The organism is Pseudomonas alkylphenolica (genome assembly GCF_016009175.1).
Lineage (GTDB): Bacteria > Pseudomonadota > Gammaproteobacteria > Pseudomonadales > Pseudomonadaceae > Aquipseudomonas > Aquipseudomonas alkylphenolica_B.
In genome coordinates this window covers 1-55,369 of sequence record NZ_JADUCM010000032.1, presented here as the reverse complement: position 1 = coordinate 55,369, position 55,369 = coordinate 1, and the positions used below count along the sequence as shown (strand labels likewise).

Below are 55,369 nucleotides of genomic sequence, written 5' to 3'. Positions count from 1 at the left end.
CGCAAGTTAGTGCTGCCGATCAGCTCGGACGTCGGGATGGCCTCACGGTCGGTGATCTCTTCACTGACCTCAGGCTTGGGCAGCAACACACCGTAGGTGTCGTACTTGATGGCCCGATAATCGGCCTGGCCCGGATTACCGTCATAGCGGTAGCCGTTTTCCAGAATCAGGTAGCGGTTGCCGTCGGCACCGATCTCCTGACGCCCTTTCTCAGCGACCAGCACCGAAGGTGCACGCTCTTTGGTCTTGTCCTGGGAAAAGCGCTTTTCGGAAATGAACACACCGGCCAGGTTGGCGCGGTCTTCAGACAGCTGCTCGGTGTAGGTCACGCGGGAACCGTCGCGCAAGGTCTGGAAGCGACCCGGCACCAAGGTATCGAATTCGGTCAGGGCGTCCTGCTGGTTGATGATCTGGGCGACCTGGGTCACGCCCTGAGGCGCCAGGCCCAGGCTCAACCAGGCAACCAGCGCGGCGACCAGGGCGGCCGGCGCCATGGTCATGCCCAGCAGGCGTTGCTGGCTCATGCCGGTGGCCGACAGCACGGTCATCTCGCTTTCCAGGTACAGGCGACCGTAGGCCAGCAGAATGCCGAGGAACAACCCCAGTGGCAGGATCAGCTGCAAGAACCCTGGCAGGCGATACCCCATGATCAGGAACAACACGCCTGGGTCAAGGATGCCCTGGGCGGCCTGAGCCAGGTATTTGATGAAGCGCCCGCTCATGATGATCACCAGCAGCACGGCGCTGACGGCACTCAAGGTCAACAGGACCTCGCGGGACAGATAACGGAAGACAATCAAACCAGACACTCCTGGGTTGTCAGGCTCGGACAGCCAAACAAGAAATCCATAACAGCCAAGATAGTTGCCTGCTCGCCAGAAGCGAACCGGCACAAAAGTTGGCGCATTATCCTGTGATTGGCCGTGCCTGTCACTGGCGACGCACAATGCTTCATTAATGGGGTTGTCAGGGCGGTCCGGGCAGGCTCAAACTGGCAGCTTTATCACTGGTACGCGATCACGCGGCCAGCTCGCCTGACGTGCCTGCACAGACAGCGCGCAAAGACAGATCATTCGGGGACCCTGACATGGAACTGGTTGTAAAAAGCGTAGCCGCTGCATCCTTGAAAACCGCCACGCTGGTGCTCGCCGTCGGCGAGGGCCGCAAACTCGGCGCCAGCGCCAAGGCCGTCGACGATGCCAGCAACGGTGCCCTGAGCGCCGTGCTCAAGCGTGGCGACCTGACCGGCAAGCTCGGCCAGACCCTGCTGCTGCAAGGCCTGCCTGCTATCAAAGCCGAGCGCGTGCTGCTGGTCGGCGTCGGCAAAGAGGCAGAGCTGGGTGACCGCAGCTGGCGCAAAGTGGTTGCCGCAGTCCTGGCCGTACTCAAAGGCATCAATGGCAGCGATGCGGTACTGGCGCTGGACGACGTCGCCATTACCGGCCGCGATGCGTTCTACGGCAAAACGCGCCTGCTGGCCGAAACCCTGCTCGACGGCGAGTATGTGTTCGACCAGTTCAAGAGCAAGAAGGCCGAACCTCGCGCCCTGAAGAAAGTCACCCTGCTGGCCGACAAGGCCGGCGCCGCCGACGTCGAGCGCGCGGTCAAGCATGCCGCTGCGATTGCCGCCGGCATGAGCTTCACCCGCGATCTGGGCAACCTGCCACCAAACGTCTGCCACCCAAGCTACCTGGCCGAACAGGCCAAGGGCCTGGGCAAGGCCTACAAGGGCCTCAAGGTCGAGGTGCTGGACGAGAAAAAGATCAAGGAACTGGGCATGGGCGCGTTCTACGCCGTTGGCCAGGGCAGCGACCAGCCACCTCGCCTGATCGTCATGAGCTACCAGGGCGGCAAGAAGTCCGAGAAGCCATTCGTACTGGTCGGCAAGGGCATCACCTTCGACACCGGTGGCATCAGCCTCAAGCCGGGTGCCGGCATGGATGAAATGAAGTTCGACATGGGCGGTGCGGCCAGCGTTTTCGGCACCCTGCGCGCCGTGCTCGAACTGCAGCTGCCGATCAACCTGGTGTGTTTGCTGGCCTGTGCCGAGAACATGCCAAGCGGCGGCGCCACCCGTCCGGGCGACATCGTGACCACCATGAGCGGGCAGACTGTCGAGATCCTCAACACCGACGCCGAAGGCCGCCTGGTGCTGTGCGACACCCTGACCTACGCCGAGCGCTTCAAGCCGCAAGCAGTGATCGACATTGCCACCCTGACCGGTGCCTGCATCGTTGCCCTCGGCAGCCACACGTCGGGCCTGATGGGCAACAACGACGAACTGGTGGGCCAGCTGCTCGACGCCGGCAAGCGTGCCGACGACCGTGCCTGGCAATTGCCGCTGTTTGACGAGTACCAGGAACAACTGGACAGCCCGTTCGCCGACATCGCCAACATCGGCGGGCCGAAAGCCGGCAGCATCACCGCCGGTTGCTTCCTGTCGCGCTTTGCCAAGGCCTATAACTGGGCGCACCTGGACATCGCCGGCACAGCCTGGATCAGCGGCGGCAAAGACAAGGGCGCCACCGGCCGCCCGGTCCCGCTGCTGACCCAGTACCTGCTCGACCGTGCCAATGCCTGAGTGATTGCCGGCCAGTCACGGGTTAAGGCGTGACTGGCCGGCAGGCTAACCATGAGCAAAGTCGACTTCTACATTCTGCCCAGCGACGCGCCCTCGGCGCGCCTGGATTTCGCCTGCAAACTCTGCGACAAGGCCTGGCGCATGGGGCATCAGGTTTACCTGCATTGCACCGATGCCGCCCAGCGCGACGAACTGGATGCCCGCCTGTGGGCCTTCAAGGGCGAGGCGTTCGTGCCGCACAACGGTGCAGAAGAGCAGCCCCAGGGCAGCGTGGTACTGGGCCTGGGCGACGATCCCGGCGGCCATCAGGACCTGCTGATCAACCTTGACCTCAAGGTTCCGCCCTTCGCCGCGCGCTTTGCCCGTATCGCCGAGATCGTGGTCGAGGAGCCGACGATTCGCCAGGCCGCCCGAGAGAGTTTCCGTTTCTACCGCGAACAGGGCTATGCTCTGCAAGATCACCGCTTACAGCGACTCTGAAGACAATGGACAAACCCACTCCCCTGCCCCAGTCCGCGCACCTGCTGGACGACCTTGAGTCGATCCGCCAATTGCTGGGGGACGATTCCCTTGAACCGCCTTTGCTGACCGACACCGTCGAGGAGCAGATTCCACTGCTGCTCGAAGAAGCCGAGCCCGCACCAGCAGCCGTGGCGCAGCCAGTCGCCGAAACGCCTGTAGACCCGCAGGCCAAGCGCCAGGAGCTGCTGTTGCACCTGGACAGCGAACTGCGCGCAGCGGCGCAATCGATCATGCAGGATGTGATCAACGACTTTACCCCACACATCGAGAACGAGATCAAGCGTCGCCTTGATGCCCGGCTCGAACGCCTGCTCAATCCGTAAACCACCCCCGCCTTCAAGTGACAAGCCAGCGCCGTGCGGCGCTCTGTGCTTGCAGCTTGTCGCTTGAAGCTTGCCGCTTCGTTATACTCTCCGGCTTTCCTGAATAAATGCCATAGGGTCCCGCCGCGCATGGATAAGACCTACCAGCCGCACGCTATTGAAACTTCCTGGTACAACACCTGGGAGTCCGAGAATTATTTCGCTCCGCAAGGCGCGGGCGATTCCTACACCATCATGATTCCGCCGCCGAACGTCACCGGCAGCCTGCACATGGGCCATGGCTTCAACAACGCGATCATGGACGCCTTGATCCGTTTCCGCCGCATGCAAGGCCGCAACACCTTGTGGCAGCCAGGTACCGACCACGCCGGTATCGCCACCCAGATGCTCGTCGAGCGTCAGCTTGAGGCCAAGGGCCAGAGCCGCCACGACCTGGGTCGCGAGAAGTTCCTGGAGAAGGTCTGGGAGTGGAAGGACCAGTCCGGTGGCAACATCAGCCGCCAGATTCGCCGCCTGGGCTCGTCGGTAGACTGGAGCCGCGAGCGTTTCACTATGGACGACGGCCTGTCCGAAGCGGTCAAGGAAGCCTTCGTGCGCCTGCACGAGGACGGCCTGATCTACCGCGGCAAGCGTCTGGTCAACTGGGACACCAAGCTGCACACGGCGATCTCCGACCTCGAAGTGGAAAACCATGACGAGAAGGGCCACCTGTGGAACCTGCGCTACCCACTGGCTGACGGCGCCAAGACCGCCGACGGCAAAGACTACCTGATCGTTGCCACCACCCGTCCGGAAACCATGCTCGGCGACGCCGCCGTGGCCGTGAACCCGGAAGACGAACGCTACAAGGCACTGATCGGCAAGTTCGTCGAACTGCCGCTGGTTGGCCGCCGCATCCCGATCATCGCCGACGACTACTGTGACCCCGAGTTCGGTACCGGCTGTGTGAAGATCACCCCGGCTCACGACTTCAACGACTATGAAGTCGGCAAGCGCCACAACCTGCCGCTGCTGAACATCTTCGACAAGAACGCCTTCGTGCTGCCGGCCGCACAGGTGTTCAACCTCGACGGCCGCGTCAACGAAAGCATCGACGCCACCCTGCCTGCGCAGTACGCCGGTCTCGCCCGCTTTGTTGCCCGCAAGCAGATCGTTGCCGACTTCGACGCCGCCGGCCTGCTGGTCAGCGTCGACGACCACGCCCTGAAAGTACCGAAAGGTGACCGCTCCGGCACCATCATCGAGCCATGGCTGACCGACCAGTGGTACGTTTCGACCAAACCCCTGGCTGAACCGGCCATTGCTGCGGTCGAAGATGGCCGCATCCAGTTCGTGCCCAAGCAGTACGAGAACATGTATTTCTCCTGGATGCGCGACATCCAGGACTGGTGCATCAGCCGCCAACTGTGGTGGGGCCACCGTATTCCGGCCTGGTACGACGAGTCCGGCAAGGTTTACGTCGGCCGCAGCGAAGAAGAAGTCCGTGCCAAGCACAACCTCGGTGCCGACGTGGTCCTGAACCAGGACAACGACGTGCTCGACACCTGGTTCAGCTCCGGCCTGTGGACCTTCTCTACCCTGGGCTGGCCGCAGCAGACCGAGTTCCTCAAGACCTTCCACTCCACCGACGTACTGGTCACCGGTTTCGACATCATTTTCTTCTGGGTCGCCCGGATGATCATGCTGACCATGCACCTGGTGAAGAACGAAGACGGCACTCCGCAAGTGCCGTTCAAGACGGTCTACGTCCACGGCCTGGTACGTGACGGCCAGGGCCAGAAGATGTCCAAGTCCAAGGGCAACGTCCTTGACCCGCTGGACATCGTCGACGGCATCACCCTCGACGCGCTGCTGGAGAAACGCACCAGCGGCATGATGCAGCCAAAGCTTGCCGAGAAAATCGCCAAACAGACCAAGGCAGAGTTCCCGGAAGGTATCGCCAGCTACGGCACCGACGCCCTGCGCTTCACCTTCTGCTCGCTGGCCTCCACCGGTCGCGACATCAAGTTCGACATGGGCCGCGTCGAAGGCTATCGCAACTTCTGCAACAAGATCTGGAACGCCGCACGTTACGTGCTGGACAAGGGCGAAGACTGCGGCCAGAACGGCGAAGCCTACGAGCTGTCGCTGGCGGATCGCTGGATCATCTCCCAGCTGCAACGCACCGAAGCCGAAGTCACCCGTCAGCTTGAGCAGTTCCGCTTCGACCTGGCCGCCCAGGCGCTCTACGAGTTCATCTGGAACCAGTACTGCGACTGGTACCTGGAGCTGTCCAAGCCTGTGCTGTGGGACGAGAACGCCCCGGTCGAACGTGCCCGCGGCACCCGTCGCACCCTGGTGCGCGTGCTTGAAGTGGCGCTGCGCCTGGCGCATCCGTTCATGCCGTTCATCACCGAAGAAATCTGGCAACGCCTGGCGCCGCTGGCTGGCGCACAAGGCAAGACCATCATGCTGCAACCGTGGCCGGTGGCCAACGAAAGCCGCATCGATGCCGCTGCCGAAGGCGATATCGAATGGCTCAAGGAGCTGATGCTCGGCGTGCGCAACATCCGCGGCGAAATGAACATCGGCCCGGGCAAGCCACTGCAACTGTTCCTCAAGAACGCCAGCGCCGAAGACCAGCGCCGCCTGCAGGAAAACGAAGCGCTGCTGAAAAAGCTGGCGAAGATCGAATCCTTCACCGTGCTGGGCGAACAGGACGAAGCACCGCTGAGCGCCACCGCTCTGGTCGGTGACCTGCAAGTACTGGTACCGATGGCCGGTCTGATCGATAAAGATGCCGAGCTCGCGCGCCTGAGCAAGGAAATCCAGCGCCTGCAGGGCGAGGTCCAGCGGGTGGGGGGCAAGCTGTCCAACGCGGCCTTCGTCGACAAGGCACCGCCTGCGGTGATCGACAAGGAACGCGCCAAGCTGGCCGAAGCCGAACAGGCCCTGGCCAACTTCACCGAGCAGCACGCGCGGATTGCCGCACTGTAACGACCGCTGACTGTAGGAGCCGGCTTGCCGGCGATGGACTGCATCAACAGTCCCCATGCGGCAGTCGCGACAGCGGTTAATCGCCGGCAAGCCAGCTCCTACGGGAGCACGGCTTGCCGGCGATGTTTTTTACAGGACAGACATGACCACACCGAGCAAACCGACCCTGCACCCGCGCAACCGCCACCAGGGCCGCTACAACTTTCCCGAGCTGATCAAAAGCAGCCCCGACCTGGGCCGGTTCATGATCACCAACCCCCATGGCAAGCCGAGCATCGACTTTGCCAACCCCGACGCCGTGCGGGTGTTCAACCGTGCCCTGCTCAAGGCCCAGTACGGCATCCAGCACTGGGATATCCCGGCCGACTACCTGTGCCCGCCGATTCCAGGCCGCGCCGACTACATCCACGTCGCCGCCGACCTGCTCGCCCTTGATAACAACGGTGAAATCCCCCGCGGAGCCCAGGTGCGCGCCCTGGACATCGGCGTCGGTGCCAACTGCATCTACCCGCTGCTGGGCCATAGCGACTACCGCTGGCGCTTTCTTGGCTCGGACATCGACAGCACGGCCCTGGCCGCTGCCAAGGCCATCGTTCAGGCCAACGGCCTGGATAAAGCCATCAGCCTGCGCCAGCAAAGCAACCGCAAGCACATCCTCCTCGGCCTGCTCAAAGACGACGAGCGCTACGACCTGACCCTGTGCAACCCGCCCTTCCACGCCTCGCGCGAAGAGGCCACCCGTGGCAGCCAGCGCAAGTGGCGCGCCCTGGGCAAAGCCGACCCCAAGCGCAAGTTGCCGGTGCTGAACTTTGGCGGGCAGAACAATGAGCTGTGGTGCGAAGGCGGTGAAATCCGCTTTGTCAGCCAGCTGGTTGCAGAAAGTGCTGCACTTGGCCAGCAGGTGCTGTGGTTCACCTCGCTGGTGTCCAAGGCTTCCAACCTGCCGGGCATCCAGGCTGCGTTGAAGAAGGCTGGCGCTACCGACCTGCACGTCGTCGAGATGGGCCAGGGACAGAAACAGAGCCGCATGGTGGCCTGGACCTTCCAGGATGCCAATGCCCGCCAGGTGTGGCGCCAGCAACGCTGGGCCAGCCAGAAGGCATAAAAAAACCGCGTCCGGGCAACCCGGCCGCGGTTTTTTCGAACTGCTTACAATTACTTGTTAACAGCGTCGGTCAGCACTTTGGCTGGCACGAACTTGACGACTTTCTTGGCAGCGATTTCGATGGCAGCGCCAGTCGAAGGGTTGCGGCCGGTACGGGCAGGACGCTCGGTGATTTTCAGCTTGCCAATGCCTGGCAGAGTGATTTCGCTGCCATTTTCCAGTTGATCAGCAACGATCTGACCCAGCTGCTCCAGAGCGTTACGCGCGGTGGTTTTCGGCGCGTCGATAGCTTCGGCGATGTCGGCGATCAGTTGGTCTTTGGTCAATGCCATGGTGGTGTTCCTTCCCTATCAATTCAGTGAGTATGCAGAGTGCTGCGTCAGTCATCGAGCCAGACCTGCGGGAAACCGGCGGTCCAGTGTTAAAACCCTGTCAATCGCGTATGTAGATACGCAAAACAGCGTTTGGTTCGACGCGACGCGAGCGACCTGCCAGCAATGCGCCACACACGGGGCGCAAGACCGGGCAAAACTACCACAGGAACGGATAAATATCCGCTGCTGGCAGGGCAAATCTTCAGGTTTTTCGGGGCTTTGAACGAAAAAACGCAAAAAACTGAACAAAAAACGAACAACCGACATTTCTGCCAACATCTGGCCGCAGAATCACCTCCTGCCTGAGGTACACTTGCCGACTTTGCAACGCGGCCTGCACCGCCCATTTTCAACCGAGAATCCCATGCCGATCCGTCATTGCATCGTCCACCTGATTGACAAGAAACCCGATGGCAGCCCTGCTGTGCTGCACGCCCGCGACACGGAACTGGCCGAGTCCAGCGCCATCGAGAATCTCCTGGCCGACCTCAACGACAACTACAACGCCAAACAAGGCAAAGCCTGGGGCTTCTTCCATGCCGAGTCCGGCGCCCACCCGTTCAGCGGCTGGCTCAAGGAATACCTGGACGCTGGCAGCACTTTTACCGCCTTCAGCCGCGTTGCCGTCGAGCACCTGCAAAAGCTGATGGAAGAGTCCAACCTTTCGGTGGGTGGGCACGTGCTGTTCGCCCACTACCAGCAAGGCATGACCGACTACCTCGTCATCGCCCTGCTGCACCACAGCGAAGGCGTGGCGGTGAACGCCGAGCTGGATGTAACGCCGTCCCGCCATCTGGACCTGGGGCAACTGCACCTGGCAGCACGCATCAACCTCTCCGAGTGGCAGAACAACAAAACCTCGAAGCAGTACATTTCCTTCATCAAGGGCAAGAACGGCAAAAAAGTGTCGGAGTACTTCCGCGACTTTATCGGCTGCCAGGAAGGCGTCGACGGCCCCGGAGAGACCCGCACCCTGCTCAAGGCTTTCAGCGACTTCGTCGAAAGTGAAGACCTGCCCGAAGAGGCCGCCCGCGAGAAGACCCAGACCCTGGTCGACTACGCCACCAGCCAGACCAAGGCTGGCGAGCCGGTGACCCTTGAAGAGCTTTCGGGCCTGATCGACGAGGAACGCCCGCGAGCCTTCTACGATCACATCCGCAACAAGGACTACGGTCTGTCGCCAGAAATCCCGGCCGACAAGCGCACCATCAATCAGTTCCGCCGCTTCACCGGCCGCGCCGAAGGGCTGTCGATCAGTTTTGAAGCGCACCTGCTGGGCTCGAAGATCGAGTATGACGAAGAGGCCGGCACCCTGATCATCAAGGGCCTGCCGACGCAGCTCACCGATCAGCTCAAGCGTCGCAAGGACTGACTGTCGCGAAGGAGGCCACCAGCGCCTCCTTCGCGCTTTTGCGCAGTTTTTTCACCAGCCGTTCCTGGCGCAAGGCTTCTGCCTTGCTTGGCCAGCTTTCGACGTAGACCAGCGCCACCGCAGGGCTGGTACTGAAATACCGCGCCCCTTGGCCTTTTTGATGGGCAATGAACCGTCGCTGCGGGTTATCACTGATACCGCAATAGAGCGCACCATTGGCGGCGCGCACCAGGTAGACATACCAGGGTTTGCTGGGAGTATCGGCAGTGGCTTGGGTCACGGTTGGCGCTATTGAACGGTAAAGCGTACAGCTTACCCGTTCAGCGGGCGGCCTGAAACGCGCGCAAGCCTTTCAATGCCTGGTGGCGCACCTTGCCCTGAACCAAAGGTGTCCAGCCCAGCAACGCGCCCTTGGCCCCCAATGCCTGTCGCGACCAGCGCCAGAGGTCAAAGCTGTCGTGGTGTTCGCAGATCTTGCCGTCACGGAAAACAAAGCGCGCCTGAATGTCATTGATCACGATACGGCCGGTCTGGCTGAACAGGTAAGTGGCAACCCAGTGGGCAGCGCCACTGCGCTCATCGGCCTTGACGCCGTCGAAGGTCAAGGAAAAATCCTTGGCGCGGGTGGTGAGCATTCGCCACATGTCGCCGGCATCCTTGCCGCGCAAGGTGCCGAACGCCGGGTCGCTGAAGACAATGTCATCGCTGTAGCAGGCAATCATCGCGTCAGCGTCCAGGCGCTGGAAAGCCTCGTAAAAGCGTGTGATCAAAGCACTGTTGGCATCGCTCATGAGGCGGGTCCGTTTCCGAAGGAATAGACCCGCACGATAGACCCACCGTATGGCAAAAAGCTACGGGCATTTACCCGATGAATACCAATGACTTCAAACCCGCTCGCTGACCACTTGCACATGCAGGTTACGGCCGGCCTTCAGACCAAAACCGATGGCGCCGATACCCAGCACCGCAAAAATCCAGCCGACCGCGTTCCAGCCACCGGTCAGGTCATGCACCAGGCCGACGGCAAACGGCCCCATGGAGGCCAGGGTATAACCAACGCCCTGGGCCATGCTCGACAGGTTGGCCGCCACGTGCGCGTCTTTGGAACGCAGGACGATCAGAGTCAATGCCAGGGCAAAGGTACCGCCCTGCCCTAGCCCGAGCACGATTGCCCAGCCCCACAGGCCCTCAAGCGGCGCATACAGGCAGCCGAACAACCCGGCCAGCGCCAGGAGCATGACCACGACAATGACCAGGCGCTGATCCTTGCCACGGGTCGCCAGCCACGGCGCGCTGAGCGAGCTGATCAACTGCACGATCACCGAACCGGACAGTACCAGGCCCGCCTGGGTCGGGGACAGGCCACGGCCGATGAGGATCGACGGCAGCCAGCCAAAGACGATATACGCCAGCGACGACTGCAACCCCATGTACAGGGTGACCTGCCAGGCCAGCGGATCACGCAGCAGGCCGCGTACCCGATAGGCCACATGGTGGGCACCATGGCCCTGTCGCGCTTGCGGCAACCAGATCAGCGCGGCCACCAGCGCAGGTAACAGCCAGAAGCCCAGCCCCAGCGACCAGCTGTCGCCAAAATGCTCGCTCAGCGGCACGGTCGCCCCGGCCGCCATGGCCGCGCCCAGGCACAGCGCCATGGTGTAGACCCCGGTCAAGGTACCGGCATGCTTGGGAAAGTCGCGCTTGACGATGCCCGGCAACAAAACGCCGATCACACCGATGCTGGCGCCTGCCATGATGCTGCCAACGAACACCCCGGTGCTGCCGAACGCGCTACGCACAGCAATGCCGGCAGCCAGGGTGAGGAGAATGCCGAGGATCACCCGCTCGCTGCCAAAGCGTCGCGCCAGAATCGGCGCCAAGGGTGCAAACAACCCCAGGCAGAGTACCGGCAAGGTGGTCAGCAATCCGGCCTGAGAGGCGCTCAGGCCGAGGCTCTCTGACACCTGGCTGAGCAGCGGCGCCATGCTCGACAGTGCCGGACGCAAATTCAGCGCCACCAACACCAGGCCAAGCAGCAACAACCACGGGCGCACCAGCAGCACCGGCTGTTGTTGCACCTGTTCGTCGTCGGCTTCGGCGTCGATCAAAAGTTCTTCCAGCTCCGGCCCATTAGGCGGCTGGGTGTTTCGGGCAGTGTCATGCGACATGGAAGTCTCGCAAAGTCAGGATTCGATCAGCGCCCGACTCAAGGCTTTGGCCGTGTCCGGATCGCGTTGTTCAATGGCGTCGAGAATCTGCCCATGCAGGTCAAAAACCGACTGGCAGCGTGGCGCCTGGGTGAGGTTGTGGTGCACCGTGGTAGCAACCACACCGGAAAAATAGCGATACAACTCGCTCAAGGCCGGGTTGTGCGCGGCATCTACCAGGCGCTGGTGAAAGACCAGGTCGCAGCTGACATAGCGCTGCAGATCGTCGTGAAAGTGCGCACTGCTGTGCGCCAGCGCGTCCCGCAAGCCTTGCAGGTCCGCTTCGGTACGGCGCAGTGCGGCCAGGCCGATCGCTTCCGCTTCGAGCAGATGGCGGGTTTCCCGTGCCTGCTCCAGGGTACAGCCAGACAGCGCCTTGATGGCCTGCAACGGGTCGACCGCGGTACGCAGGTAGCTGCCATCGCCCTGACGCACTTCGACCAGACCGCTGAACGCAAGCACCCGCATCGCTTCACGCACGGTGTTGCGACTGATGCCCAGTTCGGCGGCCAGCTCGGGCTCTGTCGGCAAGCGCTGGCCCACCAGCCAGGCACCGCTGGCGACGCGTTCACGCAGTTGATCCACGGCTTGCTCGACCAGCGATCGTTTGATTAGCAGTGTCATGCTTGATTACATCCAATCATCGGACGAATTTGAAGAAGCGAAAGTATGGCGCAATTCCCATTAAAAGCAATCGCCGGCAAGCCGACTCCTACAAAACCTGCAGGAGCCGGCTTGCCGGCGATCAGGGCGACGCGAAATCAGTTCAAGGCATCAAGCAATGCCTGGTTCTGCTCTGCGGTGCCGATGGTGATACGCAAGAACTGGGCGATGCGCGCTTGCTTGAAGTGACGCACGATCACTCCTTGCTCACGCAGTTTGGCCGCCAGCTCGCCGGCATCCTGTTGCGGATGACGGGCGAAAATGAAGTTTGCTGCCGAAGGCAGCACTTCAAAACCACGAGCGCTGAGGACTTCGACCAGCTGCTCACGGCTATCGATGACCTTGCGGCAGGTCTCGTCGAAGTAGGTACGGTCCTCGAACGCAGCAGCCGCACCGACAATCGCCATGCGATCCAGCGGATAGGAGTTGAAGCTGTTTTTGATCCGCTCCAGCGCTTCGATCAGGTCGGGGTGGCCGACCGCCAGGCCTACGCGCAAGCCCGCCAGCGAACGGGACTTGGACAGGGTCTGGGTGACCAGCAGATTGTCGTAACGGTCGACCAGAGCGATCGCGGTCTGCCCGCCGAAGTCGATGTAGGCTTCGTCGACCACCACCACCGAGTCCGGGTTGGCCTTGAGCAACTGCTCAATGGCCTCCAGCGCCAGCAGACAGCCGGTCGGCGCATTGGGGTTTGGGAAAATGATCCCGCCATTGGCCTTGGCATAGTCTTCGACACGGATCTGAAAGTGCTCGTCGAGCGCCACTGTCTCGTATGGGATGCCGTACAGGCCGCAGTACACCGGGTAGAAGCTGTAGCTGATATCCGGAAACAGCAGCGGGGCATTGTGCTGGAACAAGCCGTGGAAAATGTGCGCGAGCACTTCGTCCGAGCCATTGCCCAGGAACACCTGGTTACCCTTGACCCCGTAGTAATCGGCAACGGCCTGCTTGAGCAGGTCACTGTTGGGGTCCGGGTACAGACGCAGGTTGTCGTTGAGTTCGCCGCGCATGGCCTCCAGCGCCTTGGGCGACGGGCCATAAGGGTTCTCGTTGGTGTTGAGCTTGACCAGCTTGGCCAGCTTCGGCTGTTCACCCGGCACGTAAGGCACCAGGTCCTTGACGAAGGGGCTCCAGAATTTACTCATGTTCAGTTCCCCTTTTTGTCGGCAAGGATGCGGTATTCAGCACTGCGGGCGTGGGCAGTCAGCGATTCGCCACGGGCCAGGACCGAAGCGGTGTGGCCAAGTTCGGACGCGCCCTGCTCCGAGCAGAAGATGATCGAGGAGCGCTTCTGGAAGTCATAGACCCCCAGTGGCGACGAGAAACGCGCGGTGCCCGAGGTAGGCAGTACGTGGTTAGGGCCTGCACAGTAGTCGCCCAGGGCTTCACTGGTGTGACGCCCCATGAAGATCGCACCGGCGTGACGGATATGCGGCAACCAGGCCTGCGGGTCGGCTACCGACAGCTCCAGGTGCTCAGGGGCAATGCGGTTGGCCACTTCCATGGCCTGCTCCATGTCACGCACCTGGATCAACGCACCGCGACCATTGATCGAGGTCTTGATGATTTCGGCGCGTTCCATGGTCGGCAGCAGCTTGTCGATGCTGGCAGCGACTTTGTCGAGGAACGCCGCATCGGGGCTGACCAGAATCGACTGGGCATCTTCATCGTGCTCGGCCTGGGAGAACAGGTCCATGGCGATCCAGTCCGGATCGGTCTGACCGTCACAGACCACAAGGATTTCCGAAGGACCGGCAATCATGTCGATGCCGACCTGGCCGAACACATGGCGTTTGGCAGTGGCAACGTAAATGTTGCCAGGACCGACCACTTTGTCTACCTGCGGTACGCTTTCGGTGCCATACGCCAGTGCTGCGACCGCCTGGGCACCACCGATGGTGAACACCCGGTCGACGCCTGCGATGCAGGCCGCGGCCAGTACCAGTTCGTTGACCTCACCCCGCGGGGTAGGCACAACCATCACTACCTCACCGACGCCGGCAACCTTGGCCGGAATCGCATTCATCAGTACTGACGATGGGTACGACGCCTTACCGCCCGGTACATACAGGCCGGCGCGGTCCAGCGGAGTGACTTTCTGGCCCAGCACGGTGCCATCGGCTTCGGTGTAGCTCCAGGAGTCCTGCTTTTGCCGCTCGTGGTAGCTACGCACGCGGTCGGCGGCCTTTTCGAGGGCTTCACGCTGGGCCGCAGTGATGCGGGTCAGCGCTAGCTCCAGGCGCTCACGGCCGAGAATCAGGTCATTGATCGACGTGGCTTCAACACCGTCAAAACGCTGGGTGAACTCCACCAGCGCAGCATCGCCGCGCTCGCGCACCGCCTTGATGATGTCGAGTACGCGTTGGTTGACCGCGTCGTCAGACACACTTTCCCAGCTCAACAGATGATCCAGATGTCGGGCGAAATCCGGGTCAGCGGCATTGAGTCGGGCAATTGCAGTGGACGTGGTCATAGCGAGGGCCTCAATAAATGGCGAATGCTCAGGCGCCCTAAGCTACCAGTCCATCCGCGCGGGCACCCGAGAAAATTGGCTATGACGCGGATAGACGGGCGCGACAGCGAAGGTCGCGCGCAGAAGTCAGCCGCGGTGTCGCGATTCGACAGCCTGGCGCAGGGTGTCGATCAGGCTCTGGATGCGGGCATGCTGCATCTTCATCGAAGCCTTGTTGACCACCAGCCGGGAGCTGATGGTGGCAATCAGTTCCTGGGGTTCCAGGCCGTTTGCACGCAGGGTATTACCGGTGTCGACAACATCGATGATCTTGTCTGCCAGGCCGATCAACGGCGCCAGCTCCATCGAGCCGTACAGCTTGATGATATCGACCTGACGGCCCTGCTCGGCGTAATAACGCTTGGCAACATTGACGAACTTGGTCGCAACGCGCAGGCGCCCCTTGGGTTCAACAGCACCAACGGCACCGGCAGTCATCAGCTTGCACTGGGCGATCTGCAGGTCCAGCGGTTCATACATCCCCTGGCCGCCGTACTCCATCAGCACGTCCTTGCCGGCCACACCCAGGTCGGCAGCGCCATGCTCGACATAGGTCGGCACGTCGGTTGCGCGCACGATCAGCAGGCGCACATCGTCCTGCGTCGTAGGGATGATCAGCTTGCGGCTCTTGTCCGGGTTCTCGGTCGGCACGATACCGGCTTCCGCCAGCAATGGCAGGGTATCGTCGAGAATCCGACCTTTGGATAGCGCGATGGTCAACATGGGAAACGTCGGTCCTTATGCGGCTACAGCCGGTCGGGCCCGATATGGCCCGACCGCATTCAATTCGGTGCAGCAATTGGCTGGCGCGTCCCTGCGCCGATCACAGACTAGCCCGGCACGCGACGGATCTTCGCGCCCAGCATCTGCAGTTTTTCCTCAATGCACTCGTAACCACGGTCGATGTGGTAGATGCGATCGATCAGGGTATCGCCTTCGGCAACCAGCGCCGACAGTACCAGGCTGGCCGAAGCCCGCAGGTCGGTGGCCATTACCGGAGCACCCTTGAGGGTCTTGGTACCGGTGACAATGGCGGTGTTGCCTTCCACCTGGATCTGCGCGCCCATGCGGTGCATTTCGTACACGTGCATGAAACGGTTTTCGAAGATCGTCTCGATCACTGCACCGGTGCCTTCGGCAATGGCGTTGAGCGAGATGAACTGCGCCTGCATGTCGGTCGGGAATGCCGGGTACGGTGCGGTACGCAGGTTTACGGCTTTTGGCCGCTTGCCGTGCATGTCCAGCTCGATCCAGTCTTCACCGGTGGTGACTTCGGCGCCCGCTTCCTTGAGCTTTTCAAGCACGGCTTCAAGGATGGTCGGATCGGTGTCCTTGACCTTGACGCGGCCACCGGTAACGGCGGCGGCAACCAGGTAAGTACCGGTTTCGATTCGGTCAGGCATGACGCGATAGGTCGCGGAACCCAGACGCTCGACACCGTCGATGGTGATGGTGTCGGTACCGGCGCCCTGGATCTTGGCACCCATGGCGATCAGGAAGTTGGCCAGGTCGACCACTTCCGGCTCACGCGCGGCGTTCTGCAGCACGCTGCGGCCCTTGGCCAGGGCAGCGGCCATCATGATGTTCTCGGTACCGGTCACGCTGACGGTGTCGAAGAAGAAGTGCGCGCCGCGCAGGCCGCCTTCAGGCGCTTTGGCCTTGATGTAGCCACCCTCGACCTCGATCTTCGCACCCATGGCTTCCAGGCCACGGATGTGCAGGTCGACCGGACGCGAACCAATGGCGCAACCGCCAGGCAGTGCCACTTCGGCCTCGCCAAAGCGGGCAACCATCGGGCCCAGTACCAGGATCGAGGCACGCATGGTCTTCACCAGCTCGTACGGTGCGACCAGGGTCTTGATCGTGCGCGGATCGATTTCCACCGCCAGCTTTTCGTCGATCACAGGCTCGATGCCCATGCGGCCGAACAGCTCGATCATGGTGGTGATGTCGTGCAAGTGCGGCAGGTTGCCGACCGTTACCGGACCATCACACAGCAGGGTCGCGGCCAGAATCGGCAGCGCCGCGTTCTTGGCACCGGAAATGCGGATTTCGCCATCAAGACGAGCGCCGCCAGTAATTATCAGTTTGTCCATTTGTGTCTCGCCGCCAATTTAGGCTCAGTTGCGCTCAGCCCAGGCTGCGCTGCTGAAAAATTTCATGGTTACCGCATGGATGCTGCCATCGGTGATCCACGGATTAAGGTGAGCATAGATCTGCTGCTGACGCTTGACCGGGCTCAGGGCCGCCAATTCGTCGCTGATCACGTTCAACTGGAAGTTGCAGCCTTCGCCTTCAACTTCGACCCGGGTTCCCGGCAACTTTTCTTCAAGGAAGTTCTTAACTTCTACGGCCTGCATGCTCAACCTCAATCGGCGCCCAGTGCGCGCGGGTCGGCCATGATACAAAAAAGCCCCTCGCCTGCGAACCCCGTAAACGAGGACTCTGACAGAGGGGCTCGTTTTTGACTGGCGGTCACTGCCCCGCCAGCACCTCTTCAAGGTCGTAGACCTCGGCAATTTCGCGCATGTCCTGAGGCATGGCGCGAACCTCGACCGCCTTGCCGGCGGCCTTGCCATCGCGAATGAAGGCCAGCAACAGCGACAAACCTACGCTGCTGGACTTCTCCACGCTGGAGCAATCGAGCACCAGGGCGGTCGCCTTGCTGGCGCTGATCAAGGCCTTGCCTTCCTTGCGCAAGGCAGGCCCGCTGCGGTAGTCCAGCACCCCGGCCAGGCTCAGTACACCTGGCTCGCTCATGGTCACGGCGCTGCCGGTCATTGCGCTTGCTGCTCAGCAGTTTCCTTGGCCTTGGCCACTTCACCGGCCCAACCATTGATGGTCTTGTCGAGGTCGTTGCCGTTGCGGTTCATGGCATCGGCGAACTGGTCACGGAACAGTTTGCCGATGTTGATACCGTTGACGATGACGTTACGCACCTTCCACTGGTCGTTGATCTTGGTCATGGTGTACTGCACCGGGTAAATGGCGCCGTTGTTGCCCTTGACTGTCATGTCGACGCTGGCACGGTCGCTGCCGTCCTTTTTCTCTGCGCCGACGGTAATGCCCTGGTTGTTGTACTCAAGCAGGGCATTGCCATAGAACTGCATCAGGCTGCGCTTGAAGTTCTCCTGGAAGCGCTGCATCTGGTCAGGTGTGGCATTGCGCGAATACTTGACGGTCATGATGCTTCGGGAAATGCCGTCAGCATCGACGACAGGCCCCAGGTTGGCATTCAAGGCGTCATAAAACGCACTCGGGTTGGTCTTGTACTGCTCTTTGTTGGCCTTCAGGTCGGCCAGCAACTGGTTGGTGGTCCCCTGAATAACTTCTTTGGGGGACTGGGCAGCTGCGCCCGCCATCAACGGCAGCGCCGCCAGCAGCACCAACAGGCCGCGTCGCAGGATTGAAATCATGGAAACTCCTTATTTAGCTTCTTTGCCAACGGTATTAAGCAGGAACTTGCCAATCAGATCTTCCAGCACCAGCGCGGACTGGGTGTCATGGATGGTTGCACCATCCTTGAGTACCCCATCGTCTCCGCCCACGCTGATACCGATGTACTTCTCGCCGAGCAACCCAGCGGTGAGGATAGATGCAGTGGAGTCGGTAGGCAGGTTATCTACGCTTTTTTCCAGTTGCAGCGTCACCCGACCGGTGTAGGTATCACGATCCAGATCGATGGCCGTGACCTTGCCGATGGTTACCCCGGCCATGGTCACCTTAGCTCTGACAGTCAAACCGGCGATATTGTCGAAGTACGCGTAAACTTTATAGGTATCGCTGCTCGGGCTTGCCGACAGGCCGCTGACACGCAGGGCCAGCAGGATCAGCGCCAGGATCCCGGCCAGAAGAAACAGGCCGACACCGATTTCCAGGGTGCGGTTTTGCATCAGAAATCTCCAAACATCAAGGCGGTCAGAATAAAATCCAGACCCAGGACTGCCAACGAGGCATAGACCACGGTCTTGGTAGTGGCACGACTGATCCCCTCTGAGGTGGGCTCACAGTCATAGCCTTGGAATACGGCAATCCACGTCACGACAAAGGCAAATACCAGGCTCTTGATCACGCCGTTGAGGACGTCATCGGTGAACGACACGCTGTTCTGCATGTTCGCCCAGAAAGAACCTTCATAGACGCCCAGCCAGTCCACCGCCACCCAGGATCCACCCCAGATGCCGACAACGCTGAAGATCAGCGCCAGCAACGGCAGCGAGATGAAGCCGGCCCACAGACGCGGGGCAACGATGTACTTGAGCGGATCGACACCAATCATTTCGAGGCTGGAAAGCTGCTCGGTGGACTTCATGTTGCCGATTTCAGCGGTCAACGCCGAACCTGCACGCCCGGCGAACAGCAACGCGGTGACCACCGGCCCCAGCTCACGCAACAGCGTCAGGGCAACCATCTGCCCCACCGCCTGTTCCGAGCCGTACTTGGTCAGGATGCTGAACCCCTGCAGGGCCAGCACCATGCCGATGAACACGCCCGATACGACAATGATTGCCAGCGACAGTACGCCCACCGAGTAAAGCTGCCTGACCAGCAATTGAAAACCGCCACCGGTACCGCTACGACCGACCAGCGAATGCATCAGAAACAGAAAAGACCGGCCGAGCACGGCCAGTACGTCAATGGCCGATCGGCCAAAGCGACGAATACGTTCGAGCAAGGATTTTCTGCGCATCAACGCTTCCCCAGAAGATCGGCGCGGTAATCCGGCGCAGGAAAGTGAAAGGGCACCGGTCCGTCCGGGTCGCCTTTCATGAACTGACGAATGCGCGGGTTATCAGAGCCCATCAACTCGTCCGGCGTGCCCTGGCCAAGCACCTGACCATCGCCGACCACGTAGATGTAGTCGGCAATACTGGCCGTTTCGGCGAGGTCGTGAGAGACCACGATGCTGGTGATCCCCAAGGCATCGTTGAGCAGGCGGATCAGACGCACCAGAACCCCCATGGCAATGGGGTCCTGACCGACGAACGGTTCATCGTACATCAGAATCTGCGGATCCAGGGCGATCGCCCGCGCCAGGGCAACCCGACGCTTCATGCCGCCGGACAGCTCGTCGGGCATCAACTCGATGGCACCGCGCAAGCCAACGGCCTGCAGTTTCATCAGGACGATGTCGCGGATCATTTCTTCTGACAGCTGGGTATGCACCCGCAGCGGGAACGCCACGTTCTCGAACACATCGAGATCGGTGAACAGTGCGCCGCTCTGGAACAGCACGCCCATTTGCTTGCGCGCATCGAACAGATCGCTGCGCGACAGCGTCGGCAGATTCTGCCCGGCAACCCAGACTTCGCCGCTGCTCGGGCGCAACTGTGCCCCCATCAGACGCAACAGTGTGGTCTTGCCGCACCCGGAAGGTCCCATGATGCCAGTGACCTTGCCGCGGGGAATGCGTATATCGACATTATTGAAGATGCTGCGCGAACCGCGCTTGAAGGAGACTCCCTTCAACTCGACCGCGTAGGCGTTATCAACGCTCATCTAGACTCCTTGCGATGCAGCCTTCTCACTCAGACGCGCGCCCCCTTCATGGAGGCACGCACGCCCTAAGCGGGCCGAACAGGCGGCGAACTATAGCATCGCTGATAGCCGCGCCCCAAGGCCGCCGCTGTGCTTGTTCAGGCAGGGTTAAGCTTGCACGGCGACTGTATGACAATCACAAGGTGAGGGATTTGCGCATTACCGCTATAATCGCCGCCTTTTCATCAGGCATTCCGATTTTCGATATGAGCCAATCCAGCGACCTGATCCAATCCGCTCAACGCACCATCCGTTTCGAAATCGAGGCGGTTGAGGGTTTGTTAGCCCACATCGACGCCGATTTCGTCAAGGCATGCGAGCTGATCCTGGCCAGCAAAGGCCGCGTGGTCGTGGTCGGCATGGGCAAGTCGGGGCACATCGGCAACAAGATTGCAGCAACACTGGCCAGCACCGGCACCCCGGCATTTTTCGTTCACCCGGCCGAAGCCAGCCACGGCGACATGGGCATGATCACCCGTGACGATGTCATCCTGGCCCTGTCCAACTCCGGTTCGACCGCCGAGATCGTCACCCTGTTGCCACTGATCAAACGCCTGGGCATCCAGCTGATCAGCCTGACCGGCAACCCGGATTCGCCGTTGGCCAAAGCGGCCGAGGTCAACCTTGATGCCCGCGTGGCGCAAGAGGCCTGCCCGTTGAACCTGGCACCAACGTCCTCGACGACAGCCGCGCTGGTCCTGGGCGATGCCCTGGCGATAGCCCTGCTCGAGGCGCGTGGCTTTACCGCTGAAGACTTCGCCTTCTCCCACCCGGGTGGCGCCCTGGGCCGTCGCCTGCTGTTGAAGGTCGAGAACGTCATGCACGCTGGCGAAGAACTGCCGCAGGTACAACGTGGTACCTTGCTCAAGGACGCACTCCTTGAAATGTCTCGCAAAGGTCTGGGGATGACTGTCATTCTGGAAGCCGACGGACGGTTGGCCGGCATCTTCACCGACGGCGACTTGCGTCGTAGCCTGGATCGCAACATCGATGTGCACACGACCCTGATCGAAAACGTCATGACCGTTCACGGCAAGACCGCCCGCGCCGACATGCTCGCGGCCGAAGCCCTGAAGATCATGGAAGACCACAAGATCAGCGCCCTGGTGGTGATCGACAAGGACGAGCGGCCGGTAGGTGCGTTGAACATGCACGACCTGTTGCGTGCAGGAGTGATGTAAATGAGCCAGGACCTGCTCCAGCGCGGCAAAGCCATCAAGCTTGCCGTATTTGACGTTGACGGCGTACTGACCGATGGCCGTCTGTATTTCCTTGAAGACGGCAGCGAATTCAAGACTTTCAACACGCTCGACGGCCAGGGCATCAAGATGCTCATGAACTCGGGTGTGACCACCGCCATTATCAGTGGCCGCAAGACCCCGGTGGTTGAACGACGCGCCAAAAACCTGGGGATTCCACACCTTTACCAGGGCCGCGAAGATAAATTGGTGGTCCTGGACGAGCTTCTTGGCCAGCTCAACCTAAGCTATGAACAGGTCGCCTATCTGGGCGACGACCTGCCAGACCTGCCCGTGATCCGCCGGGTAGGCCTGGGCATGGCAGTTGCCAATGCCGCCGCCTTTGTCCGCGAGCACGCTCACGGGGTCACCCTCGCCCGCGGCGGTGAAGGGGCAGCACGCGAGTTCTGCGAGCTGATCCTGCAAGCCCAGGGCAACCTGGACGCGGCCAACGCCCATTACCTGTAGAGCGCCACATGTTCAGTAAAAAAATTCGCACCGCTGCGCTGTTCAGTGTGATTGCTGCCTTGCTGGTAGCGGTCGGCTACTGGAACATCAGCCCCGAGACTTTTCTCGACAAGCCGGTTGCCCGCGTCGATGACACCGCCATCGACTACTACGCCACCAACGCGCACAGCGTGCAGTTCATGCCTGATGGCAAGATGCAGTACGAGATGACCGCCGACAAGGTCGAACACCTGATGGCCAGCGAAGTCACCCTGCTGACCAAACCGGACCTGCAGATGTACCGCGGTACCACCTACCCTTGGCACGTGCAAAGTGAAAAGGGCGAGGTCAACCCCGACGGCAGCGAAGTCGAACTGATTGATTCGGTACGGGTAGCCCGTACCGATGAAAAAAACCGCACCATGATCATTACCACCAGCCGCATGACGGTATTCCCGCAGAAGCAATATGCGCAAACCGAGCAAGCCGTTAGAATCGACGGCGCCGGTGGCGTATCTACGGGCAATGGAATGAAAGCGTATTTGAAAGAAGGCAGGATGGACCTGCTTTCTAACGTAAGAGGACAGTATGAGGCTCGTTAAAACCCTCCCCTTTTTGCTCAGCCTGAGCGCAGCACTGGGAAGCGCGAGCGCCTGGGCCCTGCCGAATGACCGCGATCAGCCTATCCGTATCCAGGCTGACCAGGCCCATCTGGATGACAAGAAAGGCGTTGCCACTTACACCGGCGACGTCATCATCACCCAAGGGTCGATGATGATCAAAGGCAACACCGTGACCATCACCCGTGCCGCCAATGGCGACATTGACGTTGTGACCTCGGTGGGCAACCTGGCCTATTTCGAACAGCAGCAAAGTGCCGACAAGCCTGACAAGATGAAAGGCTACGGCAAGCAGATCCAGTACCAGTCGCAACGCGACCTCGTGGTCCTGACCGATAACGCCAAAGTGGAAACCAGCGACGGCAACACCACTGAAGGCGAAAAAATCGTCTACAACACCCAGACTCAGGTTGCGACTGCCGGTCGAAGCGGCGGCCAGGTATCCACACCTCGCCCACGTATCGACATGGTGATCCAGCCGAAGAAGAAGGCCGAGTAAATGGCGACCCTCAAAGCCCAGCACCTGGCCAAGAGCTACAAGAGCCGACAAGTGGTACGCGACGTCAGCCTGTCGATCGACAGCGGCCAGATCGTCGGCCTGCTCGGCCCTAACGGCGCCGGCAAGACCACCTGCTTCTACATGATCGTCGGCCTGGTGCAGGCCGATCAGGGCCGTGTACTGATCGACGACCTGGATGTCAGCCACCAGCCGATGCACGGCCGTGCCCGCGCCGGTATCGGCTACCTGCCGCAGGAAGCGTCGATCTTCCGCAAGCTGTCGGTAGCCGACAACATCATGGCGATCCTCGAGACCCGCAAGGAACTCGACAGCGCCGGGCGCAAAAAGGAGCTGGAAAGCCTGCTGCAGGAGTTCCACATCAGCCACATTCGCGACAACCTCGGCATGAGCCTCTCCGGCGGCGAGCGTCGTCGTGTCGAGATCGCCCGCGCCCTGGCAACTGCGCCAAAGTTCATCCTGCTCGACGAACCTTTTGCCGGTGTCGACCCGATCTCGGTCGGTGACATCAAGCAGATCATCCACCACCTCAAGGCCAAGGGCATCGGCGTCCTGATCACCGACCACAACGTCCGTGAGACCCTGGATATCTGCGAAACCGCTTACATCGTCAACGATGGCCAACTGATTGCCGAAGGCGATGCAGAGACCATCCTGGCCAATGACCTGGTTAAAGAAGTGTACCTGGGCCACGAGTTCCGCTTGTAAGTTCGAGGCGACACAGCGCTTGCCGAGGGCTGCTGATCCGGTGAAATCCGGCTTAATTGTTACAGCACCCTAGGCAAACGCTCCAATTTCAGGCATATAATTTGCTTAAAGTTGGCGCTTCGGTGCCCTTGTAGTGGATGGCGCATGTGCGCCGGCGAATAAGGTGTTAAGCCCCTGCCATGAAACCATCGCTCGTCCTAAGAATGGGCCAGCAACTGACGATGACACCGCAGTTGCAACAGGCCATCCGTTTGCTTCAGCTATCGACCCTGGACCTCCAGCAGGAAATCCAGGAAGCGCTGGAATCGAACCCGATGCTCGAACGCCAGGAAGACGGCGACGACTTCGACAACAGTGACCCGATGGCGGACAACGCCGAAAGCAAGCCTGTCGCTGAAACCCAGGACACCAGCTTTCAGGAATCCACCCCGACAGTGGACAGCCTGGACGAAGGCGAGTGGAACGAGCGCATCCCCAACGAGCTGCCGGTCGACACTGCCTGGGAAGACATTTACCAGACCAGTGCCAGCAGCCTGCCCAGCAACGACGATGACGAGTGGGACTTCACCACCCGTACCTCTGCTGGCGAAAGCCTGCAAAGCCACCTGCTCTGGCAATTGAACCTGGCGCCGATGTCCGACACAGACCGCCTGATTGCCGTCACCCTGATCGACTGCATCAACAATCAGGGCTATCTGGACGAATCCCTCGAAGAGATTTGCGAATCCTTCGACCCGGAGCTCGACATCGAGCTCGACGAAATCGAAGCGGTGCTGCATCGCATCCAGCAGTTTGAGCCGGCCGGCATTGGCGCCCGCAACCTCAGCGAGTGCCTGCTCCTGCAACTGCGCCAGCTGCCTGCCAGCACGCCGTGGATGGCCGAAGCACAGCGCCTGGTACGTGATTACATCGACCTGCTCGGCAGCCGCGACTACAGCCAGCTGATGCGCCGGATGAAGCTCAAGGAAGACGAGCTGCGTCAGGTCATCGAACTGGTACAGAGCCTCAACCCGCGCCCGGGTTCGCAGATCGAGTCCAGCGAAGCCGAATACGTGGTCCCCGACGTGATCGTGCGCAAGGACAACGAACGCTGGCTGGTCGAGCTGAATCAGGAGGCCGTACCGCGTCTGCGCGTCAATCCGCAATACGCAGGCTTCGTCCGCCGCGCCGACACCAGCGCCGACAACACCTTCATGCGCAATCAGTTGCAGGAAGCCCGCTGGTTCATCAAGAGCCTGCAGAGCCGCAACGAAACCCTGATGAAGGTCGCTACCCAGATCGTCGAACACCAGCGCGGTTTCCTCGACCACGGCGACGAAGCGATGAAGCCCCTGGTGCTGCACGATATCGCCGAGGCGGTGGGTATGCACGAGTCGACCATTTCACGGGTAACGACGCAGAAATACATGCACACGCCGCGAGGCATTTACGAGCTGAAGTATTTTTTCTCCAGCCACGTAAGCACCTCCGAAGGCGGTGAATGCTCGTCTACGGCGATACGCGCGATCATCAAAAAACTGGTTGCAGCGGAAAATCAGAAAAAGCCATTGAGTGACAGCAAGATCGCTGGTTTACTGGAGGCACAAGGCATCCAGGTAGCCCGTCGCACCGTCGCCAAGTACCGCGAGTCGCTCGGCATTGCACCGTCGAGTGAACGCAAGCGACTGATGTAGCCCCTGAGATAGCCACAGCAGTTCAGTGGCAGGCGCAACACCTGCCTCTTATGCACGGGCAACAAAGGAGAAGCTGTATGCAAGTCAATATCAGTGGACAGCATGTAGAAGTCACCCAGCCGCTGCGCGAGTACGTAGAAACGAAACTGAAACGGCTGGAAGGGCACTTCGACAAGATTACCAACGTAACGGTGATCATGAAGGTCGAGAAACTGCAGCAGAAAATTGAAGCGACGCTGTTTATTCCCGGCGGCGAAGTGGTTGCAAATGCCGAACACACCGACATGTATGCAGCGATCGATGCCTTGACCGACAAGCTCGACCGCCAACTGAAAAAACACAAGGAAAAACAGCAAAGCCTCCTGCAAGGTGCAGCGGCCCGCTGATCCCCTCATCCATGATCCAACTTGAATCCATCCTGACCCCCGGCCGTTCCCTCGTGAACGTGCCGGGAGGCAGTAAAAAGCGCGTACTCCAGGAAATCGCCACGCTGATTGACCGGGAAGTTCCGGACCTGGAGATGCAAGAGGTTTTTGAAAGCCTGTTTGCCCGGGAGAAACTCGGGTCGACCGGATTCGGGAATGGCATTGCCATTCCACATTGCCGCCTGAAAGGCTGCGCTTCCCCCATCAGCGCCCTGATACACCTGGATGCACCGATCGACTATGACGCCATTGATGGCGCTCCGGTCGATTTGCTGTTTGTCCTGCTGGTTCCCGAAGCGGCTACCGATGCGCATCTTGAGTTGTTGCGCCAGATTGCCAGCATGCTCGACCGTAAGGACGTGCGTGACCGGCTACGCGCCGCCAGTAGCAGTGAAGCCTTGTACCAGGTCGTACTGGACGTACAAAAAGAGTCCTGAACATGCGCCTGATTATCGTCAGTGGCCGGTCCGGATCCGGCAAGAGCACCGCACTCGCGGTCCTCGAGGACAATGGCTACTACTGCATCGATAACCTGCCGGCCGGGCTGCTTCCGCAACTGGCCGAAAACGCCCTGATCAATACCGAGCTGATGCAGCCCAAAGTGGCTGTATCGATTGACGCCCGCAACCTGCCCAGCCATCTGACCCGATTCCCCGAACTGCTTGAAGATGCCCGCAACCGGCACATCCAGTGCGATGTCTTGTACCTGGATGCCGATGAAGACACGCTGCTCAAGCGCTTCTCGGAAACCCGTCGACGCCACCCGCTGACCAACGCCGAGCGCTCGCTGGCCGAGGCCATCAAGGTTGAAACCGAACTGCTTGGCCCGATTGCCGACCTCGCCGACCTGAAGATCGACACCACCAACCTGAACCTGTATCAGTTACGTGATTCCATCAAGTTGCGCCTGCTCAACCAGCCTGAGCCGGGTACTGCGTTTCTGGTCGAGTCCTTCGGCTTCAAGCGCGGCATGCCCGTGGATGCCGACCTGGTGTTCGACGTGCGCTGCCTGCCCAATCCGTACTGGAAGCCAGAGCTGCGCGAACATTCCGGCCTGGAACAACCGGTAATCGACTACCTGGCATCCCAGCCCGATGTAGAGGAAATGTTCCAGGACATCTCCAGCTACCTGCTCAAATGGTTGCCACGCTTCGCCGCCAGCAACCGCGCTTATGTCACCATTGCCATTGGCTGTACCGGTGGACACCACCGCTCGGTTTATCTCACCGAGCGCCTGGGCCAGTTGCTGCAGCAATCCTTGAAGAATGTTCAGGTTCGCCACCGCGACCTCTAGCCCACAGGACCAACGCCGCGATGCCCGCTCGTGAAATCACCATCATCAACAAGCTGGGGCTGCACGCCCGGGCTGCGGCAAAGTTTGTCGGCGTCGCCGGACGCTTCCCTTGTTCCGTACGCGTCGGTCGCGCACCCGACCGGATGATTGACGGCAAGAGCATCATGGCGGTGATGATGCTCGCCGCCGGGAAAGGCACCCAGGTGCACCTGCACACCGAGGGCGAAGACGAGGATGCAGCACTGGATGCACTGGTCGAACTGATCAACAACTACTTTGACGAGGGCGAGTAACCGCCCTCACCCACCGCTCAAGACAGCGCCGTGTCCATGACCATCATCAGACAGAAGCCGAGGCACAGCCCCAGGCTGGCCAGACGATGATGGCCATTGCTGCGAGATTCCGGGATGATTTCCTGGGTCACGACCAGCAACATCGCCCCGGCCGCGCAGGCCAGCCCCAGCGGTAACAGCAATTCCGCCACCGTCACCAGCCAGGCACAAATCACCGCAGCCACCGGCTCGACCAGCCCCGATGCCGCACCAATGGCGAAAGCCTTGAACCGCGCCATACCCGCCCCTGCCAGTACCAGCGCAATGACCAGGCCTTCAGGTACATCCTGAAGCGCGATGCCCATGGCCAGGCTATCGGCGTCTGGCATTCCACCCCCCGCCGAGACTCCAATTGCCATGCCTTCTGGAATGTTGTGAGCGATGATGGCAATGACGAACACCCAGATCCGTGCGGCGATCACCGGCTGCTGCGCGCTGCCCACCAACGCCTCCGGCGAAGCGCCAGAGACTTTGAGGTCGACCAGGTAGAGGCAGAATGCACCCAAAAGCAGTCCAAAGCTTATCAGCCCGCCAGCGCCCCACTTGCCCAACCCGATCGTCTGCGCGGCGTCCAGGCCGGGAATGATCAGGGAAAAAGCAGTGGCTGCGAGCATGACCCCGGCACCAAAGCCCAGCAAGGCATCGGCCAGGGCCACCGGCATAGTGCGGATCACCAGCACCGGTACAGCCCCCAGCGCCGTGCCGAGCGCACACAAGGCGCCCCCTTCAAGTGCACGCAGCATCCGCGGCTCAAGGTCGAGCCAGGCGAAGCCCTGCACGATCAACAGCGCGCAGCCGACCAGCAGCAACAGGGTGCCCAGCGCCAGGCGAAACAGGCGCACACTGCCAATGGACATCACATCCGAGCGCATACCGGATCAACTCACACGAGGGCGGCGAGGTATCGACGCTCTACTTCGGACCAGTCGATCACGTTGTAGAAAGCGCTGATGTATTCAGGGCGGCGGTTCTGGTAAAGCAGGTAATAAGCATGCTCCCATACATCCAGGCCGAGGATCGGTGTGTTGCCGTTCATCAAAGGGCTGTCCTGGTTGCCACTGCTTTCGACCACCAGCTTTTTATCCGGCGTCACACTGAGCCAGGCCCAACCACTCCCGAAACGGGTCAGCGCCGCCTTGGTGAAAGCTTCCTTGAACGCCTCGAAGCCGCCCAATTGCTCATCAATAGCCTTGGCCACAGTGCCCTGAGGCAAACCGCCGCCCTTGGGCGACATGATCGTCCAGAACAACGAGTGGTTGGCATGGCCGCCGCCCTGGTTGATCACCGCCGCCTGCAGGTTTGACGGTAGCTGCTTGACGGCCGCGACCAGTTGCTCGACTGGCCACTCGGCCCATTCGGTACCCTCTACGGCGGCGTTGAGGTTGTTGATATACGTCTGGTGGTGCTTGCTGTGGTGAATCTGCATGGTCTGCGTGTCGATGTGCGGTTCCAGTGCATCGTAGGCGTAAGGCAATGCAGGCAAGGTGTGAGACATTTCAATGGATTCCGTAGTGAAGAGCAGGAGACCCGGCGCTTTCCTGGCCGGCAAGCAACGCCGGTTGCGGGCCATGGCTATGCAGCAGTCGTTCGGTGCGCGGGTACTGTCCGTACTCGCTGATGAAATTCAGTAGCTCGGTATAGGTTTTACTGCTGTGGCGCAGCGCTGCTTCACGCAGCGCCGGCGCCAGGCGCGGGTCCTGCATGGCCTGTAGCAGCCGCTGATGGACGGCGCACAAGTACTCTGCGCTCTCCTGCGGCTGGTTCAGGCGCAAGTGCAGGTCGGCCAGGTTGTGGTGAGCAATCACACACACGGCCACCGCTTCATCGGCGTCATGCCAGCGCTCGAACAACACCTGGGCCAATGCCAGGGCCTGCAGGTACAGCTCGCGGGCATCGACCAGTTCGCCTTGGTCGAACAGGCGGTTGGCAATTTCGGTGGTGCGTTTCCAGTGCTGCATGACAAACCTCCAACGCGCTATCAGATACCGCCAGCGGTGAGCTTTTCCGGGTCCAGCAGCACTTCCAGCTGGCTGCGCGGCAAATCCGTGTGTTCCAGGGCTACATCAATGATCGGACGGCCCTGCTTATAGGCGGTCTTGGCGATTTCAGCGGCCTTCTGGTAGCCGATGATCGGGTTCAGCGCCGTGACCAGAATCGGGTTACGCGCCAGCGCCTCCTTGAGCTTGGGCTCGTTGACCTTGAAACTGGCGATGGCCTTGTCGGCCAGCAAGCGGCTGACATTGGCCATCAGCTCGATGCTGCTCAGCAGGTTCTGCGCAATGATCGGCAGCATCACGTTCAATTCGAAGTTCCCCGACTGCCCGGCGATGGCGATGGTCGCGTCGTTGCCGATGACCTGGGCGGCAACCATGGCGGTCGCCTCCGGGATTACCGGATTGACCTTGCCGGGCATGATCGAGGAGCCGGGCTGCAAGCCTTCCAGCTCGATCTCTCCCAGGCCGGCCAAGGGACCCGAGTTCATCCAGCGCAGGTCGTTGGCAATTTTCATCAGGGCCACTGCGGTGGTCTTGAGCTGGCCAGACAACGCCACCGCGGTGTCCTGGGAGCCGATCAGGGCAAACAGGTTCTGCCCCGGGGTAAACGGCACCTTGGTCAGGTCACTCAGTTGCTCACTGAAGCGCTGGGCGAACTCAGGGTGCGCATTGATCCCGGTACCCACGGCTGTACCGCCCTGAGCCAAGGCCTGCAGCGCGGGCAAGGTCGCCTGCAGGTGCGCGATTGCGCCATTGATTTGCGCAGCCCAACCGCCCAGCACCTGGCTCATGCGTACCGGCATGGCATCCATCAGGTGGGTGCGGCCGGTCTTGATGAACGGATGCACGGCTTCGGCTTTGTGCTCGATCACCTGGACGAGGTACTTGAGCGCCGGCAGCAGCTGTTCATGCAAAGCCAGGGCAGCACTGACATGAATCGTGGTCGGGATGATGTCATTACTGCTCTGGCCACAGTTGACGTGATCGTTGGGGTTAACCTGATCACCGAGAATGCGGCTTGCCAGCGTAGCAATCACTTCGTTGGCGTTCATGTTGGAACTGGTACCGGAGCCGGTCTGGAAGATATCCACCGGAAAATGCTGAATGAAGCCTTCGCTCAGCAACTGCTCGACCGCCTTGACGATGGCTGTGCCCTTGTCGCTTTCAAGCTGTTTGAGCTGGACGTTGGCCTTGGCCGCCGCCGCTTTGGCCAGCAACAAGGCACGAATGAACTGGGTCGGCATGCGCTGCTGGCTGATCGGAAAGTTGTTCACCGCACGCTGGGTCTGAGCGCCATAAAGGGCCTCGGCCGGCACCTGCAGCTCGCCCATGCTGTCACGCTCGATACGGGTATTACTCATCATCAAATCCTTGCATCAGTTCATCGAAAGAAATCGAAGGCAATAGCGTGCAGTTCGCCAATTGACGGGCAAAAGGCTGCCAACGCTGGCCGTGCTCGCCGCCGTCGAGCTTGCGCAGCTGCAACAGCGGCTTCCACGCCTGGTCCAGGCACAGGCAGCGCCAATGCCAGGGCAGCATGCGATCGCAGGCGGTATCCAGGAGCAGGCGGAAGGAGGTCAGGGCGACGGTCCAGGCCGAGGTGTCGGTGCAGCACACCAGATAGCGGCCCTCGGCAAGGTAGTGCTCGATCAAGCGCGGCTCGTCCGGCTCCATCGCGCAACGAATGCGCTGGCTGAGCCAGCGCCAGTTTTCGAGGTAGGGCAATTCGTGAAGGACAGGTTTCATGAACATCATCGCCTAGATAATGATATTCATTATTAAGTGATAATCATAATCAGTTCAAGGATGCGAAAGTAGAAAAACAAAAAAGCCCGACACATGGCCGGGCTTCAAAGGGATCGGTCTTGCTGGCAATCAGCTGCCGGCGACCGTCATCCGCTCGATCAATACCGAGCCGGTGTGGATGTTGCTGCGGGTTTCAAGATCGTTACCGATCGCGACAATCTGCTGGAACATGTCTTTCATATTGCCGGCAATCGTCACTTCCTGGACGGCGAACTGAATCTCGCCGTTTTCAACCCAGTAACCTGCCGCGCCGCGAGAATAGTCACCGGTCACCATGTTCAGGCCATGGCCCATCAACTCGGTTACCACCAGCCCGCGCCCCATACGCCGGATCAGCGCTGCCTGGTCTTCGACACCGTGCGTCACGTACAGGTTATGCACTCCACCGGCATTGGCGGTGCTTGGCAGGCCCAGTTTGCGACCCGAGTAGGTACCCAGCACATAGGACACCAGCTCACCTTTTTCGACGAACGGTTTGGCATAGGTGGCCAGGCCATCGCCATCGAACGCGGCACTGCCCAGCGCACGCTGCAAGTGCGGACGCTCGTCGAGGGTCAGCCAGCTGGGGAACAGACGCTGGCCCATGGTGCCCTCGAGAAACGACGACTTGCGGTACAGGTTGCCGCCGGAGATGGCCGAGAGGAAGCTGCCGAACAGGCCACCGGCCAGTTCGGCAGAGAACAGTACCGGCACTTCACAGGTAGGCACCGGGCGGGCGCCCAGGCGACTGGCTGCACGCTGCGCGGCGCGCTGGCCAATGCTGCGCGGGTCGGCGAGGAGTTCGCCCTGACGATTGACGTCATACCAGTAATCACGCTGCATCTGGCCGTCGGCTTCGGCGATCATCACACAGCTCAAGCTGTGGCGGGTCGAGGCATAACCGCCGATAAAACCGTGGCTGTTGCCATAGACGCGGCAGCCCTGGTGGGTATTGAGGGTAGTGCCGTCGGCATTCTTGATCCGTGCATCGGCATCGAACGCTGCCGCCTCGCAGGCCAAGGCTTTCTCGATCGCCTGTTCCGGGGTGATGTCCCAGGCGTGATACAGGTCGAAATCAGGCAGTTCGCGCGCCATCAGGGCCGGGTCGGCCAGCCCGGCGCAATCGTCTTCAGAGGTGTGTTTGGCAATCGCCAATGCAGCGGCAACCGTCTCGCGAATGGCGTCACTGCCACTTGCAGAGGTGCTGGCCGATCCTTTGCGCTGGCCAACATACAGGGTGATTCCGAACCCCTGATCGCGGTTGAATTCAACCGTTTCCACTTCACGCTGACGCACCGAGGTCGACAACCCCTGCTCCAGCGACACCGCGACCTCGCAGGCACTGGCGCCCTGACGCTTGGCTTCGGCAATGATCTGTTCGACTTGCTCCTGCAACGCCGGCAGGGCCTGCGGGCCTACGCTCTGGACTGCACTCATGGTTTTCTCCACTCAAATTCTGCGTTCGGCACAGGTCATTCTACGACCGGGCCGGACAAGCGGCCCCCGACTGGTTATCATGGCGGCGATTCTCAGCGGACTGCCCCCATGGTTGATTCTTACGACACCGCCTTCGACGGCGAAAAAAGCAAAACCCAGATCAAGCGCGAGATGCAGGCGCTGGTCGATATGGGCGAGCGCCTCACCTTGCTCAAGCCCGATACCCTGGCCAAGCTGCCTCTGACCGACGAGCTGCGCGCGGCTCTGGAAGAGCACAAGCGCCACACGGCGAACGAGGCGAAAAGACGTCACAAGTCGTTCATCGGCAAGCTGATGCGTGACCAGGACATCGACGCAATCAACGCGCTGCTTGACCAACTCGACGCCTCCTCGCGCCAGTACAACGAACGCTTCCACGGCCTCGAACGCTGGCGCGACCGGCTGATCGACGGCAACGATGAAGTCCTGGAGAAATTCGTCCAGGAATTCCCGGAAGCCGACCGCCAGCAGCTGCGCTCGCTGATCCGCCAGGCCCAGCATGAGCTGAAGACCAACAAGCCGCCTAGCGCCAGCCGCAAGATCTTCAAGTACATTCGCACCCTGGACGAAGTCCAACGCGGCTTGCGTTGAGCCTCGCGACCGGGCAGGCACCCTGCCCGCCCGGTTTCAACGTCATGCGCCCGTGCCACCCACGGTGATCGCGTCAATTTTCAGTGTCGGCTGGCCAACGCCCACCGGCACCGACTGACCGTCTTTACCGCATGTCCCCACGCCGCTGTCCAGCGACAGATCGTTACCGACCATCGATACCCGGCTCATGGCTTCCGGCCCGTTGCCGATCAGTGTCGCGCCTTTGACCGGCGCGGTGATCTTGCCGTCTTCGATCAGGTAGGCCTCACTGGTGGAGAACACGAACTTGCCGCTGGTGATATCCACCTGGCCACCGCCGAGGTTGGCGCAGTAGATCCCGCGCTTGACCGACTTGATGATCTCTTCGGGATCGCTTTCCCCGGCACGCATGTAGGTGTTGGTCATGCGTGGCATCGGCAAATGCGCATACGACTCGCGACGACCGTTGCCCGTCACTGCCATGCCCATCAGGCGGGCATTGAGTTTGTCCTGCATGTAGCCCTTGAGGATGCCGTTCTCGATCAGGGTGGTGCATTCGGTAGGCGTACCTTCATCGTCCACGCTCAACGAGCCGCGACGGCCTTCGAGGGTACCGTCATCGACGATGGTGCACAGGCTTGATGCAACCTTCTCACCCAGGTGCCCACTGTAGGCCGAACTGCCCTTGCGGTTGAAGTCGCCTTCAAGGCCATGGCCAACGGCCTCATGCAGCAACACGCCCGACCAGCCGGAGCCCAGTACTACGGGCAAGGTGCCGGCAGGCGCAGGAATGGCTTCGAGATTGACCAGGGCCTGACGCAGGGCTTCACGGGCAAAGCCCATGACCCGCTCATCGGTGAAATAGCGATAGTCGGTACGACCGCCACCGCCGTGGCCGCCACGCTCGCGCCGGCCGTTCTGCTCGACGATCACACTGACGTTGAAACGCACCAACGGGCGAATATCGGCGGCCAGGCTGCCATCGGCAGCGGCAATCAGAATGCGCTCCCAGACCCCTGCCATGCTCACGCTGACTTGCTGGATGCGCGGGTCCAGCGCGCGCGTGGCGGCATCGACGCGCTTGAGCAGCTCGACCTTCTCGGCGCGGCTGATCACTTCCAGCGGGTTGTCGGTGCCATACAGCTGGGTGACATCCTGGCTGCTGAACGCCTGGACCGTGCCGTTCTGCCCGGCACGGGAGATCGAACGCGCCGCACGGGCGGCCGAGGTCAGGGCTTCAAGGTTGATGGCATTGCTGTAGGCGAAACCGGTTTTCTCGCCAGACTGGGCACGCACGCCCACGCCCTGGTCAAGGTTGAAGCTGCCTTCTTTGACAATGCCGTCTTCGAGCGCCCAGGATTCGGAAATCTGCCCCTGGAAATACAGGTCGGCGGCATCGATGCCCGGCCCGGCCAACTCACCCAGCACCGACTGCAGGCTGTCGAGGGTCAATCCCCCCGGCGCCAGCAGGTGCTCGCTGACAGTGGATAACATCTCGCTCATAGTCACTCCGAGGTGTGCGCAGGCCGCAAAGCGTCCTGCGAGAAAAAGCGCCGGTGCAAGGCCACCGGCATCCGCGCCCGAATGGACGCCTGTTCGCTGCTGTCGCGTTCGCACAGCAGCACGGCTTCGCCGCTGGCCTGTTCGGCGACAATGCGCCCCCAGGGATCGACGATCGCCGCATGACCGTAAGTTTCCCGCGGCCCCGGATGGGTACCCCCTTGGGCAGCCGCCAGGACATAACACTGCGTTTCAATGGCCCGTGCGCGAATCAGCACCTCCCAATGCGCCGCCCCGGTTACTGCGGTAAATGCCGCAGGCGCCGTGATCAGCTCTGCCCCGGCAGCCCGTAGCGCGCTGTACAGCTCCGGAAAGCGCAAGTCGTAGCATACGCTCAAGCCCACGCGACCGACCGGTGTATCGGCCACCACCACCTGGTTGCCATGGGCATAGTCATCAGACTCCCGATAGCGGCCGCGGTTGTCAGCGACATCGACATCAAACAGATGCAGCTTGTCGTAGCGCGCGACAATCTCACCGTGCTCATCAACCAGCAGCGAGCAGGCATGTGATTTCGCATCGGGATTGTCGACCGGCGGCAGCGGCAGCGTGCCAGCCACCACCCATAACCTGAGGTCGCGGGCGGCCTGTTTCAACCACGGCAGGATCGGCCCCTGCCCCAGCGCTTCGGCACGACCAATCGCAGCGCTGTCGCGACGCCCCATGGCCGCGAAGTTCTCCGGCAACACCGCCAACCTGGCGCCCGCTCGTGCAGCCTGTTCAAGCAAGCGCCGCGCCTGCTCCAGGTTGGCCGGGATGTCGCTCTGGCTGACCATCTGGATCACTGCTGACTTCATGCCTGCTCCTGAACTTACTTCTCGAACGGTTTGATAAAGCTGATTTTAGGCTCTTTCCACGGCCCTTCGACGCGATAGTTGACACTCGCATAACGCGCCACGCGGTCGCCGAGCAGGCGATCCACCAGGAACAACGCCCCACCCACGGCAGGTGCGCCAACAATCAGGGCCGCCAATGGCAGGTTGTTGGTCACCGGCAGGGTGACCAGCAGGTGGGCATCGATCCGGTCGCGGACCATATCCAGCGTGCCATCGAGCTCCAGGTTACTGGACGGACCGGTCAGGGTTATAGGCTCACGCGTCACGTAAACCCCCTCACTGGCCACCAGCAGCCCTTTGACCCGGTCATAGCTCAGGCCCTTGTCGATCAGGTCGGAGAAATCCAGGCGCAAGCGTCGGCCGATGGAGTTGAAGTTGAGCAAGCCGAACACCCTTAGCGCCTGAGCGCCACCTTCGACTTCAACAAACTGACCTTTACGCAAGGCCGCATCGAGGCTGCCAGAGAACCGGTTGAGGCCTACCCAGGCCGGCGAGCCAGGCCAGCGACCATCGACATCCAGGCGAAAATCGCGGCTGGTGACCGTCGGTGCAAAGTTCCAGGCCTTGAGGATGTCTGCCAGGTTCTTGCCTTCCAGGCGTCCCTTGTACCAGCTGGTACTGGATCCTGGAGCTCCTTCCCAGCCACCGTTACCGTCGATCAGCAAGCCCTTGAGACTCAGGTCGAGATCGTTCAAGGCAATGCCTTTGGCGGTCGAGCGGATCTTCACTGCAGCGCTGCCCAGCAGGTCCTCACCACGAAAGAGCTTGTCGATGCTCAGGTCGATAGAGGGAATTTTGCGCGGGTCAATGGAGGCCATCGGGTCAGGCGCATTGGGCGAGGTGACTTCTGCGGGATCAGCCGCCGGCAAGTGGATGGTCTGCAAGTTGACGACCATCGGCGCACCCTGCGCATCGGGCACCCTGGCGTTGCCAATGACTTCCTTGCTGTCCAGGCGCAGTGCCAAGTTGTTGCTGTTGCGGTCCAGACGCACCACAGCCTGGTTCAGGTTCAGGCCAAAGCCCTTGAGCTTGCCGATGCTCAGGTCGACGCTGCGCAAAAGCTGGCGGGCACTGCCGCCGGCATCATTGCCTGCGAGCGACGGTGCCTGTTCCTGCCAGGGTTGCAGATCCAGTTCAGGCAAGCGTCCACGCACCTGCAGCCCCTGGGCAGACGGCAGCTGTGCGCTACCACCACCGAACACGAGTTCGCCCCGTCCTTGCTCGAGCTTGTCCATGGGCGCGGCGTAGAGCAGATTGGCTACGTCGGCATAGCTCAGGCTGAAGCGGCGCTCCGGCCCTTGCAGGGTCATGCTGAACTGACTGTTGCGGGTGTCCCCGGCGGCTTTGCCAAACGGCGCCGGAAGGTTGATCGCCAGCCCCTTGAGACTGGAATCAACCTTGAGCTGATTGTCACGACTGCCCAGGTTCAATTGCAGCTGATACGGCAATTCACCAGCCAGCGGCAGGGCTTGTTTGACCTGCAGCCATTGGCTCAGGGCCGTCAGCGCGACGCTGCCCTTGGCTTCAATTCGGGTCTGCATTTCACCGGGCTTGCCCTCGGCAAAAATCTGCGCCGTCATCGGCTTGTCGAAGATTCGTGCGCTGACGTTCTGGCCACTCAGCCCCTTGTCATAGTCAAAGCGGAACCCGCCTTTCAACTGGCTCAGCTCCAGCACGGGGGCGGCAATTTTCAGTCGCGCATCGTTGGTGTCGAAGTCCACCACTACTTTGGGTTTCTCACCCTTTGCCAGGGGGACATCAAGCTTCAGCTTGCCCTTGAGGTCGCCTTGGCCTTCCCAGCCGGCAAACATCTCGGCGGTGCCGATCGGCGCCTCCTGAAGAATTTTAAGGCCATCGCCGAGCCCGCCATCGAATGCCCCGTCCAGGTACATGTGGCTGTGCTCACCACTGGCGACGTGAGGAATATTGACGTGTACATCAGTGACCTGAGTATCGAGCAACTGCCCGCTGTGGGCGTCGATCCGCACGCCATCGTCATCAATAAATACATCACCAGCGACTTTTTGCACCTGCGGCCAGCCCGGCTGGAAATCCAGGGCGGCATCGTGCACCTTGAAAAACAGGCTGATGCTGCGCGCCTGCTCGGAGGCACCGTGATTGAGCGAACCCTGGTACTGGAAATAGCCTTCGTCGACCGCACCCTTGAGAATCGCCGTGCGCAGCCACTCGTCCAGCGCCGGGCTCAGCACTTCCGGCAGGTATTTGGCGGTATAGCGACCATCGCCCTCGACCAGCCCTACACGCAAGTCCATGTAGTCCTCGCGCGCCTCATCGAACAGCAGGCGGATAAGGAAGTCACCGGCTATCTTGCCTTCCTCGCCCAGCACCTTCAGGTAGGGCGCGATGAGGGTGAACCCTTCCTCATCCAGGCGCCAGGTCAGGCGCGCATTGGCTTTCTGGTAGTTCCAGGGCTTGGCGAAAATCGGGTAGAGATGAAGCATGAAGGCGTCGGTGTCCAGGCGCAGCTCGCCGTGGCCCAGATCGCCGCTGATGCTGCCGTTGACATTCCCCGCAGCCGGCGCACCGTGATAGGCATTGAAACCCAACCGCTCGAGATTGGCAGCAAAGCTCAGGCGTTGATCGCCACTGGCTTTGGGCCGGATGTCGAGCTGGACATTACGCAGGCTGCCGCTGACCTTGAGCCCCTCGACCACCGCCATGACGTTTTCCGGCAACGGTGCCAGGGACTCGATCAATGGCGTTAGCGGCGTCAGGTTCAAACGGTCGGCCTGGACCTTCCAGGTTTCCTCTGTCGTTTCTGTGGCGGCTGATTGCGCAAGCTGCAGGTGCGACTCCCAGCGCGTCTTGCCCAGGCTCATGGCCAACGAGTCAAGCTGCACCGCAAAGCCTTGCTTGTCACGCTCAAACCAGCCATTGAGCGCGAGGTTTTCCACCTTGGCCTCTTCCCGACCGGTATAGGCACCGCGCAACTGCGGCGCGTTGAGACGCACAACCGAGCGCTGAAGCTGTCCTTTATCCCAGTTCAGCCAGAACTCTCCACCGGCCTTGAGCTCTTTGGCCTGCCATTGCCCGAGCAGTTTGGGCGGTAACCAGCGTGCCCAGTCGCTCTGGGGCAAGCTGAGGTAGGCATCCAGCCGGCCGTCGCGCCACTGTTCGGCACGCACACGGCTGCGCAGGCTCATCGCTACCGGCTGGCCATCGGGCAGGGTCAGGCGCACATCCAGACGCTGCCGCAGGCTGCCCACCTGCAAGCCCAGGCTGACATAAGTAAGGGTCAGGGGATCGCGCTGGTAGGGTTCAAGGGTGACCTGGCTATCGACCACCGTGACTTTCGACACCACCTGCAGGCGCTTGAGCAATTGCTCCGGGTCCAGTGGCTGGTCATCGGTTTTCGGCAAACCGTCCAGGGTCCAGGCCCCGTTTTCATCTTCATGCAGGCTCAACTGCAGGCCGCCGACCTCAAGATTGGCCAGGCGCAACTGACGATCGACCAGGCTGGCCCAGAGGTCAGGCACCACCTTGACGCCGTCCAGGCGCAATGCCGTGGCGCCTTCGCCTACCTGAATGTCGTTGACACCCAGCACCGGTGCCAGGCCGCTCCAGCGCCCCTCAAGGCTACCGATATGCACAGGGAGCCCCAAGGCCTGCTCGGCTTTGTCTTCAACTTCGGCGCGGTACTCGGCGACCAGTGGCACCAGCTGTCGGCCGAGGCTGACATACAGCGCGACCAACACCGCCAGCAGGGCGCAAATGCCCAGGCCCCAACGGGTCATCGCGCCTAGAACGCGGATCAGACGCTCCATGGCAATGGCCCTCCAACTCGTGCCTTAACTATGGCCGTAACCGGCCGCTTTGCCAGCCCGCACAGCGGCCCGGTGTGTTCAGACGTCAGAGCAGCACCACATCGTATTGCTCCTGGGAGTACATGGACTCGACCTGAAAGCGGATGGTTCGGCCGATAAAGGTCTCCAGTTCAGCGACGTTGCCAGACTCTTCATCAAGCAGGCGATCGACCACTTTCTGGTTGGCCAGTACTCTATAGCCTTCAGCCTGGTAGGCACGTGCTTCACGCAAAATCTCGCGGAAGATCTCGTAACAAACCGTCTCGGGGGTCTTCAGCTTTCCCCGGCCCTGGCAGCACAGGCAAGGCTCGCACAACACTTGTTCAAGGCTTTCACGGGTACGCTTGCGGGTCATCTGCACCAGGCCAAGCTCGGTGATGCCGATAATGTTGGTCTTGGCGTGATCACGCTCCAGCTGCTTCTCCAGGGTCCGCAGCACCTGGCGCTGATGCTCCTCATCCTCCATGTCGATGAAGTCGATGATGATGATCCCGCCGATATTGCGCAGGCGCAGCTGCCGGGCAATGGCGGTGGCCGCCTCCAGGTTGGTCTTGAAGATGGTTTCTTCAAGGTTGCGGTGCCCGACAAAGGCGCCAGTGTTGACGTCGATGGTGGTCATGGCTTCGGCAGGATCAACCACCAGGTAGCCACCGGACTTGAGCGGCACCTTGCGATCAAGGGCGCGTTGAATCTCATCCTCCACCCCATAAAGGTCGAAGATGGGGCGCTCACCTGGGTAGTGTTCCAGGCGATCGGCGATTTCCGGCATCAGTTCGGCGACGAACTGCGTGGTTTTCTGGAAGGTTTCCCGGGAATCGATGCGGATCTTCTCGATTTTCGGATTGACCAGGTCGCGCAGCGTGCGCAGGGCCAGCCCCAGGTCCTCGTAGATTTCCACCGGTGCGCCAACGGTCTTGATCTGGGTACCGATCTGGTCCCACAGCCTGCGCAGGTAGCGGATGTCCATGAGAATTTCATCAGCGCCTGCGCCTTCGGCGGCGGTGCGCAGGATGAAACCGCCGGCATCCTTGATGTTTTCCTGGGCAATACAGTCGGCAACCACCTGTTTAAGCCGCTCACGCTCGGCTTCGTCTTCGATCTTCAGGGAAATACCGACATGGCTGGTACGCGGCATGTACACCAGGTAGCGCGAAGGAATCGACAACTGGGTAGTCAGCCGCGCGCCTTTGGAGCCGATCGGGTCTTTGGTGACCTGAACCACCAGGCTCTGACCTTCATGTACCAGCGCGCTGATGCTCTCTACCGCCGGACCTTCGCGCTGGGAGATCTCCGATGCATGGATGAACGCCGCACGGTCCAGGCCGATGTCGATGAATGCCGCCTGCATGCCGGGCAGTACGCGCACCACCTTGCCCTTGTAGATATTGCCGACAATGCCCCGCCGCTGGGTGCGCTCGACATGCACCTCTTGAAGAACACCGTTCTCCACCACCGCCACGCGTGATTCCATCGGCGTGATATTGATCAGAATCTCTTCACTCATGGCAGGCTCTCGTCAAAGGACTTCAGTAATGATGGATGGCGCGCAGGCGACTGGCTAGCAGCCGTTATGTCTTGACCTCGCTCAAAGGGCTGACGATGGCTGCCAACAAGGGATACCGAACTGCGCCAACAGCGCTGCTGTCTCGCTGAGCGGCAGGCCGACCACGGCCGAATAGCTGCCTTCGATACGCTCGACAAACACCGCGCCCAGGCCTTGAATGGCATAGGCACCGGCTTTGTCCTGGGGCTCGCCGCTGGCCCAATAGGCACGTGCACGCTCTACAGAGATTGGACTGAAACGTACCTGGCTGGCCACGCAGATGCTCAGGCAACGTTGAGGATCAGCAACAGCAACCGCCGTGAGCACCTGATGTTCACGCCCCGACAGGGCTGCCAGCATTGCCAACGCGTCGTCTTGATCGACAGGTTTACCCAGGATCCGGCCATCCAGCACCACCGCCGTGTCGGCGCCCAGCACAGCCAGCGGCGCTCCGGCGTCATGGCCTTGCAGCACCGCCAGACCGGCCTGGGCCTTGGCACGCGCCAAACGCTCGACATAGGTAGTTGCCGCCTCATCAGGCAGCGGGGTTTCGTCGACCGCCGCACTGAGGGGGGTATAGGGAATGCCGATCTGCGTCAGCAACTCTCGACGCCGGGGTGATCCAGAAGCCAGGTACAGCGGGGTCATGGTGACATCTCCCTGTCAGGTCAGGATGCGAACTCAGTTAATGCTCAGGCGCACACGCAAACCACGCAGGGCGAAACTGATCCAGGGCCAGAGCAAGGCACTGATGACCGCCGACCAGATCAGCGCCAGGGTCGGCAGGCGGTTGCCGGTCAGCGCGCTCAACCACAACTGGATCAGCTGGGCCAGGCCGAAGATCACCAGGATCACCAGGCTTTGCTGCCACATCGGGAACATGCGCAGGCGTTGCTGCAGGGTCAGTACCAGGAAGGTGATCAGGGTCAGCACCAGCGCATTCTGCCCCAGTAACGTGCCGTACAGCACATCCTCGGCGAGCCCGAGCACAAAGGCGGTGGTCATGCCGACCTTATGCGGCAGGGCCAGGGTCCAGAAGGCCAGCAGCAGCGCCAGCCACATCGGCCGGAACACTTCCATGAACTGCGGCAATGGCGAAACGCTGAGCAGCAGGCCAATTACAAACGTTAGCCAGACCACCCAGCCGTTTCGGCTGCGAGTACTTACCATCAGTGTCTCTCCCGGGACGTGGCAGGGGCCGCGCCCGTTGCTGCGGCCGGAGCCGCTGGCGCGGCAGCCGGGGCTGCTGGCGCCGCTGTCGGTGCCTGCCCTGGATTGGCTGGGGCCGCCGGCGCACTGCTGGCCGCCGGCGCCTGTGCACCGGCAGCGGGCTGTGTCGCTTCACCAGTACCCGGCAAGCCTTGGCGATCTGCGGCTTCCTGAGCCATCGCGGCATCGGCGGCGCGCTGTTCAGGGGTGCGGCTGTCGGTAAATACCAGCAACAGGTAACGGCTGCGGTTCAGCGCAGCCGTTGGAATCGCCCGAACAATGGCGAATGGCTGGCCGGAATCATGAATCACTTCCTTGACCGTGGCCACCGGGTAGCCTGCCGGGAAGCGCTGGCCCAGGCCGGAGCTGACCAACAGGTCGCCTTCCTTGATGTCTGCGGTGTCGGCAACGTGGCGCAGTTCCAGGCGCTCGGGGTTACCCGTGCCACTGGCAATGGCGCGCAAGCCGTTACGGTTTACCTGTACCGGAATGCTGTGGGTGGTGTCGGTCAGCAGCAAGACCCGTGCGGTGTACGGCATCAGCTCGACCACCTGGCCCATCAGGCCACGGGCATCAAGCACCGGCTGCCCCAGCACCACGCCATCGCGCTCACCCTTGTTGATCAGGATGCGATGGGTAAACGGGTTGGGATCAACACCGATCAGTTCGGCAACTTCGACCTTCTCGTTGACCAGCGCCGACGAGTTGAGCAACTCGCGCAGGCGCACGTTCTGCTCGGTCAGGGCCGCGAGCTTCTGCACGCGCCCCTGCATCAGCAGGGCTTCGGTCTTGAGTTTCTCGTTCTCGGCAATCAGCTCGGTACGGCTGCCAAACTGGCTGGCGATACCCTGCCACAGGCTCTGCGGCATGTCGGTGATGTGATAGGACTCCATCAACACCAGCCCCATCTGGCTGCGTACCGGTTTGAGCAGCGGGAAGCGCGCATCGACCACCATCAGGGTGATCGACAGTACAACCAGCACGAGCAGGCGCACGCCCAGCGAAGGGCCCTTGGCGAAAAGCGGTTTAATGGGCCGCTCCTCGTGGACGACGATTCAAGAGGTCATTCATACGGCAACGCACCGGCCTGCTTGTGGTTTGACGGAAAATAACGCCCACACGGACGTCAGCCCAGCACATACAGGTAGCACTGTGGGCACTACCTGTAAACCGGGCGTCATGTTTGCTGCAGCCAGCTTACTCGCTGGAGAGCAGGTCCATGGTGTGTTTGTCCATCATCTCCAGGGCACGACCACCGCCGCGGGCAACGCAGGTCAGCGGGTCTTCGGCAACGATGACCGGCAGGCCGGTTTCCTGAGCCAGCAGCTTGTCGAGGTCGCGCAGCAGGGCGCCACCACCGGTCAGCACCAGACCACGCTCGGCGATGTCCGACGCCAGCTCCGGAGGCGATTGCTCCAGCGCGCTCTTGACCGCCTGGACGATGGTCGCCAGCGACTCCTGAAGGGCTTCGAGCACCTCGTTGGAGTTCAGGGTGAAGGCACGTGGCACGCCCTCGGCCAGGTTACGGCCGCGGACATCGACTTCACGTACTTCGCCACCTGGGTAGGCAGTGCCGATTTCCTGCTTGATGCGCTCGGCGGTGGATTCGCCGATCAGGCTGCCGTAGTTGCGGCGCACGTAGGTCACGATCGCTTCGTCGAAGCGGTCACCACCCACACGTACGGACTCGGCATAGACCACGCCGTTCAGGGAGATCAGTGCAATTTCAGTGGTACCGCCACCGATATCGACGACCATCGAACCACGAGCTTCCTCGACCGGCAGGCCGGCACCGATAGCGGCAGCCATCGGCTCTTCAATCAGGAATACTTCGCGGGCACCGGCGCCCAGCGCCGATTCACGAATGGCGCGACGCTCGACCTGGGTCGATTTGCACGGCACACAGATCAGTACCCGCGGGCTTGGCTGCAGGAAGCTGTTCTCGTGAACCTTGTTGATGAAGTACTGCAGCATTTTTTCACAAACGCTGAAGTCGGCGATCACGCCGTCCTTCATCGGACGAATGGCAGCAATGTTGCCGGGCGTACGGCCCAGCATGCGTTTGGCTTCGGTACCTACCGCGACGACACTTTTCTGGTTGCCGTGCGTACGAATGGCCACAACAGAGGGCTCATTCAGGACGATACCGCGCTCACGCACGTAAATAAGGGTGTTGGCAGTCCCCAGGTCGATGGAAAGATCGCTGGAAAACATGCCACGCAGTTTCTTGAACATGGGAAAGTGACCCTAGGCAACGCGTGGGTAAAAAAGTGCGGCAAACTCTAACAACGGCGGGGATTTTGGGCAAGGCGCCAATATGTTAAATTGGCAGTTTTTCCGAGCAAGCCAGCACACAATCGCGGCCTTATGACCGTAAATCTGCCAGCATGTTCCTCATCGCGGACCAAATCCGTTTTTGTTTCCCCAGGAGATCCCCATGGCGCTTGAACGCTGCGACGTGGAAAAGATCGCCCATCTGGCCCGACTGGGCCTGAATGAAGCCGATCTGCCACGCACTACCGATGCCCTGAACAGTATTCTGGGACTGGTCGACCAGATGCAAGCGGTCGACACCACTGGCATTGAGCCATTGGCGCACCCACTGGAAGCCAATCAGCGCCTGCGCGCCGATGTGGTAACAGAAAGTAACCATCGTGACAGCTACCAGGCCATTGCCCCGGCGACGGAAAACGGCCTGTACCTGGTTCCGAAAGTCATCGAGTAAGGGAATAGAGCCTGCCATGCATCAACTGACCCTGGCCGAGATCGCCCGCGGACTCGCCGACAAAAAGTTTTCTTCCGAAGAGCTGACCCGCACCCTGCTGGCGCGGATCAACCAGCTCGACCCGCAGCTCAACAGCTTCATCAGTGTGACCGAAGAACTGGCCATCAGCCAGGCCCGTGCCGCCGACGCCCGTCGCGCCGCCGGTGAGAACGGCCCCTTGCTCGGCGCCCCGATCGCCCACAAGGACCTGTTCTGCACCCAGGGCATCCGCACCAGCTGCGGCTCGAAGATGCTCGACAACTTCAAGGCACCCTACGACGCTACCGTCGTCAGCAAGCTGGCCGAGGCCGGTACGGTGACCCTGGGCAAGACCAACATGGACGAGTTCGCCATGGGTTCGGCCAACGAATCCAGTCACTACGGCCCGGTGAAGAACCCGTGGAACCTGGAGCACGTACCCGGCGGTTCGTCCGGCGGTTCTGCGGCTGCCGTGGCGGCGCGCCTGCTGCCGGCGACCACCGGCACCGACACCGGCGGCTCTATCCGACAGCCGGCAGCGTTGACCAACCTCACCGGCCTGAAACCGACGTACGGTCGTGTTTCGCGCTGGGGCATGATCGCTTACGCCTCCAGCCTCGACCAGGGCGGCCCACTGGCCCGCACCGCCGAAGACTGCGCCCTGCTGCTGCAAGGCATGGCCGGCTTCGACACCAAGGACTCCACCTGCATCGATGAGCCCGTACCGGACTACAGCGCCGGCCTGAACGGCTCGCTCGAGGGCCTGCGCATCGGTCTGCCGAAGGAATATTTCGGCGCCGGCCTCGATCCGCGCATTGCCGACCTGATCCAGGCCAGCGTCAAGGAACTGGAAAAGCTTGGCGCCGTGATCAAGGAAATCAGCCTGCCGAACATGCAGCATGCGATTCCGGCTTACTACGTGATCGCCCCGGCAGAAGCCTCGTCCAACCTGTCGCGTTTCGACGGCGTACGTTTCGGCTACCGCTGCGAGAACCCGGTTGACCTTACCGACCTGTACAAGCGCTCCCGTGGCGAAGGCTTCGGTGCCGAAGTGCAGCGCCGGATCATGGTCGGTGCCTATGCCCTTTCGGCCGGCTACTACGACGCCTACTACCTGCAAGCGCAGAAAATCCGCCGCCTGATCAAGAACGACTTCATGGCCGCCTTCAACGACGTCGACGTGATTCTCGGCCCGACCACGCCAAACCTGGCCTGGAAGATCGGTGCCAAGAACAACGACCCGGTCGCTGCGTACCTGGAAGACGTGTACACCATTACCGCCAACCTCGCGGGCCTGCCGGGCCTGTCGATGCCGGCCGGTTTTGTCGAGGGTCTGCCGGTTGGCGTGCAGTTGCTCGCCCCGTACTTCCAGGAAGGCCGCCTGCTCAACGTCGCGCATCGCTATCAGCAAGTGACTGATTGGCACACCCGCGCACCTAACGGCTTCTGAGGGATCACCACATGCAATGGGAAGTTGTCATCGGGCTGGAGATTCACACCCAGCTCGCCACCCAGTCGAAGATTTTCTCCGGCAGCGCTACCACCTTCGGTTCCGAGCCGAACACCCAGGCCAGCCTGATCGACCTGGGAATGCCCGGCGTACTGCCGGTGCTCAACCAGGAAGCGGTGCGCATGGCCTGCATGTTCGGCCTGGCGATTGACGCCGAGATCGGCCAGCACAACGTGTTCGCGCGCAAGAACTACTTCTACCCGGACCTGCCCAAGGGTTACCAGATCAGCCAGATGGAGCTGCCGATCGTCGGCAAGGGCCACCTGGACATCGCCCTGGAAGACGGCACGGTCAAGCGTGTCGGCATTACCCGCGCACACCTTGAAGAAGACGCCGGCAAAAGCCTGCACGAAGACTTCAGCGGTTCCACCGGCATCGACCTGAACCGTGCTGGCACCCCGCTGCTGGAAATCGTTTCCGAACCGGACATGCGCAACGCCAAGGAAGCCGTGGCCTACGTCAAGGCCATCCACGCGCTGGTGCGCTACCTCGGCATCTGCGACGGCAACATGGCCGAAGGCTCGCTGCGTTGCGACTGCAACGTGTCGGTGCGGCCAAAGGGCCAGGTCGAGTTCGGCACCCGCTGCGAGATCAAGAACGTCAACTCGTTCCGCTTCATCGAGCGCGCGATCAACAGCGAAATCCAGCGTCAGATCGAACTGATCGAAGACGGCGGCAAGGTTGTTCAGGAAACCCGCCTGTACGACCCGAACAAAGACGAAACCCGCTCCATGCGCAGCAAAGAGGAAGCCAACGACTACCGTTACTTCCCCGATCCGGACCTGCTGCCGGTGGTGATCGAGGGCGCTTACCTCGAGACCATTCGCGCCACGCTGCCGGAACTGCCACCGCAGAAACGCGAGCGCTTCCAGAGCCAGTTCGGCCTCTCGGCCTACGATGCCAACGTACTGGCCTCGAGCCGCGAGCAAGCGGACTACTTCGAACAGGTAGTTGCCGTGTGCGGCGATGCCAAGCTGGCCGCCAACTGGGTCATGGTCGAACTGGGCAGCCTGCTCAACAAGCTCGGCCTGGAAATCGACCAGGCGCCGGTTAGCGCCGCACAACTGGGCGGCATGTTGCAGCGCATCCTCGACAACACCATCAGCGGCAAGATCGCCAAGGTGGTCTTCGAGAAGATGGCTGCCGGTGAAGGCGATGCCGACCAGATCATCGAAGCCGAAGGCCTGAAACAGGTCACCGACAGCGGTGCGATCGAGAAGGTGCTGGACGAAATGCTCGCAGCCAACGCCGAGCAGGTCGAGCAATACCGCGCCGCTGACGAAGCCAAGCGCGGCAAGATGTTCGGCTTCTTCGTCGGTCAGGCGATGAAAGCATCCAAAGGCAAGGCCAACCCGCAGCAAGTGAACCAATTGCTCAAGAGCAAGCTCGAAGGGTAATTCGCGTCGCCTGCTTATCGCGGGGCAAGCCCGCTCCCACAGGTATGGCAACAATCCTGTGGGAGCGGGCTTGCCCCGCGAAGGCCACCCCACGGAGCATCTGCATACATGTGGCGTCCCCTCAGCGCACTCGCGCTCTTTGCCTTGCTGGCCGGTTGTGCCAGCCACGATATCGATCCCCGCGGTTACGACAAAACCGGCACCGCCTCCTATTACGGCTCCCGTCACCATGGCAAACGCACCGCCAGTGGCGAGCCTTTCAATAAAAACGCCATGACCGCCGCGCATCGCAGCCTGCCTTTCGGCACCCGGGTCAAGGTTACCAACCTCAACAACGACCGTAGCGTGGTCGTGCGCATCAACGATCGCGGCCCCCACACGCGTGGCCGATTGATTGACCTGTCTCACGCTGCCGCAGAAAAGTTGGGGATGATCCGTAGCGGAACGGCACGCGTACGGGTACAAAGTCTCAGCGACTGATCCTGTTACGGAGCACCACCATTTTCGACCTGGCCGCCTTACCCACTTTCAGCCTCCTGCAACTGGCCTTCGGCTTGCTGCTGCTTATTGCCGGCGCCGAGCTGCTGGTGCGTTCGGCCCTGCGCGTGGCGGCCGGCCTGCAGGTGCGCCCGCTGATCATCGGCCTGAGCCTGGTGGCCTTCGGCAGCAGCGCCCCGCAACTCACCGTCAGCCTGCAGGCAGCCTTCAGCGGTGCCCCGGATGTGGCCGTGGGCAGCGTGATTGGCAGCAACATCTTCAACATCCTGGTGATCCTCGGCCTGGCGGCCCTGATCATTCCGCTGCGGGTCTCACGCCAACTGGTGCGCCTGGATATTCCGCTGATGATCGGCGCCAGCGTGCTGGTTTATCTGCTGGCGCTCAATGAACTGCTCGGGCGCCTTGAGGGCGCGCTACTGCTACTCGGCCTGATCGGCTACCTGGCCATACTCTGGCACCAGTCACGCCATTACGCCCGCACCTACCCTGCCCCCGGGCCACGCCCGCAGCAAGGTGGAAAGTTCTGGTTCAGCAGCCTGCTGCTGATGTTGGCAGGCCTGGGCTTGCTCAGTGTCGCCGGGCATCTGTTGCTGGAAGCGGCGGTGGAAGTCGCCGTGGACCTGGGCCTTTCCGAACGCGTGATCGGCCTGACAGTGGTCGCGGTGTGCACATCCCTGCCGGAACTTGCGACCTCGCTGATTGCGGCGCTGCGCGGCGAACGAGAGCTTGCCGTGGGCAACGTCATTGGCAGCAACCTGTTCAACCTGCTGGCTGTGCTCGGCCTGACTGCCCTGGTGGCGCCCGAGCCGCTGTCGATTTCGCCCAACGCCCTGGATTTCGACCTGCCGGTAATGCTTGGCGTCGCCGCCTTGAGCTTGCCGGTGTTCTACTCGGGTTACCGCGTGACCCGCGCCGAAGGTCTGGTGTTTCTCGGTCTGTACCTGGCCTACGGCCTGCACGTGGTGGCGTTCACCACCGGCATGCCCTTGGCCACGCGCCTGGAAAATCTGATGCTGTTCTACGCACTGCCGGTGCTCGGGGCGTTACTGCTGTTCACCACCCTGCGCGCCTGGCGCCGCCAACATTAAGGAAAACAACATGGGCGAAAACAAAAAATCCGGCGAACAAGTCCGCCGCCAGGTAATGGGCGACGCGTTTGTCGATCGCGCACTGGGCAATGCCACCGAGTTTACTCAGCCGCTGCAGGACTTCGTCAACGAACACGCCTGGGGCAGCGTCTGGAGCCGCGAGGGCTTGCCGCTGAAAACCCGCAGTTTGATCACCCTGGCCGCCCTCACGGCACTCAAGTGCCCGCAGGAGCTCAAGGGCCACGTGCGCGGCGCCCTGAACAATGGCTGCACAGTCGATGAAATTCGTGAGGCACTGCTGCATTGTGCTGTTTACGCCGGCGTACCGGCGGCCATCGATGCGTTTCGCGCCGCCCAGGAGGTGATCGACAGCTACCAGAACAGCTGATCGATCACCCCAGCAGGCAGGCCGTCAGGCGACGGCCTGTTGACCTTTCTTCTTCATCCAGAAGGCTACCGCCAGTACCGCCAGCCACACCGGAATCAGCAACACCGAAATGCGGATGCCCGGGGTCATGTACATGATCACCAGGATCAGTGCGAGGAAAGCCAGGCACACATAGTTGGTCACCGGGTAACCCCAGCTCTTGTAGAACGTGGTTTCGCCAGCAGCCTGCTTGGCCCGGCGGAATTTCAGGTGGGTAATGCTGATGATGCCCCAGTTGATCACCAGCGAAGACACCACCAGTGCCATCAACAGGCCAAAGGCTTCAGCCGGCATCACGTAGTTGATCACGACGCACAGTGCAGTCGCCAATGCCGAGATACCCAGCGCCGCCAGCGGCACGCCACGCACGTTGACCTTGAGCAGGCGCTTGGGTGCATCACCCTGGATCGCCAGGCCGAACAGCATGCGGCTGTTGCAGTACACACAGCTGTTGTAAACCGACAGGGCCGCCGTCAACACCACAAGGTTGAGCAGCGTGGCCACCAGGTTGCTGTCCAGGGCATGGAAAATCATCACGAACGGGCTACCGCCCTGCACCACTTTTTGCCACGGATACAACGACAGCAACACCGCCAGTGCGCCGATGTAGAAAATCAGGATGCGGTAGATCACCTGGTTGGTGGCGCGTGGAATGCTGTGCTTGGGATTGTCGGCTTCGGCAGCAGTGATACCGACCAGCTCCAGCCCGCCAAAGGAAAACATGATCACGGCCAGCGCCATCATCAGGCCGCTGATGCCGTTGGGGAAGAAACCCCCGTACTGCCACAGGTTGGCAACGCTGGCATCCGGCCCACCATTGCCACTGATCAGCAGGTAACCGCCAAAGGCAATCATGCTGACGATGGCGACGACTTTGATCAGGGCGAACCAGAACTCCATCTCGCCATAGACCTTCACCTGGCTGAGGTTGATCAGGTTGATTACCACAAAGAAGATTGCTGCCGTCGCCCAGGTAGGGAAGTCCGGCCACCAGTACTGGATGTAGATACCCACGGCGGTCAGCTCGGCCATCCCCACCAGCACATACAACACCCAGTAGTTCCAGCCCGACATGAAGCCGGCAAACTCGCTCCAGTATCGGTGGGCAAAGTGGCTGAAGGTACCGGAAACCGGTTCTTCTACGACCATCTCGCCCAGCTGGCGCATGATGAAAAATGCAATCAGGCCGGCGATCGCGTAACCCAGCAGTACAGACGGACCGGCCAGCTGGATAGTCTGGGCAATACCGAGGAACAGGCCGGTACCGATGGCGCCACCCAGTGCGATCAACTGGATATGGCGGTTTTTCAACCCGCGGTGTAACCGCTCTGGGGTGATCTCTTCTTGCATGAAGTGTCCTCGAGGCTAAGAGGCAGTGTTGGAATTGTGCTGCACAGAATCTAGATCCATCCGCCCCACTGCAAGAAGAAGATTCCGATATTGGTGGTAACAGCGGCCATCAGCGTGGTTATGACGATAATAGCTGCCGCCAGCTGGTGGTTACCGTTGGTGGACCGGGCCATGACATAACTGGCCGCCGCCGTAGGGCTACCGAAATAGAGGAACAGGATGCCCAGCTCGGCCCCACGATAGCCGCACAACCAGGCACCCATTGTGGCCAGCAAGGGCAGCCAGACCATTTTCAGCACGCTGACACTCACGGCCATGCTGCCGCTCTGGCGCAGGGACGCCAGCGACAGGGTGCCGCCGATACAGATAAGCGCCAGCGGCAGGGTCATCTGTGCCAGGTAGTCGGCGGAGGTCAGCAACCAGTTCGGCAGCGCCACCTGCCCATAGGCCAGTACCGCCGCGAGCAACACGCTGATGATCAGCGGGTTGCGCAGGATGCTCTTGAGGATACTCCAGGGATCGGACTTGGCACTTGGGCTGTACACCGCCAGCACCACCACCGACAGCGAGTTGTACAGCAGGATCACCAGCCCGGCGAGAATTGCCCCGAGGGAGATGCCGTAGTCGCCGTACATGCTGGCTGCCAATGCCAGGCCGATGACACCGTTATTGCCGCGAAAGGCGCCCTGGGTGTAGATGCCCCGGTCTTCCCGCGGGCAACGCCAGATGGCCATGCCCCAGGCCAGTCCGAAGCCGACCAGCGTTGCGACAGTGAAGTACAGCAACAGGCCCGGTTGCACCGCCGTCGTCAGGTCAGCGTGATAGATCCCGAGAAACAGCAGCGCCGGCATGCAGACATTGAACACCAACGCCGAAGCGGTATGGATGAAGCTGTCACTGATCGCGTTGATGCGTTTGAGCAACACCCCCATGAACAACATGGCAAAGACCGGAGCCGTGATGTTCAACGTCTGGAGAAACAGGGCGAGCATGCTGGGTGTTCCCGGTGGCTGTCGTTAGGGGGCTAATCATACGCCAGCTCGTGATTTTTCGCGGGTAAACCCGCTCCCACAGAATTCCGCAGACCTGTGGGAGCGGGTTCACCCGCGAAGCGTTGCTGCCACCTCAGCGCCGGACCGGGCGCTTCTGCAGTTTGCGCTGCAAGGTACGCCGATGCATGCCCAGGGCGCGGGCAGTCGCGGAAATGTTGCCTTCATGCTCGGTCAGCACGCGCTGAATGTGTTCCCACTGCAAACGATCGACCGACATCGGGTTTTCCGGCACCAGGCTATCGAGGTCAGCATGCTCGGACAGCAAAGCGGCCAGCACGTCATCGGCATCGGCCGGTTTGCACAGGTAGTTGCAGGCGCCACGCTTGATCGCTTCCACGGCGGTGGCGATGCTCGAATAGCCGGTGAGGATCACCACGCGCATTTCCGGGTCCAGCTCCAGCAGCTTGGGCAGCAGCACCAGGCCCGAGTCGCCATCCATCTTCAGGTCAAGCGTGGCGTAGTCGGGCACATCCTGTTGGGCCAGCACCAGGCCTTCTTCGGCCGAGCCGGCAGTACTCACGCGAAAGCCTCGGCGGCTCATGGCACGCGCCATGACACGGGTAAACGTCGCGTCGTCATCTACCAGCAACAGGTGCGGGAGCTCTTCGCCTTCAACCTGGATTTCATCACTCATCACACATCTCCTCGCGCGTCACGCGGCAGGCGCAGCTCGGTGAGCGTACCGCCTTCCTCATGACTATAGAGTTTTACCGAGCCACCAGCACGGGTCACGCTGGCCTTGCTCAAGAACAGGCCCAGGCCGAAGCCTTTGCCCTTGGTCGTAAAGAAGGGTTTGCCGATGGATTCGGCAATGGCCACCGGCACGCCCGGACCATGATCGCGAATGCTGATCACCATGTCCTGTGCGTCCCAGTCCAGGCGCACCTCAAGGTCGTCCGGGCAGGCATCGGCGGCGTTGTTCAAGAGGTTGAGCAACGCCTGGGTCAAATCAGGTGGTGGCGCCAGGCGCGGTACAGTGCCCTGGCCCAAGCGCTGGAAGCGGTAACTGGCTTCGGGGCGCATCAGGTGCCAGCGGTTGAGGGCTTCATCCAGCCAGGCGGTGACCTCCTGGTCCTCGACCGCCATGCGCCGGTTGGCTTCGGCAGCACGCACCAGGTTCTGCAGGGTTTCCTTGCACAGTTTGACCTGATCCTGCAGCACTGCGAGGTCTTCCTGCAGCAACGGGTCGCTGTGGTCCTGACGCATTTCCTTGATCAATACGCTCATGGTCGCCAGTGGCGTGCCCAGCTCATGGGCAGCACCGGCAGCCTGGGTGGCGACCGCGAGCAGCTGTTGATCGCGCAGGCCCTCTTCACGCCGCTCGGCCCGCAACTGCTCCTGGCGACGTAGCTCCTCGGCCATTTTCGCCGCGAAGAAAGTGATCACCGCGGCGGCCAGGGCAATGCTCAACCACATGCCGTAGACCTGCATCTTCTCCCGTGCCACGGGGAAGGTTTCGAGCGGGTAGAACTGCACCAGCAACAAGCTGTAGGCCGCCAAAGCGATGCCCGAGAGCACCAGCGAATACACCCACGGCAAGGTCACCGCGGCAATGGCCAGCGGCACCAGGTAATAAGACACGAAGGGGTTGGTCGAGCCACCGGAGTAATAGAGCAAGGCACTGTGGATCAACAGGTCACAGGCCAGCTGGAAGGCATACTCAAGCTCCGTCACCGGCAACGACAGACGCAGGCGCAAGGCCGTGAATGCGCAGAGCATGCTCGACAGGGCCAGGGTCAGCACCAGCGAAAACCACGGCAACGGCAGCAGATCGGTCCAGTAGGCAACGCCCACCGAGCCGGCCTGGGCGGCCAGTACCAGAATACGGATGAAGGTCAGGCGCCAGAGGTTCTGACGGGTAGCGGACAACAGTTGTACGGGAGCGAGCATGAGCTCTCCTGATGAGTGCTCCAGGGCGAATCGTGGCGAGTATACCGAAGCTGCGCCGTGGTCTGCTGATGTGCGGCAAAGCGCCACACTTTCTTACATAACAGTAATGGCCTTTTTGAACCTCACTACACTCTTTCGAGTCTTAGGGGCCTGCGTGGAACAGATTTGCCAGTGTCCACGCCTTATTTTCAAGGAGCCGTACATGCTTAATTCCCGCCGCAGCGCCGCCCTCGTGATGGCCACCAGCCTGCTCGCCAGCCTTCCGGCGCTGGCAGAGGCGCCCCGTTACAACCAGATCTCGCTGCGTGCCGAAGTCAGCAAGGAAGTGGCCCGCGACCTGATGGTCGTGACCCTCTACAGCGAAGCGCAAAACACTGACCCCGGCAAACTCGCCAAAGAAATCACCGAGACCATGAACAAGGCGGTGCAGCAAGCCCGCGAGGTCAAGGAGGTCAAGATCAGCCAGGGCAGCCGTAACAGCTACCCTATCTACGACAACAAGAACCAGAAGATCACCGGTTGGCGCGAGCGCGCCGAAATTCGCCTGGAAAGCGCGGACTTCCCGGCGCTGTCCAAGCTCACCGGCGAACTCCTGCAACAACTGAAGATGGGCGGCATGGACTTCTCCATCGCCCCGGCCACGCGCAAAAGCAGCGAAGACGCACTGCTCAAGGACGCCGTCGAGGCCTTCAAGTCCCGTGCTCAACTGGCCACCGAAGCCTTGGGAGGCAAGAGCTATAAAGTGATCAACCTGAACCTCAACAGCAGTGGCTACCCGCACCCCTACGCCCGCAGCGCACCGATGATGATGAAAGCCGCCATGGGCGCCGCCGATGCCGCGCCCGTACCGGAAATTGAAGCAGGCACCAGCGATGTCACCATGAGTGCCGACGGCACGATTGAAGTACAGCTGCCTTGAACTAACGTTACTTCTGTACTGTTTCGGGGGGGGGGGGGGGGGGGCGGCGGGGGGGGGGGGGGGGGGGGGGGGGGGGCCCCCCGCCCGCGGGGGGGGGGGGGGGGGGGGGGGGGCGGCGCCCGCGGGGGGGGGGGGGGGGGGGGGGGGGGCCCCCCCCCCGGGGGGGGGGGGGGGGGGGGGGGGGGGGGGGGGGGGGGGGGGGGGGGCCCCCGGCCCCCCCCCCGGGGCGGGGGGGGGGGGGGGGGGGGGGGGGGGGGGGGGGGGGGGGGGG

General features: G+C 61.4%; 58 protein-coding genes (1 of these 58 cut by a window edge). 24 read left to right on the top strand and 34 right to left on the bottom strand.

What is annotated here, in order from left to right; genetic code table 11:
- A protein-coding gene (gene lptF, locus I5S59_RS21915; protein ID WP_197878447.1) for an LPS export ABC transporter permease LptF crosses the window boundary here: on the bottom strand, nt 1-800 show its 5' portion. 316 nt of this gene lie to the left of the window's left edge; 800 of the gene's 1,116 nt are visible here — the first part of the coding sequence; its start codon is at nt 798-800; its stop codon lies off the left edge, out of view.
- Between the two features lie 287 nt (nt 801-1,087).
- On the opposite strand from lptF, the gene I5S59_RS21910 reads away from it, so the two are divergent.
- The 5 genes from I5S59_RS21910 (at nt 1,088) to rlmF (ending at nt 7,507) form a co-directional block, all read left to right on the top strand.
- Nucleotides 1,088-2,581: a leucyl aminopeptidase gene (locus tag I5S59_RS21910; protein WP_197878446.1), complete on the top strand. Its 1,494-nt coding sequence runs from the start codon at nt 1,088-1,090 to the stop codon at nt 2,579-2,581.
- A 51-nt stretch (nt 2,582-2,632) separates the two neighbouring features.
- On the top strand, nt 2,633-3,061 hold the full coding sequence (locus tag I5S59_RS21905; RefSeq protein WP_197878445.1) for a DNA polymerase III subunit chi: 429 nt from the start codon (nt 2,633-2,635) through the stop codon (nt 3,059-3,061).
- Between the two features lie 5 nt (nt 3,062-3,066).
- Entirely contained in the window at nt 3,067-3,426 is a 360-nt protein-coding gene (locus I5S59_RS21900) for a DNA polymerase III subunit chi (RefSeq protein ID WP_197878444.1), read from the top strand.
- A 129-nt stretch (nt 3,427-3,555) separates the two neighbouring features.
- Nucleotides 3,556-6,402 (top strand): valine--tRNA ligase, encoded by a 2,847-nt coding sequence (locus I5S59_RS21895; protein WP_197878443.1) that lies wholly within the window; start codon nt 3,556-3,558, stop codon nt 6,400-6,402.
- Between the two features lie 142 nt (nt 6,403-6,544).
- A complete protein-coding gene (rlmF, locus tag I5S59_RS21890) occupies nt 6,545-7,507 on the top strand; it encodes a 23S rRNA (adenine(1618)-N(6))-methyltransferase RlmF (protein ID WP_197878442.1) in 963 nt (320 codons plus the stop codon).
- Between the two features lie 50 nt (nt 7,508-7,557).
- Here the strand turns inward: rlmF and I5S59_RS21885 are convergent, their stop codons facing one another.
- Nucleotides 7,558-7,839 carry an HU family DNA-binding protein gene (locus I5S59_RS21885; RefSeq protein WP_009398256.1) on the bottom strand — a complete coding sequence of 94 codons (282 nt, stop codon included), beginning with the start codon at nt 7,837-7,839 and terminating at the stop codon, nt 7,558-7,560.
- 406 nt (nt 7,840-8,245) lie between these two features.
- Between I5S59_RS21885 and yejK the strand changes: the two genes are divergently transcribed.
- A complete protein-coding gene (gene yejK, locus I5S59_RS21880; RefSeq protein WP_197878441.1) occupies nt 8,246-9,253 on the top strand; it encodes a nucleoid-associated protein YejK in 1,008 nt (335 codons plus the stop codon).
- Here the strand turns inward: yejK and I5S59_RS21875 are convergent.
- From I5S59_RS21875 to I5S59_RS21810, 14 genes are all read right to left on the bottom strand, one after another.
- Nucleotides 9,234-9,533, bottom strand: a complete 300-nt coding sequence (locus I5S59_RS21875) for a GIY-YIG nuclease family protein (protein ID WP_197878440.1) — start codon at nt 9,531-9,533, stop codon at nt 9,234-9,236. The two genes, yejK and I5S59_RS21875, sit on opposite strands and share 20 nt — an antisense overlap.
- Nucleotides 9,534-9,573: 40 nt before the next feature.
- Nucleotides 9,574-10,044: a nuclear transport factor 2 family protein gene (locus tag I5S59_RS21870; protein ID WP_197878439.1), complete on the bottom strand. Its 471-nt coding sequence runs from the start codon at nt 10,042-10,044 to the stop codon at nt 9,574-9,576.
- A gap of 93 nt (nt 10,045-10,137) precedes the next feature.
- Nucleotides 10,138-11,421, bottom strand: a complete 1,284-nt coding sequence (locus tag I5S59_RS21865) for a CynX/NimT family MFS transporter (protein ID WP_197878438.1) — start codon at nt 11,419-11,421, stop codon at nt 10,138-10,140.
- Between the two features lie 15 nt (nt 11,422-11,436).
- Nucleotides 11,437-12,084, bottom strand: a complete 648-nt coding sequence (locus I5S59_RS21860; RefSeq protein WP_197878437.1) for a FadR/GntR family transcriptional regulator — start codon at nt 12,082-12,084, stop codon at nt 11,437-11,439.
- A 137-nt stretch (nt 12,085-12,221) separates the two neighbouring features.
- A complete protein-coding gene (hisC, locus tag I5S59_RS21855) occupies nt 12,222-13,268 on the bottom strand; it encodes a histidinol-phosphate transaminase (RefSeq protein ID WP_197878436.1) in 1,047 nt (348 codons plus the stop codon).
- A 2-nt stretch (nt 13,269-13,270) separates the two neighbouring features.
- Nucleotides 13,271-14,596, bottom strand: a complete 1,326-nt coding sequence (gene hisD, locus I5S59_RS21850) for a histidinol dehydrogenase (RefSeq protein WP_197878435.1) — start codon at nt 14,594-14,596, stop codon at nt 13,271-13,273.
- Between the two features lie 126 nt (nt 14,597-14,722).
- Nucleotides 14,723-15,358 (bottom strand): ATP phosphoribosyltransferase, encoded by a 636-nt coding sequence (gene hisG, locus I5S59_RS21845; RefSeq protein WP_128322574.1) that lies wholly within the window; start codon nt 15,356-15,358, stop codon nt 14,723-14,725.
- A gap of 107 nt (nt 15,359-15,465) precedes the next feature.
- The gene (murA, locus tag I5S59_RS21840; RefSeq protein WP_197878434.1) at nt 15,466-16,731 is read right to left on the bottom strand and encodes a UDP-N-acetylglucosamine 1-carboxyvinyltransferase; all 1,266 of its coding nucleotides are present in this window, start codon (nt 16,729-16,731) and stop codon (nt 15,466-15,468) included.
- Between the two features lie 24 nt (nt 16,732-16,755).
- On the bottom strand, nt 16,756-16,995 hold the full coding sequence (locus I5S59_RS21835; RefSeq protein ID WP_028942843.1) for a BolA family protein: 240 nt from the start codon (nt 16,993-16,995) through the stop codon (nt 16,756-16,758).
- Between the two features lie 115 nt (nt 16,996-17,110).
- Nucleotides 17,111-17,416: an STAS domain-containing protein gene (locus tag I5S59_RS21830; RefSeq protein WP_197878433.1), complete on the bottom strand. Its 306-nt coding sequence runs from the start codon at nt 17,414-17,416 to the stop codon at nt 17,111-17,113.
- The gene (locus I5S59_RS21825) at nt 17,413-18,051 is read right to left on the bottom strand and encodes an MlaC/ttg2D family ABC transporter substrate-binding protein (protein WP_197878432.1); all 639 of its coding nucleotides are present in this window, start codon (nt 18,049-18,051) and stop codon (nt 17,413-17,415) included. The genes I5S59_RS21830 and I5S59_RS21825 overlap by 4 nt, the downstream gene beginning before the upstream one ends.
- 9 nt (nt 18,052-18,060) lie before the next feature.
- Entirely contained in the window at nt 18,061-18,528 is a 468-nt protein-coding gene (mlaD, locus tag I5S59_RS21820; protein WP_197878431.1) for an outer membrane lipid asymmetry maintenance protein MlaD, read from the bottom strand.
- On the bottom strand, nt 18,528-19,325 hold the full coding sequence (mlaE, locus tag I5S59_RS21815) for a lipid asymmetry maintenance ABC transporter permease subunit MlaE (protein ID WP_128322579.1): 798 nt from the start codon (nt 19,323-19,325) through the stop codon (nt 18,528-18,530). Before mlaE ends, mlaD begins: the two co-directional genes overlap by 1 nt.
- The gene (locus I5S59_RS21810) at nt 19,325-20,134 is read right to left on the bottom strand and encodes an ATP-binding cassette domain-containing protein (protein ID WP_197878430.1); all 810 of its coding nucleotides are present in this window, start codon (nt 20,132-20,134) and stop codon (nt 19,325-19,327) included. The genes mlaE and I5S59_RS21810 overlap by 1 nt, the downstream gene beginning before the upstream one ends.
- A 245-nt stretch (nt 20,135-20,379) precedes the next feature.
- Between I5S59_RS21810 and I5S59_RS21805 the strand changes: the two genes are divergently transcribed.
- From I5S59_RS21805 to I5S59_RS21760, 10 genes are all read left to right on the top strand, one after another.
- Nucleotides 20,380-21,354, top strand: a complete 975-nt coding sequence (locus tag I5S59_RS21805) for a KpsF/GutQ family sugar-phosphate isomerase (protein ID WP_197878429.1) — start codon at nt 20,380-20,382, stop codon at nt 21,352-21,354.
- On the top strand, nt 21,355-21,879 hold the full coding sequence (locus I5S59_RS21800; RefSeq protein ID WP_128322582.1) for a KdsC family phosphatase: 525 nt from the start codon (nt 21,355-21,357) through the stop codon (nt 21,877-21,879).
- A gap of 8 nt (nt 21,880-21,887) precedes the next feature.
- Entirely contained in the window at nt 21,888-22,460 is a 573-nt protein-coding gene (gene lptC / locus I5S59_RS21795; RefSeq protein WP_197878428.1) for an LPS export ABC transporter periplasmic protein LptC, read from the top strand.
- Nucleotides 22,447-22,977: a lipopolysaccharide transport periplasmic protein LptA gene (gene lptA / locus I5S59_RS21790; RefSeq protein WP_128322584.1), complete on the top strand. Its 531-nt coding sequence runs from the start codon at nt 22,447-22,449 to the stop codon at nt 22,975-22,977. Before lptC ends, lptA begins: the two co-directional genes overlap by 14 nt.
- Nucleotides 22,978-23,703: an LPS export ABC transporter ATP-binding protein gene (gene lptB / locus I5S59_RS21785; RefSeq protein WP_128322585.1), complete on the top strand. Its 726-nt coding sequence runs from the start codon at nt 22,978-22,980 to the stop codon at nt 23,701-23,703. It begins immediately after the preceding gene.
- A 179-nt stretch (nt 23,704-23,882) separates the two neighbouring features.
- Entirely contained in the window at nt 23,883-25,376 is a 1,494-nt protein-coding gene (locus I5S59_RS21780) for an RNA polymerase factor sigma-54 (protein WP_197878427.1), read from the top strand.
- Between the two features lie 77 nt (nt 25,377-25,453).
- Nucleotides 25,454-25,762, top strand: a complete 309-nt coding sequence (hpf, locus tag I5S59_RS21775) for a ribosome hibernation-promoting factor, HPF/YfiA family (RefSeq protein ID WP_197878426.1) — start codon at nt 25,454-25,456, stop codon at nt 25,760-25,762.
- A gap of 11 nt (nt 25,763-25,773) precedes the next feature.
- On the top strand, nt 25,774-26,238 hold the full coding sequence (gene ptsN, locus I5S59_RS21770) for a PTS IIA-like nitrogen regulatory protein PtsN (RefSeq protein WP_197878425.1): 465 nt from the start codon (nt 25,774-25,776) through the stop codon (nt 26,236-26,238).
- A 2-nt stretch (nt 26,239-26,240) separates the two neighbouring features.
- Nucleotides 26,241-27,095, top strand: a complete 855-nt coding sequence (rapZ, locus tag I5S59_RS21765) for an RNase adapter RapZ (RefSeq protein ID WP_197878424.1) — start codon at nt 26,241-26,243, stop codon at nt 27,093-27,095.
- Nucleotides 27,096-27,115: 20 nt separating this feature from the next.
- Nucleotides 27,116-27,388 carry an HPr family phosphocarrier protein gene (locus I5S59_RS21760; protein ID WP_197878423.1) on the top strand — a complete coding sequence of 91 codons (273 nt, stop codon included), beginning with the start codon at nt 27,116-27,118 and terminating at the stop codon, nt 27,386-27,388.
- Nucleotides 27,389-27,405: 17 nt separating this feature from the next.
- On the opposite strand, the gene I5S59_RS21755 is transcribed toward I5S59_RS21760, so the two are convergent.
- The 6 genes from I5S59_RS21755 to pmbA all read right to left on the bottom strand — a co-directional run bounded on the left by I5S59_RS21755 (nt 27,406) and on the right by pmbA (nt 32,643).
- A complete protein-coding gene (locus tag I5S59_RS21755; RefSeq protein WP_197878422.1) occupies nt 27,406-28,299 on the bottom strand; it encodes a ZIP family metal transporter in 894 nt (297 codons plus the stop codon).
- Nucleotides 28,300-28,310: 11 nt separating this feature from the next.
- The gene (locus I5S59_RS21750; RefSeq protein ID WP_197878421.1) at nt 28,311-28,922 is read right to left on the bottom strand and encodes a superoxide dismutase; all 612 of its coding nucleotides are present in this window, start codon (nt 28,920-28,922) and stop codon (nt 28,311-28,313) included.
- A gap of 1 nt (nt 28,923) precedes the next feature.
- A complete protein-coding gene (locus I5S59_RS21745; RefSeq protein WP_197878420.1) occupies nt 28,924-29,385 on the bottom strand; it encodes a hypothetical protein in 462 nt (153 codons plus the stop codon).
- 20 nt (nt 29,386-29,405) lie between these two features.
- The gene (locus I5S59_RS21740; RefSeq protein ID WP_197878419.1) at nt 29,406-30,782 is read right to left on the bottom strand and encodes a class II fumarate hydratase; all 1,377 of its coding nucleotides are present in this window, start codon (nt 30,780-30,782) and stop codon (nt 29,406-29,408) included.
- Nucleotides 30,775-31,176 (bottom strand): FagA protein, encoded by a 402-nt coding sequence (locus I5S59_RS21735; RefSeq protein ID WP_197878418.1) that lies wholly within the window; start codon nt 31,174-31,176, stop codon nt 30,775-30,777. The genes I5S59_RS21740 and I5S59_RS21735 overlap by 8 nt, the downstream gene beginning before the upstream one ends.
- A gap of 120 nt (nt 31,177-31,296) precedes the next feature.
- Nucleotides 31,297-32,643 (bottom strand): metalloprotease PmbA, encoded by a 1,347-nt coding sequence (gene pmbA, locus I5S59_RS21730; protein WP_197878417.1) that lies wholly within the window; start codon nt 32,641-32,643, stop codon nt 31,297-31,299.
- Between the two features lie 108 nt (nt 32,644-32,751).
- Between pmbA and yjgA the strand changes: the two genes are divergently transcribed.
- On the top strand, nt 32,752-33,273 hold the full coding sequence (gene yjgA / locus I5S59_RS21725; protein ID WP_128322596.1) for a ribosome biogenesis factor YjgA: 522 nt from the start codon (nt 32,752-32,754) through the stop codon (nt 33,271-33,273).
- Between the two features lie 42 nt (nt 33,274-33,315).
- Here yjgA and tldD read toward each other — a convergent pair whose 3' ends face one another.
- The 8 genes from tldD to mreB form a co-directional block, all read right to left on the bottom strand.
- The gene (gene tldD / locus I5S59_RS21720) at nt 33,316-34,755 is read right to left on the bottom strand and encodes a metalloprotease TldD (RefSeq protein WP_128322597.1); all 1,440 of its coding nucleotides are present in this window, start codon (nt 34,753-34,755) and stop codon (nt 33,316-33,318) included.
- A gap of 2 nt (nt 34,756-34,757) precedes the next feature.
- On the bottom strand, nt 34,758-35,609 hold the full coding sequence (locus I5S59_RS21715) for a carbon-nitrogen hydrolase family protein (protein WP_197878416.1): 852 nt from the start codon (nt 35,607-35,609) through the stop codon (nt 34,758-34,760).
- A gap of 14 nt (nt 35,610-35,623) precedes the next feature.
- Nucleotides 35,624-39,433, bottom strand: coding sequence for a YhdP family protein (locus tag I5S59_RS21710; RefSeq protein ID WP_197878415.1), 3,810 nt, complete (start codon nt 39,431-39,433; stop codon nt 35,624-35,626).
- Nucleotides 39,434-39,518: 85 nt separating this feature from the next.
- Nucleotides 39,519-40,976 (bottom strand): ribonuclease G, encoded by a 1,458-nt coding sequence (gene rng, locus I5S59_RS21705; protein ID WP_128322600.1) that lies wholly within the window; start codon nt 40,974-40,976, stop codon nt 39,519-39,521.
- Nucleotides 40,977-41,057: 81 nt separating this feature from the next.
- Entirely contained in the window at nt 41,058-41,663 is a 606-nt protein-coding gene (locus I5S59_RS21700; RefSeq protein ID WP_197878414.1) for a Maf family protein, read from the bottom strand.
- A gap of 33 nt (nt 41,664-41,696) precedes the next feature.
- Entirely contained in the window at nt 41,697-42,185 is a 489-nt protein-coding gene (gene mreD / locus I5S59_RS21695; RefSeq protein WP_197878413.1) for a rod shape-determining protein MreD, read from the bottom strand.
- Nucleotides 42,185-43,207 carry a rod shape-determining protein MreC gene (mreC, locus tag I5S59_RS21690; RefSeq protein ID WP_420066465.1) on the bottom strand — a complete coding sequence of 341 codons (1,023 nt, stop codon included), beginning with the start codon at nt 43,205-43,207 and terminating at the stop codon, nt 42,185-42,187. The genes mreD and mreC overlap by 1 nt, the downstream gene beginning before the upstream one ends.
- 214 nt (nt 43,208-43,421) lie before the next feature.
- Entirely contained in the window at nt 43,422-44,459 is a 1,038-nt protein-coding gene (gene mreB / locus I5S59_RS21685) for a rod shape-determining protein MreB (RefSeq protein ID WP_008371426.1), read from the bottom strand.
- A gap of 202 nt (nt 44,460-44,661) precedes the next feature.
- Between mreB and gatC the strand changes: the two genes are divergently transcribed.
- The 6 genes from gatC (at nt 44,662) to I5S59_RS21655 (ending at nt 49,848) form a co-directional block, all read left to right on the top strand.
- The gene (gene gatC / locus I5S59_RS21680) at nt 44,662-44,949 is read left to right on the top strand and encodes an Asp-tRNA(Asn)/Glu-tRNA(Gln) amidotransferase subunit GatC (protein WP_038614429.1); all 288 of its coding nucleotides are present in this window, start codon (nt 44,662-44,664) and stop codon (nt 44,947-44,949) included.
- A 16-nt stretch (nt 44,950-44,965) separates the two neighbouring features.
- A complete protein-coding gene (gene gatA, locus I5S59_RS21675; protein WP_197878412.1) occupies nt 44,966-46,417 on the top strand; it encodes an Asp-tRNA(Asn)/Glu-tRNA(Gln) amidotransferase subunit GatA in 1,452 nt (483 codons plus the stop codon).
- Nucleotides 46,418-46,428: 11 nt separating this feature from the next.
- Nucleotides 46,429-47,874, top strand: coding sequence for an Asp-tRNA(Asn)/Glu-tRNA(Gln) amidotransferase subunit GatB (gene gatB / locus I5S59_RS21670; RefSeq protein WP_197878411.1), 1,446 nt, complete (start codon nt 46,429-46,431; stop codon nt 47,872-47,874).
- Between the two features lie 108 nt (nt 47,875-47,982).
- A complete protein-coding gene (locus I5S59_RS21665; RefSeq protein ID WP_197878410.1) occupies nt 47,983-48,354 on the top strand; it encodes a septal ring lytic transglycosylase RlpA family protein in 372 nt (123 codons plus the stop codon).
- 62 nt (nt 48,355-48,416) lie between these two features.
- Nucleotides 48,417-49,460: a calcium/sodium antiporter gene (locus tag I5S59_RS21660; protein ID WP_197878454.1), complete on the top strand. Its 1,044-nt coding sequence runs from the start codon at nt 48,417-48,419 to the stop codon at nt 49,458-49,460.
- Nucleotides 49,461-49,470: 10 nt separating this feature from the next.
- Nucleotides 49,471-49,848 carry a carboxymuconolactone decarboxylase family protein gene (locus tag I5S59_RS21655; protein WP_128322607.1) on the top strand — a complete coding sequence of 126 codons (378 nt, stop codon included), beginning with the start codon at nt 49,471-49,473 and terminating at the stop codon, nt 49,846-49,848.
- A gap of 24 nt (nt 49,849-49,872) precedes the next feature.
- On the opposite strand, the gene I5S59_RS21650 is transcribed toward I5S59_RS21655, so the two are convergent.
- The 4 genes from I5S59_RS21650 to I5S59_RS21635 form a co-directional block, all read right to left on the bottom strand.
- Nucleotides 49,873-51,237, bottom strand: a complete 1,365-nt coding sequence (locus I5S59_RS21650; RefSeq protein ID WP_128322608.1) for an amino acid permease — start codon at nt 51,235-51,237, stop codon at nt 49,873-49,875.
- 50 nt (nt 51,238-51,287) lie between these two features.
- On the bottom strand, nt 51,288-52,229 hold the full coding sequence (locus I5S59_RS21645; RefSeq protein WP_197878409.1) for an AEC family transporter: 942 nt from the start codon (nt 52,227-52,229) through the stop codon (nt 51,288-51,290).
- Between the two features lie 133 nt (nt 52,230-52,362).
- Nucleotides 52,363-52,923 (bottom strand): response regulator transcription factor, encoded by a 561-nt coding sequence (locus I5S59_RS21640; RefSeq protein WP_045184713.1) that lies wholly within the window; start codon nt 52,921-52,923, stop codon nt 52,363-52,365.
- Nucleotides 52,923-54,179 carry an ATP-binding protein gene (locus I5S59_RS21635; protein ID WP_197878408.1) on the bottom strand — a complete coding sequence of 419 codons (1,257 nt, stop codon included), beginning with the start codon at nt 54,177-54,179 and terminating at the stop codon, nt 52,923-52,925. Before I5S59_RS21635 ends, I5S59_RS21640 begins: the two co-directional genes overlap by 1 nt.
- Before the next feature lie 202 nt (nt 54,180-54,381).
- Here I5S59_RS21635 and I5S59_RS21630 point away from each other — a divergent pair, with 202 nt between their 5' ends.
- Entirely contained in the window at nt 54,382-55,098 is a 717-nt protein-coding gene (locus I5S59_RS21630) for an SIMPL domain-containing protein (protein ID WP_197878407.1), read from the top strand.
- Nucleotides 55,099-55,369: the final 271 nt, after the last annotated feature.

What these genes read in the sequence shown, in the direction of transcription:
- I5S59_RS21910 (WP_197878446.1), top strand. Translation starts at nt 1,088, where the DNA reads ATGGAACTGGTTGTAAAAAGCGTAGCCGCTGCATCCTTGAAAACCGCC.
- I5S59_RS21905 (WP_197878445.1), top strand. Translation starts at nt 2,633, where the DNA reads ATGAGCAAAGTCGACTTCTACATTCTGCCCAGCGACGCGCCCTCGGCG.
- I5S59_RS21900 (WP_197878444.1), top strand. Translation starts at nt 3,067, where the DNA reads ATGGACAAACCCACTCCCCTGCCCCAGTCCGCGCACCTGCTGGACGAC.
- I5S59_RS21895 (WP_197878443.1), top strand. Translation starts at nt 3,556, where the DNA reads ATGGATAAGACCTACCAGCCGCACGCTATTGAAACTTCCTGGTACAAC.
- rlmF (WP_197878442.1), top strand. Translation starts at nt 6,545, where the DNA reads ATGACCACACCGAGCAAACCGACCCTGCACCCGCGCAACCGCCACCAG.
- I5S59_RS21885 (WP_009398256.1), bottom strand. Translation starts at nt 7,839, where the DNA reads ATGGCATTGACCAAAGACCAACTGATCGCCGACATCGCCGAAGCTATC.
- yejK (WP_197878441.1), top strand. Translation starts at nt 8,246, where the DNA reads ATGCCGATCCGTCATTGCATCGTCCACCTGATTGACAAGAAACCCGAT.
- I5S59_RS21870 (WP_197878439.1), bottom strand. Translation starts at nt 10,044, where the DNA reads ATGAGCGATGCCAACAGTGCTTTGATCACACGCTTTTACGAGGCTTTC.
- I5S59_RS21865 (WP_197878438.1), bottom strand. Translation starts at nt 11,421, where the DNA reads ATGTCGCATGACACTGCCCGAAACACCCAGCCGCCTAATGGGCCGGAG.
- I5S59_RS21860 (WP_197878437.1), bottom strand. Translation starts at nt 12,084, where the DNA reads ATGACACTGCTAATCAAACGATCGCTGGTCGAGCAAGCCGTGGATCAA.
- hisC (WP_197878436.1), bottom strand. Translation starts at nt 13,268, where the DNA reads ATGAGTAAATTCTGGAGCCCCTTCGTCAAGGACCTGGTGCCTTACGTG.
- hisD (WP_197878435.1), bottom strand. Translation starts at nt 14,596, where the DNA reads ATGACCACGTCCACTGCAATTGCCCGACTCAATGCCGCTGACCCGGAT.
- hisG (WP_128322574.1), bottom strand. Translation starts at nt 15,358, where the DNA reads ATGTTGACCATCGCGCTATCCAAAGGTCGGATTCTCGACGATACCCTG.
- murA (WP_197878434.1), bottom strand. Translation starts at nt 16,731, where the DNA reads ATGGACAAACTGATAATTACTGGCGGCGCTCGTCTTGATGGCGAAATC.
- I5S59_RS21835 (WP_028942843.1), bottom strand. Translation starts at nt 16,995, where the DNA reads ATGCAGGCCGTAGAAGTTAAGAACTTCCTTGAAGAAAAGTTGCCGGGA.
- I5S59_RS21830 (WP_197878433.1), bottom strand. Translation starts at nt 17,416, where the DNA reads ATGACCGGCAGCGCCGTGACCATGAGCGAGCCAGGTGTACTGAGCCTG.
- I5S59_RS21825 (WP_197878432.1), bottom strand. Translation starts at nt 18,051, where the DNA reads ATGATTTCAATCCTGCGACGCGGCCTGTTGGTGCTGCTGGCGGCGCTG.
- mlaD (WP_197878431.1), bottom strand. Translation starts at nt 18,528, where the DNA reads ATGCAAAACCGCACCCTGGAAATCGGTGTCGGCCTGTTTCTTCTGGCC.
- mlaE (WP_128322579.1), bottom strand. Translation starts at nt 19,325, where the DNA reads ATGCGCAGAAAATCCTTGCTCGAACGTATTCGTCGCTTTGGCCGATCG.
- I5S59_RS21810 (WP_197878430.1), bottom strand. Translation starts at nt 20,134, where the DNA reads ATGAGCGTTGATAACGCCTACGCGGTCGAGTTGAAGGGAGTCTCCTTC.
- I5S59_RS21805 (WP_197878429.1), top strand. Translation starts at nt 20,380, where the DNA reads ATGAGCCAATCCAGCGACCTGATCCAATCCGCTCAACGCACCATCCGT.
- I5S59_RS21800 (WP_128322582.1), top strand. Translation starts at nt 21,355, where the DNA reads ATGAGCCAGGACCTGCTCCAGCGCGGCAAAGCCATCAAGCTTGCCGTA.
- lptC (WP_197878428.1), top strand. Translation starts at nt 21,888, where the DNA reads ATGTTCAGTAAAAAAATTCGCACCGCTGCGCTGTTCAGTGTGATTGCT.
- lptA (WP_128322584.1), top strand. Translation starts at nt 22,447, where the DNA reads ATGAGGCTCGTTAAAACCCTCCCCTTTTTGCTCAGCCTGAGCGCAGCA.
- lptB (WP_128322585.1), top strand. Translation starts at nt 22,978, where the DNA reads ATGGCGACCCTCAAAGCCCAGCACCTGGCCAAGAGCTACAAGAGCCGA.
- I5S59_RS21780 (WP_197878427.1), top strand. Translation starts at nt 23,883, where the DNA reads ATGAAACCATCGCTCGTCCTAAGAATGGGCCAGCAACTGACGATGACA.
- hpf (WP_197878426.1), top strand. Translation starts at nt 25,454, where the DNA reads ATGCAAGTCAATATCAGTGGACAGCATGTAGAAGTCACCCAGCCGCTG.
- ptsN (WP_197878425.1), top strand. Translation starts at nt 25,774, where the DNA reads ATGATCCAACTTGAATCCATCCTGACCCCCGGCCGTTCCCTCGTGAAC.
- rapZ (WP_197878424.1), top strand. Translation starts at nt 26,241, where the DNA reads ATGCGCCTGATTATCGTCAGTGGCCGGTCCGGATCCGGCAAGAGCACC.
- I5S59_RS21760 (WP_197878423.1), top strand. Translation starts at nt 27,116, where the DNA reads ATGCCCGCTCGTGAAATCACCATCATCAACAAGCTGGGGCTGCACGCC.
- I5S59_RS21755 (WP_197878422.1), bottom strand. Translation starts at nt 28,299, where the DNA reads ATGCGCTCGGATGTGATGTCCATTGGCAGTGTGCGCCTGTTTCGCCTG.
- I5S59_RS21750 (WP_197878421.1), bottom strand. Translation starts at nt 28,922, where the DNA reads ATGTCTCACACCTTGCCTGCATTGCCTTACGCCTACGATGCACTGGAA.
- I5S59_RS21745 (WP_197878420.1), bottom strand. Translation starts at nt 29,385, where the DNA reads ATGCAGCACTGGAAACGCACCACCGAAATTGCCAACCGCCTGTTCGAC.
- I5S59_RS21740 (WP_197878419.1), bottom strand. Translation starts at nt 30,782, where the DNA reads ATGAGTAATACCCGTATCGAGCGTGACAGCATGGGCGAGCTGCAGGTG.
- I5S59_RS21735 (WP_197878418.1), bottom strand. Translation starts at nt 31,176, where the DNA reads ATGATGTTCATGAAACCTGTCCTTCACGAATTGCCCTACCTCGAAAAC.
- pmbA (WP_197878417.1), bottom strand. Translation starts at nt 32,643, where the DNA reads ATGAGTGCAGTCCAGAGCGTAGGCCCGCAGGCCCTGCCGGCGTTGCAG.
- yjgA (WP_128322596.1), top strand. Translation starts at nt 32,752, where the DNA reads ATGGTTGATTCTTACGACACCGCCTTCGACGGCGAAAAAAGCAAAACC.
- tldD (WP_128322597.1), bottom strand. Translation starts at nt 34,755, where the DNA reads ATGAGCGAGATGTTATCCACTGTCAGCGAGCACCTGCTGGCGCCGGGG.
- I5S59_RS21715 (WP_197878416.1), bottom strand. Translation starts at nt 35,609, where the DNA reads ATGAAGTCAGCAGTGATCCAGATGGTCAGCCAGAGCGACATCCCGGCC.
- I5S59_RS21710 (WP_197878415.1), bottom strand. Translation starts at nt 39,433, where the DNA reads ATGGAGCGTCTGATCCGCGTTCTAGGCGCGATGACCCGTTGGGGCCTG.
- rng (WP_128322600.1), bottom strand. Translation starts at nt 40,976, where the DNA reads ATGAGTGAAGAGATTCTGATCAATATCACGCCGATGGAATCACGCGTG.
- I5S59_RS21700 (WP_197878414.1), bottom strand. Translation starts at nt 41,663, where the DNA reads ATGACCCCGCTGTACCTGGCTTCTGGATCACCCCGGCGTCGAGAGTTG.
- mreD (WP_197878413.1), bottom strand. Translation starts at nt 42,185, where the DNA reads ATGGTAAGTACTCGCAGCCGAAACGGCTGGGTGGTCTGGCTAACGTTT.
- mreB (WP_008371426.1), bottom strand. Translation starts at nt 44,459, where the DNA reads ATGTTCAAGAAACTGCGTGGCATGTTTTCCAGCGATCTTTCCATCGAC.
- gatC (WP_038614429.1), top strand. Translation starts at nt 44,662, where the DNA reads ATGGCGCTTGAACGCTGCGACGTGGAAAAGATCGCCCATCTGGCCCGA.
- gatA (WP_197878412.1), top strand. Translation starts at nt 44,966, where the DNA reads ATGCATCAACTGACCCTGGCCGAGATCGCCCGCGGACTCGCCGACAAA.
- gatB (WP_197878411.1), top strand. Translation starts at nt 46,429, where the DNA reads ATGCAATGGGAAGTTGTCATCGGGCTGGAGATTCACACCCAGCTCGCC.
- I5S59_RS21665 (WP_197878410.1), top strand. Translation starts at nt 47,983, where the DNA reads ATGTGGCGTCCCCTCAGCGCACTCGCGCTCTTTGCCTTGCTGGCCGGT.
- I5S59_RS21655 (WP_128322607.1), top strand. Translation starts at nt 49,471, where the DNA reads ATGGGCGAAAACAAAAAATCCGGCGAACAAGTCCGCCGCCAGGTAATG.
- I5S59_RS21650 (WP_128322608.1), bottom strand. Translation starts at nt 51,237, where the DNA reads ATGCAAGAAGAGATCACCCCAGAGCGGTTACACCGCGGGTTGAAAAAC.
- I5S59_RS21645 (WP_197878409.1), bottom strand. Translation starts at nt 52,229, where the DNA reads ATGCTCGCCCTGTTTCTCCAGACGTTGAACATCACGGCTCCGGTCTTT.
- I5S59_RS21640 (WP_045184713.1), bottom strand. Translation starts at nt 52,923, where the DNA reads ATGAGTGATGAAATCCAGGTTGAAGGCGAAGAGCTCCCGCACCTGTTG.
- I5S59_RS21635 (WP_197878408.1), bottom strand. Translation starts at nt 54,179, where the DNA reads ATGCTCGCTCCCGTACAACTGTTGTCCGCTACCCGTCAGAACCTCTGG.
- I5S59_RS21630 (WP_197878407.1), top strand. Translation starts at nt 54,382, where the DNA reads ATGCTTAATTCCCGCCGCAGCGCCGCCCTCGTGATGGCCACCAGCCTG.